We start from the raw sequence: 56456 nt of genomic DNA on the forward strand, positions 1-56456 counted from the left end.
CAAAATCCACGTGTGATTGAATCGTTATTACGTACATATTTGCCAGAGAAAAAACGAGGTGTCGATGAATAATCGTCACCTATTCACGGAAGAATAAAGGAGCGGATTCATGGCTGATGAAGATGACGCTCCGGACTGTCCCGATTGTCCCGTCTGTCCCCCAAGCTGGTTAGCCACATTTGCTGACTTAATGTCACTGCTCATGTGTTTCTTTGTATTGCTTTTATCGTTTGCCGAAATGGACGCCTTAAAGTTCAAACGCTTAGCGGGTGAGTTACGCATGGCGTTTGGTGTGCAAACAACCATTAATGCTGATGACCCACCAAAAGGCACCAGTGTGATTGCAAAACATTTTAGCCCGTCAAAGCCAGAACCCACGCCCATCAATGAGATTCGACAATCAACGTCAGACATAACCGAAAGCAGTCTAGAAGTGTTATGCCAAGACGCGGTAACCGCACAAACAGAAGCGCAAGGTGATTCGGGTAAACAAACCCGAGATATCGTCGTGCCCACAGAATCAAAAGCACAAGAAGAAGCAGAAGAGATCGCGTTAGAAATGGCCGGGGAATTAGAAAAAGAAATATCCAAAGGCCAAGTCGAATTAGAAACCCAAGGCAGCAAAATTATTATACGCATCACCGAGAATAGTTCGTTTAAAGGCGGTAGCTCCTTTGTAGAAGATGCCTTTTTACCCGTGCTGGATAAAATTCGAGAAGTATTGGTTGAAGTGCCAGGGCGCATCAGTGTCGAAGGGCACACAGATAATACGCCGCTTGGCGGAGGGGGCCGTTATCGTTCGAATTGGGAATTGAGTGCTGCGCGTGCGGCATCGGTTGCGCAGTATTTGTTTGTGGCACCAGAAATGGATGAAAAGCGATTTATGGTGGTGGGTCATGGCAGCGTGCGTCCGCTTGTTGATAATAAAACCGCTGAAAACCGCACTAAGAATCGCCGGGTGGAAATCATCATTGTGAAAAGTGCACCAAAAGATAATGATGATGAGCCTGAGATGAACCCAGAAGATAACCCGTTTTCAGATAAGTTAAATTCGAAACCGGATGACTTTGGCTTAGATCCGGACGAAATATTTTAAGGAGGACATTTTTAATGGCAGAAGAGCGTCGCCGTTTTTTTCGAATAGACGATGAGGTTGCCATTTGTTTTCATGCGCTAGATGAAGAATACGGTGGTGATAACAATGTCAATACAAACGAACTTGAGGATATGCATCAAGAGTTTCATGTGAGCCTTGAAGTACAAATTCGCCAAGCCATGGTGGATGTTCGCGCTCAATACCCAAAGCTTGCACCGCTATTAGATTTAATGAATCAAAAAATTAATTTATTGCACGCAAGTGACGCCTCTGCTGAAGATTCACCTGTATTAAGAAAAGCAAATTTGAGTGCGTGTGGCGTTGCGTTTACTTGGGGTGAAACATTAGCCATTAACCAGCAATTAATGGTCAGTATTTATTTGCAACCCAACCACGAACTGATTCGCAGCACCGCCCATGTGGCGGGTATAGACCCCAATCCCGATTACCCTGATACATCAGCAGAGCCTCATATTGTGCGTTTAGATTTTGATGATATGCATAATGCGTTTCAAGAGGTGTTAATACAGCACGTAGTGCAAAGACAAGGGTATCAATTACGCAAAAAGTTGGATGATCAAAGCTAACGGATTTAGTGTGTTTTCCTGTAATGCTGTTTGATCGTATTTTGCCAAATGAAAGCGTTCTTATTTTGTTGCTGGCGTTCAACCTTTCTTTTTACTTAATGACTTCTTTTTAACGTTATCTTCGAATGCACCGGAGGCAGCGAGTCCCATTAACCGGCGAAATTTAGGGCATTCAATATGACTAGGAGCCGAGCACACGGCGGCATGCTGCAAGCCGTTACGCAGCGTCGTTAGTTTTTTGATGGTGTTATCAAGTTCGTCAGCTTTGTCGATTAGTTGTTGCCGATTAATTTGTGGGGTGCCATCCGTACCTAGCATTGGAGCAATTTCATCTAATGAAAAACCGGCCGAACGCCCCAATGCAATCAATGCTAACTGCTCTAGTACACTGGCTTTGAACACCCGTCGTAAGCCACGACGGCCCACCGACATGATGAGTCCTTTTTCTTCGTAATATCGCAATGTTGAGGCTGCAATACCTGAACGTTTGGCAACTTCGCTGATATCCATAAATCACCCCTTGACTTCAAGTTAACTTGAGGTTGTAAGCTAGCACTCAGTTACAACAAACACAAATTTAGGAGGTAAGCATGAATGATGTGATTTTCATTTTATTGATGGGCATAGGAGCAACAGCGCTTATGGACGTATGGGGGGTTATCCGCAAATCCTTGCTGGGTGTACCTTCGCCTGATTATGGCATGGTCGGGCGCTGGTTTTTACATATGCCGCGAGGGCGTTTTCATCATCAAACTATCGCAGCGTCTGCTGCCATTAAGGGCGAAAATATAGTGGGCTGGACGGCACATTACTTAATTGGGGTCGTATTTGCGGCGTTGTTGATTGTTATGTTTGGGGCGTCATGGATGCAGCAGCCAACCATTATACCAGCGCTGTTGGTGGGTGTTTTCACCATAGTCGCGCCTTTTTGTTTGATGCAGCCCGGCATGGGGGCGGGTTTCGCTGCTAGCCGAACACCAAAACCTAATTCGGCACGATTGCAGAGCCTGATTACACATACCGTGTTTGGTTTTGGGTTGTATTTATCAGGGTTGATGGCGCATTTTTTGTTGATGAATTAGACATGACTCGTTTCTATATTGGATAAACAAGAAGATTAAATAGTAGAGCGCTTACCAACCTCATTGTGGATATTGCAGTGGATATTCCGTTATTCGGTGATCCGCTGCATGACTCATCGCAGTGCTCGTGAAGGAGGGTGTTTTGCCGTAATCAGCTCTATGCAGCAAAAAGATCGGGTAAAACCCCATAAGCACTTGATTATGCAGCTAAGCTTGTCATATTAATCGCCTAAAAATTCAACCGATATGACCCTGAGCGTGTATAATCCCCGCCTATGAAAAAAAACAATCCAGAAACAAACTCTAAAAAACTCGCCGATCCATTTGCCAAGCGCGAAGCGGATAAATACGACAACCCCGTGGCCAGTCGTGAACTCATCCTTGAAACCCTAGAAAACCACCCGATACCGCTGGATCATATGCAGCTGGTGGAACATCTTCATGTTGAAGGTGAAGATCAAATCGAGGCCATGCGTCGTCGCTTAATCGCCATGTGCCGTGACGGCCAATTAGTTGAAGATCGCCGTCGCGCTTACACTCCAATGAGCCAAGTGCCCATTGTTCAAGGTCGCGTACAGGGCCACAAAGATGGCTATGGCTTCCTAATTAAAGACGAAGGGGGCGATGACTTGCACCTTTCTGCTAAGCAAATGCGTAAAGTATTTGATGGCGACAAAGTCACCGTAAGACTTGCCGGTGCGGATAATCGTGGTAAGCAAGAAGCGATCATTGTTGATGTTATTCAACGTAACACCCATCAACTTGTGGGTCGCTTTTATACACAAGGCGAAAGCGCTTATGTGGTGCCGGATTCTCGCCGTGTTACCCAAGAAATTATGATTCCTAGCATGGAAATGAATGGCGCTAAAAACGGCCAATTTGTGGTGGTGGACATTACGCACCAGCCCGATACCCGTCAGTTAGCACTTGGCAAAATCATTGAAGTACTGGGCGATCATTTAGCGCCGGGTATGGAAATCGACATCGCGCTGCGCAGCCATGACATTCCGTTTGTGTTCCCTGACGCGGTTGAGCAACAAGTTGCTAAAATCAACGCTGAAGTTGAAGAAGACGATAAGCAGTTCCGTATGGATCTGCGTCAGCTGCCATTTGTGACCATTGACGGTGAAGACGCCCGTGATTTCGATGACGCGGTATTGGCTGAATACAATTCAGACACCAAAGGCTGGCGCTTATTTGTTGCCATTGCCGATGTCAGTCACTATGTGCCGGTGAATTCACCACTGGATATCGAAGCGCCAAAACCGTGGTAACTCGGTGTATTTCCCTGAGCACGTTGTGCCTATGCTGCCAGAAAAACTCAGCAACGGTTTATGTTCACTTAATCCCCATGTTGACCGTTTATGCATGGTATGTGAAATGGACATCAGCGCGGCGGGTGAAATCACGCATTATAAATTTTATGAAGGGGTCATGCACAGTCATGCCCGTTTAACCTACAAGCTGGTAGGCAAAATTTTAGAAGACGAGCATGGTGACGAAGGGCAAATCTTGCGAGAGCAATATGCTGGCATCGTACCTCAACTTGATACGCTTTATGATTTATATAAATCATTAAAAGCGTCTCGTGGCGAACGTGGCGCTATTGAGTTTGAAACCGTTGAAACGCGCATTGTGTTTAATTCGGATCGTAAGATCGAAGACATTGTGCCAATACAACGTAACGATGCGCATAAAGTAATTGAAGAATGTATGTTGTGTGCTAACGTGGCCACAGCGCGCTTCTTACAAGAACATAAACAGCCAAGTTTGTATCGTGTACACCAAGGGCCAAGTGAGCAAAAGCTTGAGAACTTAAAGCAATACTTAAATGAAAGTGGCATTACATTATCTGGTGGTTTGAAGCCATCACCAAAAGACTTTCTTGAAGTGATGCGTCAAATTGTGGATCGTCCTGATGCACACTTGATTCAAAGTATGTTGCTGCGCTCTATGAGTCAGGCGGTGTATCAGCCTGATAACGAAGGGCACTTTGGTTTGGCTTACCCTGCGTATACGCATTTCACATCCCCAATTCGTCGTTACCCTGACTTAATGGTGCACCGTGCTATTCGTCAATTGATTCGCAGTGACAATCAAGAAGAACGTTTACTGGATACCATTCGCCGTGCAGAAGGCGCGAGTGTCATCAGCAAAAAAGATATCTACCCATACGATACGGCGGCGCTGTTACAATTTGGTGAGCAGTGTTCATTAACCGAACGCCGTGCCGATGACGCGACCCGCGACGTGATGGATTTCTTAAAATGCGAATACATGCGCGACCATGTTGGTGAAACTTTTGAAGGCGTAATTAGTACCGTAACCAACTTCGGTATTTTTGTGCAGCTTAAAGATTTGTACATTGAAGGCTTGGTGCATGTTACTAATCTAACCAGCGACTTCTATCAGTTTGATCCTGTGCGCATGTTGCTACGTGGAGAGCGCTCTGGCCGAGTGTTCCGCATGGGCGATACAGTTGAAGTGATCGTGAGTCGTGTTGATTTAGATGATCGTAAAATCGATTTTGAAATGCTGGGCGCGGGCAATGATGGTGCTTCAGGAAAAAAAGGTAAGCCACGTACATCAAGTGGCAAGCGCACCATTGGCTCAGTACGTAAACGTAAACCTGCGTTAACAACGTCGGGTGATAGCGATTCGAAAGACCCTTATGCCAAAGCCAAAGCGGATAAAAAAAAGCTGATGGATGAAGCAAAAGGCGACGCTAAAAAAAAGAAAAAGCCCAGTAAGCGCCAAAAAGCCTAAACAATGCAAAAAAGAAAGCCACCACTAAACCGGCTAAAAAGAAAAAGTAGAGATTCAATACCCTTATGAGTGATGAAATTGTTTTTGGTATTCACGCAGTCAGCAATGTTTTAAAACGCTCAAGCGAGCGTGTGCGTGAAATGTATGTGCAGCAAGGCCGTGACGATGAACGTTTACAAGAATTGTTCACACTGGCTAAGCAACACGGCATTTCGGTACAAGTGGTTAAAAAGCCCTTTTTAGACGAAAAAGCCGAAGGCAATCATCAAGGCATCGCTATCAAAGTGAAAGCCGCTCAGGTCAAAGGGGACAACGACTTACAGCGTCAACTGGATAGTTTAGACGAACCTGCTTTTTTACTTATTTTAGACAATATCACCGACCCGCATAACTTAGGTGCGTGTTTGCGTACTGCGGATGCGGCGGGGATACATGCTGTCATTGCGCCAAAAGACAAAGCAGTGGGCATTACCTCTACGGTGAGCAAAGTGGCGTGTGGTGCGGCGGAAACCGTACCGTTTTATCAAGTGACGAATCTTGCTCGTTGTTTAAAAGAGCTACAAGAGCGTGGTATTTGGTTGTATGGCACGGCCGGTGAAGCCAGCGAGTCTGTGTATAAAACGGATCTAAAAGGGCCGGTTGCCATTGTTATGGGCGCTGAGGGTAAAGGGCTACGCCGTTTAACGCGTGAAGCCTGTGATCACCTTATCCACATCCCGATGAAAGGGGATGTCAGCTCGTTAAATGTGTCAGTGGCAACCGGCGTGTGCCTGTTTGAAGCACTGCGCCAACGTACTCCAATCTAAATTAATTCCTTTTAAATAAAGGCACTTAGCCTTTTTTTGTCTACTCTTAGTGTATTGCTGCATACATTAAGAGTGTCTTTCTTGCTATTTATTACCCTTCTTAAATTACACCTCCAACTTTACCCTTATTGGGCTGTGCATCCATGACGTCTTACGGTTTATCAGGACGCTTAGCCATACTCATGGTGGTAGCCACTCTCATCATGCAGTTAGGCCATGGCCTCTATCGATTCTCTGTCGATGTAGCCGAAGCAAAACAACAAAGTATTGATGATATTGATCGGTTAGTGACGAGTCTTCAACCAGCGCTCGCTGAAGCTTTGTATCAATACAATGAACCCCTATCTGACAAATTACTAAATGTGTTTTCTGGTTCGGATTCGGTTCAAACTGTTTGGTTATTGGATCAAGACGGCACGGGGCTAGGAATTTGGGCGCGTGCAGGCGTAGATATTGAAGAGAATGCTGCCGATGAACAATATGAAGTCACTTGGCCATTAACGTATGAACAATCGTATATTGGCAGTTTGGTAATATTGGTGAGTATGAGCGTGGTGGAGCAGGCAGCTATTGATCAGACTTGGAACGTCATACTTTTTTCAGTCATGATTGGTTTATTTGCATTATTGTTATTGTATTTTGTTGCACAAAAGATGGTAACTCGACCTGTGGTGTCGCTATCTAATACGGTGAGCGTTATTAAAAGTAACGCCTTTACCAAAGAGGATGTGGATGTCCTTGATAGTGTCCATGCTCATTATGAAATAGAAACACTCAGGCTGACTATCAAAGGCATTTTGTATGAATTAGCAGAGCATCTTGGTCGCAATGAGCAAGATATGATGAGCTTAAAAGAATTTAGTTCGACACTTGAAGAGCAGGTAATCAAGCGCACAATTGAGTTAGAGCAAGCGAAAGAAAAAGCAGAAGTGGCCAGCCGAGCAAAAACAGATTTCTTAAATGTTATCACTCACGAATTACGTACCCCACTAAATGGGGTGTTAGGGTTTTCCGGTATTTTAAAAAATAGAGCGCTAGCAGAAAAAGATAAACAGCTGGTTCAAGGTATCGAAGAAGCAGGGCAAGGTTTGTTAGTTTTGCTAAACGATATTATCGATTTTGTTGCGTTAGAAAGTAAAGCGTTGGATTGTCAAATATTCTCTGTGTACGATGCGCTGTCATCGGCATTTAATGAACAAAAAAGTGCGGCTCAGCAAAAAAACTTAGAATACAGTTTAGAGGTTGATAGCAGCCTTACATTACAAGGGGACGCTAAGCGATTATCAGTTTTGACCCGCCAACTATTATCAAATGCAATAAAATTCACGGACAGTGGGTCGGTTACTTTATCGTGTGTTCGAGAATCTAGTGGTCATGTTTTAGTTAGCATTACTGACAGCGGCATCGGTATGGATGACAGTTGCTACGGCACCGTTAGCTCTGAAATGTTTATGCAAGAAGCGTTTACTCAAGCACAGCAAGGGCTTAATCGTAGTAATGAAGGTTTAGGGTTGGGCTTGGCTATTGTTGGGCGGATTTGTAAAAAATGGCCAGCAAAAATACACTTTGAGAAAAACACACCACAAGGCACAAAAGTGTGTGTCGAGTTGTCAGATGTTATAAGCGAACAATAACGTTAAAGCTTTAACTGTTCGCGTAATTGTTGTAAATGCTGTTTATTTTCCGTGCGAGTCATGGGGGTTGTTATTTCAGCAGGCAAGGCTTTTTCCATGGGGATATCCAGCTTCTCACCTTTGATTACACGCTCACACAGCATTTCATAGTTACGCTTAAATACAGGGAATACTTTGTCTTTGGGCTCGCTGGATAGAAAAAACCAGTCGGTGGCGAGTCCTGCAAAATACACGGCAGGGTGACTCCAGATAAATGTTTTTTTGGGTTGAGGCGCGCGGCACGCTTCTATGTAAGCACTCTCTGCACCCAGTAGCCCAAAAATATCGTAAGCATTCTCACAATATCCCCGGAACGTTGCAAGGTTAGGCAAGTAACGCTCATGTTGAATGACTTGCTCGGCGGCTTTTTGGATTAATGGTGCAGGAAAGTCAGCAAGGTTTTTTAACCACAAGCGCATGGCGGCTGTCGAGCTTTCAACGTTTGGATACGCAGCATTGAATTGATTGCCATAATTGATGCGCATTAATTCAAATGACGCAGCCAAAGATGACTTCAGCTCTTTAGAGATCGTTTGCCCAGCTGAGGTCGGTGACTCTTTCGGCGATGCTTGTACTTGCAATGTAATCTCGTTGAGAAGTTGCGGCGTTACCTTGCTGACCATTTAAGCGCTTACTCCATAAGTGTTTGGCATGTTGTAAAAACTTGCTATTCCAAGAGGTGTGCAGCTGATTACTGTCACGCCAGTATAAAACAAATTCTGGCACGATGCTTTGCCCAAAATTGCGATCAATACTCGCCATTGCCAAAATTTCAAATACATCTTCAGATGGCGCCCAGCCATCGGTCATGGGTACAGGGTCACTCGGGTGAGCCAAGCTCGAACTAAAGCGTGCCCACTGGCGGCGAACCCACGCGACAAACTTAGTGTTCCAAGTATCGTGCGCATCCCCTTTTTCTTTCCAATATAAAATAAATTCGCTAATGCAGTCTTGAATGAAGCTTGGATCGACACCTGCTTTTTGCAGGATCTCTAAGGTGCTCTCTTCAGGCTGCCACTCGGGCGTCATTTGCATCTTACGATTGGCATCCCCCTGAAACACAGCAGGGTGACTTTGGTCTTCTTTATTGCGTTTGTTGACCCAGCGAATAAACATGGTGGACCAACTGGCCGCTAAAGTGCCTTGGCTCTGATGGTGATAGACAAATTCTTTCACTTGAGCCTGTGCATAACGTTTGGTGATGCCCAGTGTTTCTGCAATATAACGCATGGTCTCATGGTCAGGTTGCCAATTGCCGGCAATGACGTTTTTGTACTGCTGTTGAGACTGCTTATAGGCATGTTCGGTTTTACTTTGTTGGCTACTGGCAGGCGCTTTGGCTTGGAAACTATAAAAAAGCTGATCACTTTGGCCAAACGGCGGGCTGTTGTAATGCACAACGCCCTTATCGGACAGGTTCTTTAAAATACGCTTAATCTGGCTATCATCCCAAAAGGGTAACCATTTACGCAGCGTGGTTTTATTGATGAACTGCCAATCCGCATCATGGGGCTGTGCGCCATCGTTAAGGGCTTGTAAGACAATGGCTTCTTCAAGACCTATGGTGGCGGCAAGGCTAGGTGAAACCACTAGCATGCGTTCTGGAATTAAACTATGACCCATAATTACTACGTATTCATCTAAAAAGCGGTACAATGCCAGGGGATTTGCAGGGTATAACTGCACGACTAGGCTAAAGTATTTGTATTAAATTACCTAGGACATTTCTTGTATTAGGTAACAAAAACCAGTTGGCATCTAGCCAAGGTGCGGTCACAAAGTATGCATCGAGCTTAAAGCAGATAGGCTGCAAATTTGAACCCGCGAGTATAACGCATTTTTATCGGACAGGCAGTATGGCAAGAGCCACACAAGCAATTATTGATCTACACGCACTGCGTGAAAACTATCAACTGGCTAAGCGCAGCGCACCTAATAGTCATGCCTATGCGGTGGTGAAAGCCAATGCTTATGGGCATGGTGTCGCACAGGTGGTCAACGCACTATCGCCCACCGCGGATGGTTTTGCTGTGGCGTGTGTGGATGAAGCCGTCACGCTACGTGAGCTAGGGCTGCTTCTGCCAATATTGGTCTTAGAAGGCCCAATGGACCTCCAAGAATGCCAAACTGCGCTCGATCTTGACCTAGAGTTAGCGGTGCATAATCAAGCACAAGTGGCTTGGTTATCGTCATTAAGCGGCGGTGCTGTTCATATTTTTGTAAAAGTGGATAGCGGCATGCATCGTTTAGGGTTTGCGGTGCAAGATGTTCCCGGTGTTGTGAGTCAATTGCGGTCTTTGAGTGTGGTTAATAGTATTCAGCTTATGAGCCATTTTGCGTGTGCTGATGAGGTCGGCCATCCATTTGTTGAACAGCAAATTCGTGCTTTGCAGTCTTTAACCGCCATGAAATTACCAATGAGTTTGTGCAATAGTGCCGCCGTCATGACGCTACCCCAGTGCCACCATCAGTTAATTCGTCCTGGCATTATGTTGTATGGATCAAGTCCTATTGTGGATAAAACCGGCCCTGAATTGGGCTTATTACCCGTGATGACATTACAAAGTGAGATCATCGCCCTGCATGACATTCGCGCAGGTGAAAGTGTTGGTTATGGTCAAGCGTACGTGGCAGATAAAGATTGCCGTATCGCGGTTGTGGCGATTGGTTATGGTGATGGGTACCCGCGTAGTGCTAAAAGCGGGACCCCCGTATTGATTCGTGGCCAGCACAGACCGATTGCGGGGCGAGTTTCTATGGACATGATCACAGTAGATGTTACCGGTATGGATGTGTCATTAGGTGAAACGGTCACCCTGTGGGGCACAGGCTTAAGTGCCGATGTGGTCGCCAAACACTGCGATACTATTTCTTATGAATTATTTTGTCAGATGACCCAGCGTGTGAAAGTTCGTTATTTGGGCAGTTAATTATATTTAGGCACTTTATCAGTGCTTAAAATCGTCTACGCTTTACTTAAGTAGTTGAATAAACAATTGTTTACAAAAAGCCCCATTTATCGGCCTTTTTGTTATGATACGCCTCCAAATTCAGCGGTGTTGTTATCAAACAACTTCGCAGCCCTACCGATTACTTTTACAAAAAGTGAAGGTGCAAAGCAGCGCAGGTAGCGGGCCAGTTTTTATTAAAAGTAGAGCGTGGAAACGATGACAGTCAAAACGGTAGATGTCTTACTGGTCGGTGCAGGTGCTATGAGTAGCACGCTTGCCATGATCCTCAAACAACTAGACCCATCTTTAAAAATATGTGTAGTAGAGCGCTTAAAAAGCGTCGCAAAAGAAAGTACCGATGGTTGGAATAATGCAGGTACTGGCCACGCGGCTTACTGCGAATTAAATTACACCCCGCAAGATGATGAGGGGAATGTAAATATCTCTAAAGCGTTAATGATTAACTCTATGTTTGAGTTGTCGTTGCAGTTTTGGAGTCACCTTGTTAAAACTTCCGTGTTACCCAATCCTCAAGAATTTATTAATCGCACACCTCACTTAAGCTTTGTGTGGGGCGAAGAAAATGTTCAATTTTTGAAAAAACGTTTTGAGTTAATGAGCGCTCATCATTTGTTTAAAGGGATGCAGTACAGCGAAGATCCTGAGCAACTTTTGCAATGGATGCCACTCATCATGAAAGGCCGTGATCCAAAAGAACCGGTTGCCGCGACATTTATGCCTCATGGTTCAGATGTGGACTTCGGTTCCCTTGCCCGCTACATGATGGCACATCTAGTTGAACAAGAAGATTTCGAATTAATCTTAAACCATGATGTTGAAGACCTGCAGCGTTCAAGCCAAGGTGGCTGGTCGGTCATTGTGGAAGATCGCGAGAGTGGTAAACAAAGCCGCATTCGCTCTAACTTTGTATTTTTAGGCGCAGGTGGCGGAGCGTTACCGTTATTACAAAAATCGGACATTCCAGAAAGCGAAGGCTATGGCGGCTTTCCTGTTAGTGGTCAATGGCTAGTGTGCAGTGATACTGAAGTGGCGAAGCAACATCATGCAAAAGTGTATGGTAAAGCGGCGATTGGTGCGCCACCAATGTCGGTGCCCCACCTTGATACTCGTGTGATCAACGGTAAAAAAGCATTATTGTTTGGCCCGTTTGCGGGCTTTACCACTAAGTTTTTGAAGAAAGGGTCGATTCTGGATTTACCGTCTTCGATTCGCGGTAATAATTTAAAACCGATGATGTCAGTCGGTATGAATAATATGGATTTAACCAAGTATCTTATTAGTGAAGTGTTTCAGTCCAACAGTTCTCGCATGAGTGCGTTACGCAATTACTTTCCAAAAGCTAAGAATGAAAATTGGACGTTAGCGGATGCGGGTCAGCGCGTACAGATTATTAAAAAAGATGCCAATGGTGGCGGGAAGTTAGAATTTGGTACTGAAATTGTGGCGGCAGAAGATGGCTCTCTGGCGTCTTTGCTAGGCGCATCACCTGGAGCATCCACCGCAGTACACGCAATGATTGACGTGATTGAGCGTTGTTTCTCGGATCGTTTAGAGAATCATGAGTGGAAAGAAAGGCTTAAAGTCATGATCCCATCTTATGGCGAGTCACTAATTGATGATGCCGAGTTACTCAATCGAGTGCGTGAAGATACACTGACAACCCTAAACCTAAAACCTTAGGTTTATGATGGCCTCGTCTAAATAAGACGAGGCCAGTGTTGTTCAAACTGGCGAGTCTACGCTAGGTCTAAGTATTTTTTATCAGCTATAGTTTCCATACCACCATGATAAGTGGCTTGTGATACTATTCATTTTTTATCAGGGACGCACTCGGAATGCTTTGTTGCATTATTGAGTACTAGTCATATTGCGCTGAAGCAGTAGAATATGGCGATTAATTTTGCTGACTCAAACTTTGCCTATTTCAATGTTTGATTAGCTCTATACATGGAAGGCACCATGGTTCGTATTCTTGTATTACTTTTTATATTTTTAAGTGCGCAATTCACCTTCGCGGAAGATGGGAAAACCCTTGAAAATGACAGCAAAGAGACTTGGGGTTGGCGTACCGCCATGATCACCAGTTTAATGCTGACCATTGCCAATAACCCATTAGACGCAGACGAATTTAGTATAACCCCTATGTCATCAACCGATGTTGGTGGGGTGAAATTTGGTTTTCGGTGGCATCAAGATAAAGTCATGGGGCAACTAGCCGGTGCCGACATCACCCATTACTACTTGTTTGCGTACAATTATTGGCAAAGTACAATCGTAGACGGACAAGAAGGTGTGGTGAATGGCTTAGAGTTTATTCCTGTTTTTCGGTTGAATTGGTCTTATTCCAATATTATAAGCTTTGTTGAGACCTCTGTTGGTGCATCTGTTTTATCACGCAATCAAATTAATGATCGCCAGCTAAGCACGAATTTCCAGTTCTCTAACTCTTTGGCATTTGGTGGATATTTTACGCCTCAATCCACCTGGACCGTTCAGCTTCAACATTATTCGAATAACAGTATCAAGCTACCTAATAACGGTATCAACTTTTATAATATAAACTTTGCTTTTCGCTATTAGGCTGGTGTTGATAGTCATTCTATAAACAAAGCCTATACTCAGTACTTGCTGCGAGGGTTCTCATGCGAGTACTTATTCTCTTTTTATCTCTAAGCTTTTCTTCGTACATATTGGCGTGCTCACAGCCAATAACCATTAATTATGCACCATTTGTAAGCTTGTTAGTGGTTGAAAAATTCTTTGGTGATTTTCATCTTAAGCTGCGTAAAGAATCCGGCTGCGAGGTGAAATACAGTATTCAAAAAAATTTTGATGACTTTCTCATTGCATTATTTGAACGCAAACACACCCTTGCCATCGTGCCCGGCCCATATTTCAACGTATTAAAACAGCTGAACTATTCTGTAGTGGCATCCCAAATAATCAAAGGTCCGAGGCAAATCTATTTGATAGCCCATAAAAAAAGCCCGTTAACAGGCTTAGGCGACTTAATAGGGAAAGATGTATTTGTGAATAGCCCGCTATCGGCAAGTGGAAGTTCTTTTTTACAGCATGTGGATGAATTGAACCTGTTAGGCCATATTCATTTTGATCAACGCAGCTTTTATGACAGCATGATTTTGTCTTTACTTAAGGGCGAAGGCGATGCCGCGGTTGTCATTGAGGAATATTGGTTTTCTTTAAATCAAGTAGTGCGTGATAGCCAATTAAAGATTATAGAGAAACTGGATGCGCCGGCCTCCACTGAATTCATTATCTTAAAAGAGAGAGTCTCTTTAGCGCCTGTCATTTTTGATGCTTTACAGGCTAGCTTCTTTAAATGGGGAACCGGTAATAAACGGGCTATCGGGACACCGCGTCTAGAAGCGTTATTGCAACGTAAGTTGCAGCAGTATCAGCAAGAGCAGAACGCAGTAAAGCTTAACTAGTTGTTCTTTTACTTATTCTTTTCTAAGTAATCAATGGCATTAAACACCGACTTTTCGACGCGCTCATCAATTTCAATGTGTTCCTGTGCCGACATATAAAATGCCAGATCCACCTCATGGCGATAGTAGCGGGTGGGAAGGTTATTTAATGCAAGACAGGCAAGGTCGATGAGCTGCTCTTGACTATAACCCTTAGGCTGAGCAATGCGGCTGATGGCATCAACCACTTTATTTTCATAGTAATTCTGTATTTGATCGCTAATTGACATGATCAGGTCCTGTTGGATTTTAATATGAGTATAGTTGATGAACCTCAGTTATGCGGAGACATAGACTGATATCTGGTTGTGAGGCCAGAGGCTAGTATAAGAGCGCCAACCAGATGAAGGGTTGGCTGGCTGTGAGTTTTATTGCAATCAAATTATCAATCGATTGATCACTAAAACAGTGGCTCGATAATCGTTTTAGACAGTAGTGAATTACTAATAAAGCAGTGGTCATGAGCCTTTTGATGCATTTTCTCTATGTCTTCTTGTGAGGGCTTTTTATCCCCAATGAATACAACTTTAGGGTGTAAAGACACTTCACTCACATACTGCTTACCCTCAGTATTGGTTTCGACTTTTGCGGTGGCGGTATCTTCATAGCGTTCAACGTGCAGGCGCTTCTTTGCTGCTAGCGCCAAGAACGTTTGCATGTGGCAACTGGCTAGACTGGCTGCCAGCATTTGCTCGGGGTCGATGAAGGCAGGTGTGTTGGCACCTGACATGGGCACGGTGTGACCAGAGATGAGTCCATGATGGCTGCGCTCAAAACCCTCATGACTAAACTCCCCTTGTTTATGCCATGCAATACTGGCGGTATGCTCACTCATGATGACTCCTTTGTGTAAATGGATTTAGCCTGGGTATTGATTGCTGGACACTTCAACTTTATGAACGGTGCCGCTCCAGTTATCGAAGCCGCCTTGCAGCATGTGAATATTCTCAAATCCCATTTTTTGTAATAGGTCTGCGGCCAACGTTGAGCGTCCTCCATTTTTACAATAGACCATAATGGGCTGTTTAAAATCTTGTAGAGCAGGGTGATTACCCACCATGAACTCAAGTAACCCTCTTGGGATATGCACCGCTTGTGGTAAATGGCCCATGTCAAATTCACTGGGTTCGCGTACGTCTAGCATCGTCGCGCCACTGTTGATTAAGCTTTCAGCTGCTTGGGCATCTATGATGTGCAGGTTTTGGCGCGCATCGTTGAGTAGGTCATCTTTAGTAATGGCCACGTTTTTCTCCTGCTAATATTAGTTATACCTAATGTAATATGATGACTGTGCGAAGGCAATAGGCAAGATTGGGCGAGCCAATGGGCCGTGTTAGACTGGCGAAAGAGGAGTACACATGTTTGATCAAAAAGATTTATTAGCCCTTGCCAATATGCCCATGCCGTTTGGTAAATATCAGGGTCGAGTATTAGTGGATTTACCAGAAGAATACTTATTATGGTTTCAGCACAAGGGGTTCCCGCAGGGCCGTTTAGGTATGCTATTAGGGTTATGTTTAGAAGTTAAAATCAATGGCCTAGAAGAAATATTAAACTCCGCTACGGGGCAAAACATACGTGGTTAATGAATGAGTCTAAGCTGCCTCACTCAGATGGGTTTCTCCTATGATATCGTGCGCTCTAAACGCAAAAGTGCCGCGATTCATGTACGTGCAGGTAAAGTCGAAGTGCGGATACCTCACTTTGTGGCCGATCAATGGGCCATTGAGTTCCTGCATAGTAAGCAAGCTTGGGTGAATAATAAATTGGCAGAACAAGCCAAAAGCCAACAACTACGGCCGACTCTTGCACAGGGTGAACCGTTGTTATGGTTGGGCGAGCCATGTGTGCTAAGCCTCAATGTTGGGCCGCGTGGCGTTACCCTTAAAGAGGGGACTCTTATTGTTGGCGCACAAGACGCTGAAACAATGCAACCTGCTCTTGAGCGCTTTTTTAAGCTACAGGCGAGCGCTTATATGGTGCCGCGCACCAAGGCATTAGCCAAACAATACGGGTTAGAGCATAAGCTTACGCAGGTGAAATTCCGCCGTACAAAAACCAAGTGGGGTCATTGCACCTCAAAAGGTGATATCCAATATAATTGGCTGATTATGGGCGCGCCTGTAGGGGTCATTGATTACTTAATTTGCCATGAAGTTTGCCATTTACAGCACCCTAACCACAGCCAAGCATTTTGGCAGTTGGTCGCACGCCATTGCCCTGATTATAAACAGCAGCAAGCTTGGTTAAAGCAAAATAGCATTCGGTTAAGCTGGTGTTGAATGTGAGATGAGATCGAGTTTTTGTGCGCGAGACAGCTTCTTGATGGCAGCTTCTCGTTTGCAAGCACTTGAGCGGCACGCTTGTGATTCTTGATAGGCTAAGCGCACGGGCCTTCTTACTTTTGTGTACTTGGCCCCTTTGCGAGGGCAGTGGTTATGCTCATTTAGACGGCGCTCAATATTCGTTGTCACGCCTGTATACAGGGTATCGTCAGCACATTTGAGCATGTATACAAACCAGCTCATGCTATTTGCTATCTTTTGTTAAAAACTTATCCACATACCAGCAGCTTGCTTGTAATGCATAGCCTTTGCTTTTCGCCCAAGTAAGCCCTGCATGTACCAGAGCCTCTGCATGCCCTTGTCCACGGTGGCGAGGGGGGACATAGGTACGAGTAAAATCCAATCGATTGTTGTCCAATACTTGATACTCAAGCACAGCGGCATCATCTGCCACAGGAATAACAAAACGGCTTTGTTCAACCTGATGATCAATCGTGAATGTATGGGGGCTCATATTGGTTTCCTTTCAAAGGAGGCATCATTGTACCTTTCATTTATACTTATGCCATAAGCTGAGTAAAGGACGCTAAATGAAAACATTATTATTGGTGTTCCATACACCCTCGCCAAATACTCAGGCAATGGTTGATGCGATGGTGAGTGCAATACACGGATTGTCTTTATCGAACCTAACCCTCAGTGTCAAAGCGCCACTGGATGCCACTGCGCAAGATGTGCTGGATAGCGATGCTATTATATTAGGGACCACTGAGAATTTGGGATATATGAGTGGTGCTCTAAAAGATTTTTTTGATCGTATCTATTACCCATGCTTAGAGTTAAAACAAGGGCTGCCAGTGGCCGCCATTGTTCGGGCGGGTCATGACGGCACAGGCACATGCCGTGCATTACAGACCATTTTGACCGGGCTGCGCTGGCGTTGGGTGCAAGACATTGTTGTGTGTAAAGGGCCCTGGAAAGACGCATTCATTACAGACTGCGAAGATTTAGCACAAGGCATGGCCATCGGTTTAAGCGAAGGTATTATTTAAAGGAGGTCATTTGACTATTTACCGATTTTTGTGGGTTATATTGGTTTATTGCGTGTTTGCAATGCCGCTTCAGGCACAAACGTTATCGATTCGTGCGGATTACTGGTACCCCATGAATGGTGATCCTAAGAGTGATAAACCCGGTTACATGATTGATTTGGCCAAAGCGATTTTTGAGCCTCATGGTATTACAGTTGATTATCGATTAATGCCTTGGTCTCGCGCGATACAAGAAACTAGATTAGGGCGAAATGATTGTGTGGTGGGTGCTTATAAATCGGATACGCCTGATTTTTTATTTACCAGCGAGCATTGGGGTGTTGATAAAATCTCTTTTTATAAGTTTGCAAAAGATAACTGGCGATACAAGGGTGATACGAAGGACTTAATAAATCGAAAAGTGGGCATAATTAATGATTATTCTTATGGTAAGGCATTAGATGAGGTATTTGTAAAAATGAATGTTCAAAGTGCTAAAGGGGATGGCGCATTAGAAATCAATATTAGAAAACTATTATCAGGTCGTATTGATACCACCATTGAGAGTCATTATGTGATGGTGGCAAAATTAATGGATATGAATCTAAGTGATCAAGTCATCAGTGCAGGGGATACTCAACAAGGTGAACCAATGTATATTGCTTGTAGTCCTAACGCCACACGCACAAAAAAGTTTATAGAGATTATGAATAAAACATTGCCGCAATTAAAAAAGTCAGGCCGGTTTAAACAAATATTGCAAAAATACAATATTGAAAGCTGGTAGGTGATGTATCTTAGTTACTGATTCTCCACTTATTGATGTGCATATTATCACTGGATTTTTAGGCGTTGGTAAAACCAGCTGTATTCAGCACTTAATCAAGCATAAACCTCGTAATGAACGTTGGGCCATATTAGTGAATGAATATGGACAACAAGGCATAGACGGTAGTTTGTTTCATGCAGACGAACTCATAGTAAAGCAAGTTGCTGGCGGGTGTGCATGTTGCGCAGCGTTACTGCCATTTCAAACAGCGCTGAATCAACTAATACGCCACGAAAAACCAGATCGAATTTTTATCGAACCCAGTGGCTTAGGCCATGTGGATAATATTGCAAAGCTATTGCAAAATGACAGCTATAAAACACGGTTAATGCTTAATGCCGTTGTTTGCCTGATTGACCCACGTCATCTATCGCAACCTAAATACCGTTATCATGAATTATACTTACGCCAATTAAATACAGCCGATCTGTATGTTGCCAATAAATGTGAGCTAGCAGCGGATAACGATTTAGTATTATTTGATGAATTGTGTTTAGAGCGTAATCGAAATAATTTGAAAGTCAGACATGCAGAACTCAACTTAATCGATATTGAAAAACCGGCGATTAAAAAAACAAACCCATTACAACTTTATAATCAAACAACGGCATTTCATACAAAAACCTTGAACATTGATAATGAACAGTATGATGTATCACCTTTGATGCGTGACCTTGTGGCGTTAGGTTTAACCCGTATTAAGGGCTTGCTTGTTATGAATGATCAAATAGCCGCTATTAATATTAGTGAGCATGAGTCAAAACTTGAGTATTTTTCAGTGATCAATGATCAAGTAAACCAATCAAGCACAGTAGAGTGTATTGATGTAAAGCCGATCGATATAAATACAATAAGCACGATTATTAATGGTCATAAATGTAATGAATAATTTATCGGTTAGTGAATGGTTTATTGCTAACGAAGCGCTGGTGCGCAGCGGATTTTTCTTTGCAATATTAATTATTATGATGTTTTGGGAAGGGTTGTCACCTAAGCGGCCTCGAACGTTTTCACGATTATTAAGATGGAGTCAAAACATCGCGTTGGTGTTTGTGAATAGTTTTATAGTGAGGCTGTTATTGCCGTTAGCAACCATTGGCGTTGCCCATTATGCACAGCAGCATCAAATTGGGTTATTGTATTATTTTGATGCGAACGCAATAGTTGCTTTTATTCTTACCCTTATATTATTTGATATGGCCATTTATTGGCAGCACAGGCTGTTTCATGTGGTGCCTATGTTATGGGCACTGCACAAGGTACACCATGTTGATCAAGACATTGATGTCACCACTGGCTCACGTTTTCATACGGGTGAAATCATTTTATCGCTGTTGATTAAATTTACGTTAGTGCTATTGCTGGGACCATCGTTATTGGCCGTTATGGTGTTTGAAATCATGCTAAACGCCACTGCGATGTTTAATCATGCCAATGTCGCGTTACCTAAAACCTTGGATAAAGTACTTAGATTATTCATGGTGACACCTGATATGCATCGAATTCACCACTCAACAATTTTGGATGAAAGTAATCGTAATTTTGGCTTTAACTTGAGCTGCTGGGATCGAATATTTAATAGCTACCAAGACCAGCCCATTAAAGGGCATTTGGGTATGACAATTGGCGTTGAAGGCTATAAACAAGCTAAGCAAACTCAGTATTTACCCGGTATGCTATGGCTGCCGTTCGCAAAAAAAGTAGGCTCTAAAGCTGATTCAAACAGTGAGGGCCACAAGCAGTAATAGGAGTTATAATAATATGACTAATTGAATGTATTGTGCGTTTATATTGAACTAAGCAATATCAATGGCCTCAAATACGTTTGTTGCACTTATGTTTGGTATGACTTTGACACAGGGTGATGCCAAGGTAATAATTAGCATACGTTCTGCATTATTTTAACCATAATGCTAAATCATAGTTCTAAACCATAGGTCGGTTATGAAATCACTTAACATCACATTGCTGTGCATGATGCTACTAATACAAGGTATTAGTCAGAGCTATGCGTCGCAAATGATGTCTGCAAGTGCGACCACACCCTCTAAAATGCTCATGGACAATATGCCGTGTCATGACGCTACCATAGATTCAGCAATGACCATGAGCGACTGCTGCGATGAAAATTGCCAATGCCATGCAATGGCGTCCGCTATGTTCATAAATACACTGACGTTTGCCCATGTGTCATCAAGTTCAAGCGTTCATTTTTATAAAGCCTCTTCATTTTCTTCTTTTCTTAAAAGCCTTTATCGCCCACCCATTATTGCTTAACACACTCTAGTTGCATCTAAAAATTGTCTTTTGTTTATAAAGTGTTGTTACGTTATGTTGAAAAAAACGGTTTTAATACCTGTATTTACGTTTTTGCTGGGTGCGTTATTGACCATTGTGTTGGTCTCGCGTGAATCAGGCTCGTCTCAAAAAAATGAGAGCCAAGAGCCGCTGTATTGGGTGGCGCCGATGGATGCCAATTACCGAAAAAATGCACCAGGCAAATCTCCAATGGGCATGGATCTTATACCGGTTTATGACAATGCTAATCAAGATCAACCTGTTGGCACAGTGTCTATTTCGCCCCAAATTGAAAATCAGCTTGGTGTGAAAACAGCCTCTGTTGTGCATGAATCGTTGCATCAAGTACTCGATGTCGCTGGGTTTTTGCAATATGACGATACCAGCGTTCAGCATTATCATAGTCGTACCAATGGCTGGATTGAAAAACTGTATGTCTATAGTGTTGGGGATAAAATCAAGCAAGGTCAAAAACTGTACGACTTGTATAGCCCAGAGCTTGTCTATGGCCAAGAAGAATTTATCGGAGCGCTTAACACTGGCAACAAGCGATTGTTGCAGTCATCTCGTTTAAAGCTTAAAGCATTGGGTGTTAACCGTGAACAAATTGCTTTGCTCGAAAAAACCAAAAAAGTAAAACAGAATCTAACGTTTTACGCTAAAAAATCAGGCTATGTATCACACTTGAATGTGCGTGAAGGTATGTATGTTCAACCGCAAATTGAAATGCTTGCCACAGCGGATTTATCCACCATTTGGGTGCTTGCTGAAGTGTTCGAATCACAATTAGTTTGGCTTGATGTCGGCCTGCCTGTGACCATGTCGTTAAAAGCATTTGCAGGGAAAAATTGGCAAGGAAAAGTAGATTACATTTTTCCTAACGTTAATGCGATAAACCGCACACAGCAAGTACGAGTCGTATTCGATAATCCTGATCTCATCTTAAAACCCAATATGTTTGCACAATTAAATATTCAAACTAAACCCTTACCCGCAAGCTTATTGGTGCCCAGTAACGCGATTATCATAACTGGTACAAACGAGAGAGTGGTTTTGTCATTAGGTGACGGGCAGTATCGCTCTGTTATTGTCACTACAGGTAAACAGTCTCAAGGTTTAACTCAAGTTTTAACCGGGTTAAAGCAAGGTCAGCGTGTTGTGACGTCTGCCCAGTTTTTAATTGATAGCGAATCGAATATTACCGCGGAATTAGTTCGTATCGACACACCAAAACAAGACAGTATTGATCGTGTTTGGGTGCATGGCACCGTGCAAGCTATCGAGCCTGACGCGCTCACCATCGCCCATGAACCAATAGAAAAATGGCAATGGTCCGCAATGGTTATGTCCTTACCGATTGATGAACATGTGGATATATCAACATTAAAAGTAGGCGATGAAATTGGTTTTTGCTTAGATGAATTTGAAAACAAGCAATATGTCATCTCTCATGTAGAGCCGCAAACATCTATCAATATTGGCGCAGCGGCTGATCGAGTTAACATGCAGCATGCAAAACCTAAACAAGGTATGCAGCCATGATTGCGTCTATTATTCAGTTATCCGTGACTCATCGTATTTGGGTGCTTATGGTGACAGCCAGTTTGGTCATTGCTGGGGTAATGAGCGTTAAACAAACCCCAATTGATGCCATTCCTGATTTATCAGATGTACAGGTTATTATTAAAACCTCTTATCCTGGTCAAGCACCACAAGTAGTGCAAGACCAAGTGACCTACCCATTAAGCACCGCTATGTTAAGTGTGCCAAAAGCCACCACTGTGCGCGGTTTTAGTTTTTTTGGTGACAGTTACATATATATCATTTTTGAAGATGGCACTGATATGTATTGGGCGCGTTCGCGGGTACTTGAATATTTAAGTCAAGTCAGCTCACGTTTGCCCGATGGCGCGCAGCCAGAATTAGGGCCAGATGCAACGGGTGTTGGTTGGGTGTTTAATTACGCATTAGTTGACCCTACTGGGGAGCATGACTTAAGTGAATTGCGATCACTGCAAGATTGGTTTTTAAAATTCGAGTTACAAACAGTACCCGGTGTTTCGGAAGTGGCTACCGTTGGCGGCATGGTTCGTCAGTATCAAGTGGAAATAGACCCTCAAAAACTACGAGCTTATGGTTTGCCGTTGTCACATATTAATACGGCTATTCGGCAAGCCAATCAAGAACGTGGTGCTTCTGTATTAGAAATGGCAGAAGCTGAATACATGGTACGTATTCATGGTTATTTAACCAATATACAAGATATTAAAAATATCCCCTTAGGTGTGAACTCACAAGGAACATCATTACTACTTGATGATGTGGCAAGGATCACAATAGGACCGCAAATGCGCCGTGGTATTGCCGAGCTAAATGGCGAGGGCGAAGTAGTCGGTGGTATTGTGGTTATGCGTTATGGCGAAAATGCGCAAGCCACCATTGAAAAGGTAAAGAAAAAATTAGAGCAACTTAAAAGCAGTTTGCCCGATGGTGTTAAAATTGTCGTGACGTATGATCGCTCGAACCTGATTCAAAGCGCCATTGATAACTTAATGGGCAAATTATTCGAAGAATTTTTAGTCGTCTCAATCATTTGTTTGATCTTCCTGTTTCAGTTTTTCGCTCATCGTTAGTGGTATTAATTAGCTTACCTGTCGCTATTTTGTGTGCGTACATTGTGATGTATTTGCAAGGTGTTAATGCGAATATTATGTCATTAGGTGGCATTGCGATCGCCATTGGTGCCATGGTTGATGGCGCCATTGTTATGATTGAAAATGTACATAAGCATTTTTCAAAACAGGCAATCACCAATAAAAATCGTTGGCAAGTAATTGTTGAAGCCAGTCAAGAAGTGGGGCCGGCCATATTTTTTTCGCTGCTTATTATTACCTTAAGTTTTTTACCTGTATTCACCTTAGAAGCACAAGAAGGTAAATTGTTTTCGCCCTTAGCGTTAACAAAAACCTATGCAATGGCGATGGCGGCTGCTTTAGCCATTACATTAGTGCCGGTATTGATGGGTTACTTTATTCGAGGCCATATTAGAGACGAAGCGCATAATCCGATTCATCAAATATTTTTGGCCATGTATAAACCATTGTTACGCGTGTGCTTAAAATATAATAAAACCGTATTAATAAGCGCTTTACTGCTTTTAACTGCAGCCGTGTATCCATTGAATCAAACGGGTAGCGAGTTTATGCCACCGTTGGATGAGGGGGATTTAATGTATATGCCCACAACGTACGCGGGTATATCCATTGGTAAGGCTCGTCAAATTTTACAACAGACCGATAAGCTGATTAAAACGATTCCAGAGGTAGACACGGTGTTTGGTAAAGTTGGCCGAGCCGAAACCGCCACGGATCCTGCGCCCTTAACTATGATAGAAACCGTTATTCAGTTTAAGCCAAAATCCCAATGGCGAGACGGAGTGAGTGCAGAAAGCTTGCAGCAAGAATTAAATCAGTTGATTGATTTTCCGGGGTTAACCAACGCGTTTGTTATGCCCATTAAAACCCGTATCGATATGCTGGCTACGGGTATTAAAACCCCAGTGGGCATTAAGGTTTCAGGGCCAGATCTAGCTGTAATAGAAAGCATAGGTAAAGATATTGAGCGTGAGCTTAAAAAGCTTGAAAAAACACGCTCTGTTTATAGTGAGCGTGTCATTGGTGGGCGTTACATTAATATAAAAATAGACCGTCAAAAAGCCGCTCGCTACGGGTTAAATATTCAATCTTTACAAAATACGGCCCAAGCCGCGATTGGTGGCATTAATGTCACCCAAACCATCGAAGGGTTAGAGCGTTATCCTATCAATGTACGATATGAGCAACGCTATCGTGACAATATTGAAAAACTAAAGCAGTTGCCCATTTTAACGGATAATAATATTTATATTCGTTTAGCTGACGTCGCCAGTATTGAAGTGAATGATGGTGCGGCCATGATAAAAAGTGAAAACGCGCGTTTAAATGGGTGGAGTTATATTGATATTCACGGAGATGACTTAGCGGGTTATGTAAAGCAAGCGCAGCAACAATTACAACAAACATTAGAATTACCTACAGGGTATTCACTTGCATGGACAGGGCAATATGAATACTTATTAAGAGCTCAGCAAAAACTGAGCATTGTTATGCCTATAACCTTGTTTGTCATTATCGTGTTGTTGTATTTAAGTTTAAAACGAATATCTGATGTATTAATGATTTTACTCACTGTGCCATTTGCATTAGTAGGCGGCATTGGGTTGGTTTATATATTGGGGTTTCAATACAGCGTAGCGGTGGCGGTGGGTTTTATTGCACTAGCCGGTGTTTCGGTTGAAATAGGTATATTGATGCTGTTGTATTTAAATCAAACATGGCAGCAATGTATTGATGAATCGCAACGTGGTGTAGATGTAAAACAGCTGATGGTGGCCGTTGAAAACGGGGCCAGTGCAAGGTTGCGCCCAATATTGATGACATCGTTATCGAGCATAATAGGGTTGCTGCCTATTATGTTTGCAAGTGGCACGGGCTCAGAGGTCATGCAACGTATTGCCGCGCCCATGGTGGGCGGCATGGTATCAACATTGGTGTTGTCTTTATTGCTGTTGCCGGTTTTATTCTTTGTGATTAAAAAAAGAAAATTGGCTAGCACTTAACATGCGTTACTAATTGGCAATTCATAAAAAATCCCGCTGACTATTAGGCAAGCGGGCTTTTTTTTGACGATTAAAAATCAGAACAAATACAAGACAGATAAACTTGTGGTTGTGTCCATTTCTTCTTTGTCATCGGGCACGTCAGTATTATGAATAACATTGAATGATGCCTTTAAGCTTAGGTTACCCATTAGTGTGGCTGAAACAGATGTTTCCGCTTTACTTTTGGTGTTGTCATCACTTTCTAATGCGGCTTCTGTGCTGATGGTTTGTTTAAATTTAGATGTGTCACTGAGTTTTAAGCGATAATCCAACGCTAAACGAATAATGCCGCCTTCTTCTGTGCTGCCATCATTTAGCTCATTATAAAAATAACCCGGACCTGCATTATATTTAAGGGATGACGATTCATTACCAAACATTTGATCGGCATAACCGGCCGCGACTGAGTTTTGTTGTTCAAAGCCAGAAAAGCGATCATTCTCATATGAGCCATAAACAAACAAAGCTGAATTTTTTTCGTCTAATTTATAATCACCCTGAGCGGAGACAAAATAACGTTCAGCACTGGTTTCAGTATGTTTACTGCCATCGTCTTCTTCAATTTTTTCTTCTTTAAAAAGCGTATCAATCAGGTAGTTATTTTTCCAAGAGGTAAAATCTTGGGTGACTGATAATTTACTTTTTATCGAGTTAGTTTCGGTGTTGCCAGAAGTAGCAACGACCCCTAGCTCAATTTCACCTGTGGTAGGTTCAAGCGCCCAGCCAGATTGTGCAATAGAAATAAACGCAACGGATATGAGGGTTTTAGAAAAAGACATTATTATCCCTTTTTATTTTGATGAAAATGAACATCCATTTGTGGAAATGGTATGCCAATGCCAGCATCGTCTAATGCTTGCTTGATGGTTTGATTTAACTCAAATTTAACCGTCCAAAAGTCTTCCGTTTTGACCCAGGGACGCACGGCAAAATTGACGGATGAGTCAGCTAATTCAAGCACGCCTACAGTGTAAGCGGGCTCTTTTAAAATAAGTGGGTGATTATTCAAAATCGATTCAAACAATGTTTTGCATTGTTTCAGGTCTGCGTCATAAGCCACACCGATAACAAGATCAATACGGCGCGTAGGATTGGCCGAATAGTTGGTGATGGGGCTGCCGGTTACTTCTGAGTTAGGCACCACAACGTATTTATTATCAGGTGTGGTCATGATAGTTGAAAATATTTGGATTTCTTTAACAACCCCAGCCACGCCGCCAGCTTCAATATAATCACCAGCTTTAAATGGGCGAAAGCCCGCAATTAAAATGCCTGATGCAAAATTAGAAAGAGAGCTTTGCAAAGACAGCGCAATGGCTAAACCCGCTGCACCAATGATGGTGACAAAGGTGGTGGTTTCAATACCAAGATGGCTCAGCCCAACAATAATAACGGCAATGAGGATCAAGATACGTACAAGACTTTGTACAAAGGCGGCGATAGCTGTATCAATGGATTTACTTGCTAGTAAGCGCCCAACCCATCCGGACGCTAGCCTGCTGAATTTAAAACCCAGCCAAATAATGAAAAAAGAAACCAAAAATCGCAGTGCATAATCGAGTATCACGGCTTGGTTTTCGATTACAAAATTTTCAAGAAAATCCATTGTGCTCCTTATGTTGACGAACGAATCATTAGCCAACGAAGATGATTTTAGCCAATAATAACACAGCTAATACCCAAACGCTGGTGCTCAGCTCACTGGCCTTACCACCGAGTACTTTCGCTGCGGCATACGTCACAAAACCCAGCGTGATACCGTGTGCTATTGAGAATGTTAAAGGGGTCAGTAATAACACAACCGCAACAGGTGCCGCTTCGGTTAAGTCGTCCCATTCAACTTCTTTTAGAGTGTACATCATCAAGATTGACACATAAAAGATAGCGCCAGCGGTGGCGTATACTGGAATCATTCCCGCTAACGGTGCGAAGAAAATACTGAGTAAAAATAGAACACCAACGGTGACAGCGGTCATACCAGTACGACCGCCAGCAGCCACACCTGCTGCACTTTCAATATAACTGGTGGTGGTTGATGTGCCTAACGCGGCACCCGCAATCGTTGCGGTACTATCAGCCATTAAGGCTTTGCCCAAGCGAGGCACCTGGCCATCAGACTTAGTTAAACCTGCGCGTTGAGTCACCGCGATTAAAGTACCGCTGGTGTCGAATAAATCCACAAACAAAAAGGCAAAAATCACACTTAGCATGGCCACATCAAATGCGGCAGCAACATCCATTTGCATAAAGGTTGGCGCCAATGATGGCGGTGCTGACATGATGCCTGCATAACTTACGTCGCCTGCAATTAAGCCAATAACGGTAACTACTAGTACAGCAATCATAACCGCACCAGGAATATTACGCTGGATTAACGCGACAATCAGAAAGAAACCAAGAATCGCCATAGCAGGAGAAAAACTCGTAATGTCACCCAAGCTGACCAACGTAGCGGGATGATCAACAATGATCCCTGCATTTTTTAGTGCGATCAAAGCAAGGAAAGAACCGATACCGGCAGCAATGGCTTTTTTTAATGTTACGGGAATGGCATTGATAATCCATTCACGTAATTTAAAGGCGCTGATTAAAATGAAAATGATACCGCTTAAAAATACCGCGCCTAATGCTGTTTCCCATGTGTGGCCCATGCCCAAAACAACGCCATAGGTGAAAAACGCGTTTAAACCCATGCCCGGTGCTAAGGCAACAGGAAGGTTGGCCCAAAAACCCATAATGAAACAACCAATCGCGGCCGCAAGACAGGTTGCGACAAACACAGCGCCTTTATCCATTCCTGCATCGGCTAGCATAGCGGGATTCACAAAAATGATGTACGCCATGGTGAGGTAGGTCGTGATACCTGCCATGATTTCGGTTTTGCTATTGCTGCCGAACTTGTTCAGCTGAAACAGTTTTTCTAGCATGGGTGAGGCCCTTTATTGTTTGTTTTTTATGCTAAGTGCTTTGACTATAAACCCAAATATGGGCATAAATCCATATAAGCACTTGAATGTGCACTTAGATCCTGTGTAGGATTCGAAATTATACCTAATTCTGACCAAAAGGTTAGTTTTGTAACATTCCCCTCTAGGAGAGCCCCCCTAATGAAAAAATTAACCCTTGGCTTATTATTAGCCGCTTCAAGCTTAGTGAATGCTGAAACTTTTTTTAAAGATCAAAGCCTGACTTTTTTAGATGGTAATGATTATGAAGTGGGTGATGAAGAAAGATACGTGCTTACTTATGAATACTTCAGTGTTCATGATTGGGGTGATGTGTTTGCGTTTGTTGATCGTTTACATGATAAAAATGATGGTGGCCGTGAGACGTATATCGAAGTTAGCCCTAACTTCAATTTAGCTACTTTCGAGGGTGGTCTTGTTAATAGTGTGAAATTAGCTACTACTTGGGAAATGAGTGAAGGAGATGATAATTTGTTAGTCGGCTTAGGTGCTGGGTTTAACTTACCTGGATTTGCGCATTTTGGCGCAAATGTTTATCAAAGCTTCAATGACAATACCGATGATAATCAGCAACTAACTGTGACTTGGGGTCTACCATTTAGCCTTGCTGGTCAGGAGTTTATGTATGATGGTTTTTGGGATTATGAAACAGAGTTGAAAGACCCTACTTCTGGTGATAAAAATTCTAGTAGTAATTTTACATCTCAGCTTAAATGGGATATTGCTAAATTAGTTGGTTACGATAATAAACTTTATGTCGGTGTAGAGTACGCACTTTGGGATAATAAGTTTAATATTGATAGTAAAGACGAAAACAACGTAAACCTTTTGGTTAAAGCACACTTTTAATTGAGATTTAGAAAAGCAGGTGAGGCGAAAGCCTCACCTGCTTTTTTTATGCTCTAACGTATCAAACCTTAAATAGGTTTTAGTTGTTCGTTAAATACTGGAAACATTATGTCTGTTTATCAAGATGAAATTAAAAATGCCGTGCGCACGGTCGAAAATTGGCCAGAACAAGGTGTTATGTTTCGTGACATCATGCCTTTGTTACAAAACAAGCAGGTGTTTCGTAAATTAATCGATAGCTTTGTTCATCGTTATCAAGGTATGCAATTAGATGCCGTAGCCGCAATTGATGCGCGTGGTTTTATTTTGGGTGCCCCGCTGGCCTATGAGCTGGGTTTGTCGTTAGTGCCAGTGAGAAAAAAAGGCAAGTTGCCATTCGATACCGTTTGTCAACGTTATGATCTTGAATATGGCAGTGCCGAAATTGAATTGCATACCGATGCGTTTAAACCCGGCGATAATGTACTTGTGATGGATGACTTGATTGCCACTGGCGGTACTATGTTAGCGGCGTGTGAGCTGGTTAAAAAACTTGGGGCAAATGTGGTAGAAGTGGCAGCAATTATTGATTTACCAGATTTAAAAGGCAGCGAAAAAATCAAAGCAGCAGGCTTTAATGTGTACTCTATTTGTGAGTTTGATGGCCTGTAAATACGTTAAATAAGTATTGTTTTTTGCAAGAAGGATGGTTGATTAAAGTAGTGAATAGGCTGAAAATTTTTACTTAATGATTTAATGTCAAAAGGTAGGTGCTTTATTTTTGGGGTTACCTACATATCGAAATAGACATAACTCTATGCACTTTTAGAACAAGATGAACCCACAAAAAAAGCCCAATAACATCATTGGGCTTTTTTGTGGTTTGGTTTGCGAGCAAGCTTAGCGCATAAATGGGTTTAACATGCGGCCAAAAAAGCCGGTAAATTTCAATGGAGCATCCATTACCGCAAAGCATATGCAGTCTTCATTCATCCCAGCTCTCGGCTGGTGATGGGTATTGGTATCAGCCAATATAAAATCACCTTGCTTGTAATCACCTGCGTCATCTGAGAATTGCCCAGACAGCACCAGGGTAAACTCATTACCTCTGTGAGTATGAGCTGGTAGCTCTTTACCCGCGGCTATTTTATAAAATTTAGCCACATACTGGCTATCACCTAATGAGAGGGTGAATTCTTTTATATTTCTCGAAAGCCCAGACCACGGCAGGCTATCAAAATAGCCCGGCACAAATCGGCGCAGAGGACGAGGTAATCTCGCGTCTCCGGTGGGTGCGTTATCGACGGCTTCAGGCTCGTCAAGTCGGCTTAAAAGTGTCCCTAATAAACCTGCACTGATGGGGGTTGCAGATGACTCTGTCATAAGCTCGCCGCCCAGTTGTTCGAACATTTGATTGCGTTTTTGGCATTCACGACAGGTTTCAAGGTGGCACGCCACCATAATACCTAGGGCATCCTGTTTTTGCCCTGCTGTGAACTCCATTAAAAGTTCGTCAGAAGGATGATAATTAGCCATGTCATTTACTCTTGTGCCAAGGTGTCTAGCTTTTTCATGGCAAGACGTAACCTTGATTTAATGGTACCCAGCGGTAAATCCAGCGCATTTTGCTATTTCGCTATGAGATTTCCCCTCAAAGTACACCTTATAAACTATCTGGCGCTGCTCATCTGGCAGGCCGTACAATAATGTACGGGCTACTTTGCTGTTCAGATCACGTTCAACATCGGTTTCTAGATCTTCACTTTCAGGCTCTGGCCACAAGTCATCAGATACGACAACATCGTATTTGGTTTTACGGGCCATATCGATGCGCTTATTACGCACAATGGTGTAAAGCCAAGTGTTGGCGGATGCTGTTTTTGGATTGAATTGGTGGGCTTTACGCCACACAGTGAGCATGCATTCTTGCACGATATCTTCGGCTTCACCGTCTAATGCACCGCAGCGCATGGCGTAAGCTTTGAGTTTAGAGCCGGTTAGTTCAAACAATTCAACAAAGGCGGATTGATCTTGGTTGTTAGCAATCCTTATGATGAGATCGTCCAGCGGCCGCAGGTTTTTTGGGTTTTGCGAGCTCAATTTTTGATCCCTTAACACCATGAAATGTAACTGTTTTTGTTCTTTTTAAGGTAAAGGAATGCTGGCTTTTGGTAAAGACTTATCTATTAAATATGCAATTTAATGGCCTGTAGTGATCTGGCCGTTGCTCCAAACCGTAAATGGCGTATTAATACACTAAGGTTTAAATATGATTTCAACAGATGTTTTTGTGATTGGCGCAGGTATGGCGGGTTTGACTCTGGCGCAGCAGCTTAAGCGTCAGGGTAAACAGGTTGTATGTGTTGATAAAGCCCGTGGCAGCGGTGGTCGCTTATCTTCAAAGCGTGTTCAAGGGGCAGAGCACGCCGTGAGTTTTGACTTGGGTGCGTTGAGTTTTAGTGCAACAACCCATGATTTTAAAAAAGCGGTTAATCATTGGTGTGATCAGCAATATTTAGCCCCCTGGTTACAAAGTGATAATCAAATTCAATATGTGGGCACACCACGAAGCTCTAGCCTTACTCGTGCACTTGCAGACGATGTCGATGCACAATTTGATGTGCGTATAAGCGCAATTATTAAAAATGAAAATGGTTGGAGCATCTTTCGTGAGGAAAATGAAAAAGATGTTTTATTTGCATATGCTAATGAGATTGTTTTAGCCAGTCCTGCCCCGCAAACTTATGCATTGATTCCGGATGGCAATCCCCTTAAGTCGACGTTAAAAGACGTCACTATTTTCCCTCAGTGGGTTGCGATGCTTGCCCTAGAAAAGCCATTAAGCATTCCTAACTTACACGATGCGCCCAATGATAACCTCGCCCGTATTAGTTATGAAAATAGTAAGGCAAAACGCAATAATGACCATGGTTTACATGTGTATTGTGTGCAAGCCAGCCAGCAGTGGAGTGAAAAAAGATTAGACTATTCAAAAGATAAAGTAGTTTATGAGCTAGCCGATGAACTGTCACAATTATGTGCAGAGCCATTACTGATAAAAAGTGATTATGCCCATCGTTGGTTATATTCAAAAGACACCAATTTTTCGTATGATGCCAAAGGCTTTTTAAGCAGCGACGATGGGTTATTCATCTGTGGTGATTACTTATTATCAAATGTAGCTGTGGATGGCGTTGAAGCCGCGTATTTAAGTGGTTGTGCGTTGGCAAAACATATGAATAACTCGTACGTAGAATTAACACTAGGGTAGATGAACATGAATCTGATGTGGTTTCGCAGTGATTTGCGCGTACATGATAACCCTGCTTTATATGCGTCTATGCAGGCAGACGCCACCGTTGCGGTTTATTGCTTAACGCCGGGGCAGTGGCAAATACACTATGTTGCGCCAATACAACAAGATTTTATTTTGCGCCAATTAGCTGAGCTTGCATCTAGTTTGCAGGCGCTTGGTGTTCCTTTGATCATTATTGATGCTAAAGATTTTTCTGGTGTGCCCGCTAAGCTTGCCTCTGTTGTGAAGAAATACGCCATTGAGCATGTGTATTTTAATCATGAATACGAATGGAACGAAGCACAGCTAACAGAGCTGGTGAGCGCCCAATTAGCGGTAAAAGATATCTCGATTCATAGTTTGCATGACCAATGCTTAATTCCTCCTGGCGAAATTAAAAATAAACAAGATAGCTTTTACAAAGTATTTACGGCGTTTAAAAATGTTTATTTATCTGAATTAAATGAGAAATCTCGCCCGTTATATCGAAAGCCTAATACACAAAATCCCATTAAAATAAAACCAGATTCAAGCATATTACACAGCATTAAAATTAAAGGTGTAACGGATGTTAGTGCTGAACAAAAACAGACTTGGTTAACATTATGGCCAGTGGGAGAAGAATATCCGCTTAGCTTATTAGAGCAGTTTGTCGATGAGCAAATATATCAATACCATGAGTTACGAGATATTCCCAGCGTTACGGGCACATCAAAATTGTCAGCGTATCTAGCCATTGGCGCCATAAGTGTTCGCCAGTGTTTTCAAAGTGCAGTGACATTGCCCAATGGATTAGATAATGAAGGCGTTAAAACGTGGGTAGTAGAGCTTATTTGGCGAGATTTTTACCGTCATTTAATGGTCGCTTGCCCTGAGATTTGTCGTTATAAACCCTTTAAATCTCATACAGATCAATTACCGTGGAAACACAATAACAAATTATTTAAAGCGTGGTGTGAAGGGCGAACGGGCTTCCCATTGGTCGATGCTGCGATGCGCCAACTGGTTGAAACAGGCTGGATGCACAATCGACTGCGTATGGTATCCGCCATGTTTTTAACCAAGCATTTGTTTATTGACTGGCGTTTAGGTGAGCAGTTTTTCATGCAGCACTTAGTGGATGGCGATTTAGCATCGAATAATGGTGGTTGGCAGTGGTCGGCTTCTACTGGTGTCGATGCCGTTCCTTATTTTCGTATTTTTAATCCTACGCGACAGTCTCAGCGCTTTGACGAAGCGGGCACATTTATTCGTCAATATGTGCCCGAGCTTGCTTCTTTGGATAAAAAAAGTATTCATCAGCCAAGCGCTCAACAAATAAAACAATGTGGGTATGTTTCACCTGTGGTTGATCATAAAACAGCGGTAGCTCAAACCAAGATGTATTTTAAACAGTTAAGTGACCCTGTGTCAGAAAATAAAAAGAAGGAGTACGGTTTGTCATGAGTTCAAAGCAGTTCGATACGTCAAAGCCCCGCAGTGAAACGCTTTGGCGCAATATCATTCGCTGGGTAGACTCTGAAGCAGTAACCGGTCCAGAGGTTGATGAAAATAGTCGGCATATTAATTGGATTCGTTGCTTACCGTTTTTCTTTGTTCATGCCATGTGTTTAGGGGTTGTTTGGGTCGGGATAAGCCCTGTTGCTGTGATTGCCTGTTTATTTTTCTTTTGGGCGCGGATGTTTGTGATTACCGCTTTTTATCACCGATATTTTTCTCATCGTAGCTTTAAAGTGAATAGGGTTTGGCAGTTTATTTTTGCATTCATTGGTAATAGCTCAGCACAGCGAGGCCCATTGTGGTGGGCGAGTCATCACAGAAAACATCATAAACACAGTGACGAAGAGCAAGATTTACATTCGCCCGTTCGTCATGGTTTTTGGTGGTCCCATGTGGGCTGGTTTATTTGTGAGGCCGCCTTTAAAACCGATTACAGTGTGATAAAAGATTGGGCAAAATACCCTGAGCTTCGCTTTTTAAATCGATTCGACATCATCGCGCCAGCCGTATTAGCATTGTTCACCTTTATATTAGGCGAAGTATTAAATGCGTATTGGCCTGCGCTGGGAACCAGCGGCTTACAAATGTTAATTTGGGGCTTTTTTGTTTCAACCGTTATTTTATTTCACGCCACATTTACGATTAATTCTTTGGGTCACATATACGGTAAGCGTCGTTTTAAAACCAAGGATCACAGTCGTAACAATCCTTGGTTGGCGTTTATTACATTAGGTGAAGGTTGGCATAATAATCATCATCGTTTTGCCACATCCACTCGACAAGGCTTTTACTGGTGGGAAATTGACATATCGTACTATGTGCTAAAAATGATGAATGCGATTGGCATTGTGCATGATCTAAACCCAATACCTAGTCGTATCTTGCAAGAGGGCCGCGATAATGATCGTGCCAAGCAAGTGGGAGAGCGTCATGAATAGCCAGCAAGGTGTGACTGATCTTAGGCAATCGCAGCTATTAGTCGACTCGTTTAAGCATTTATACAACACATTGAGTATCGACACGTGTAAAAGCGGCATCATAGAAATGGTCTATGGCGATAACATGGAATTTAAAGATTGTTTCCATGACATTAACGGTATTGGCGCTTTTCGAGATTACTGCGCGTCTATTTATGAAAATGTGCAGTTTTGCCAATTTAAATTCCATGACGAGTTTATTAAAAAAGACAGCGCAATGCTGACATGGACTATGGCCTATCGACACCCTAAACTAAACAGTGGCAACACCATTTATGTCAATGGTAGTAGCCATATTCGATTCAACGATAAAGTATTTTACCATCAAGATTACGTGGATGGTGGCGCATTGTTATATGAACATGTGCCGGTATTAAGACGCATTATTACATTCTTGAAAAAACGCATGAACTAGAGCAAAAGATTAAGGGAAAGCTGTGAATAAACAAAAAATAGCGGTTATTGGCTCTGGTATTGCGGGTTTAACATCGGCGCATTTATTAAGCCGCGAGCATGAAGTGACATTGTTCGAAGCGAATGATTATTTAGGTGGCCATACACACACAAAACCCATAGAACTGGGAGGTAAAATTTATCCTGTGAATACAGGGTTTATTGTGTTCAATGATTGGACTTATCCAAATTTTATCAAGCTCATGGACCAGCTAGGTGTGGCAAGTGAAGCGTCAGATATGAGCTTTAGTGTCCGCGATGAAAACACGGGTATTGAATACAATGGTACGAGCCTGAATAGCTTGTTTGCACAGCGCCGTAATTTATTCAGACCGTCTTTCATTCGCATGGTAAAAGACATCTTACGTTTTAATAAACAAACTGTCGCCGCTCTTGCTAATAACGAAATCGATGATCAGCAAACCTTAGGAGAATTTGTTGCTCTGCATGGCTATTCAAAATCGTTTGTTAATCATTACATTGTGCCAATGGGGGCTGCAATATGGTCTGCATCAGAAGACGTGATGATGGACTTCCCACTTAAATTCTTTTTACAGTTTTTTAATAATCATGGCATGTTAAGTGTTGATGAGCGCCCACAATGGCGCGTGATCTCGGGTGGCTCACAGTCTTATATCGAACCGATTACGCAGCCTTATAAAGATCGCATACATTTGAATACACCGATCACACAAGTAGAGCGCAACAACGATGGTGTGATTTTACATAGCCATGAGCAACGTTTTGAATTTGATCAAGTTGTTTTCTCTTGTCACAGCGATCAAGCATTAAAAATGCTAGATGCGCCTACTCAGCTTGAAAGTGATATTTTAGGTGCACTGCCATTTCAAAAGAATGATGTGATCTTGCACACGGATGATAGCATGATGCCTAAGCGTAAGTTAGCATGGGCCAGTTGGAATTATCATATTCCACAGCGTAAAAGCGACACCGCAATGCTGACCTATAATATGAACATGCTTCAAAACTTCACCGATGCACCTGAGACGGTGTTAGTCACATTGAACCGCGCACAAGAAATTGACCCAAGTAAAATTTTGGCTCAATACAGTTATGCACACCCGGTGTTTACCCTAGATGGTATTCACGCACAGCAGCGTCATAACGAAATAAGTGGCCATAACCGAAGCCATTTTTGTGGTGCATATTGGTTTAATGGTTTTCATGAAGACGGTGTTAACAGCGCATTGAGAGTGGTGAAACAGTTCGGAATCACTTTATGAGTGTGCAAGAACGTTCATTGCACAGTTGTGTATACCAAGGTCAGGTACGACACCGCCGTTTCATGCCAATAAAAAATGAATTCTCCTATGACATGTTTATGTTGTATCTAGACTTAGATGAATTAGAAACGCTATTTAATGAAAAATGGTTTGCTGGGTTTAGCTGGTTTAATTTAGCCCGCTTTAAGCGAAAAGATTATTTCCATGCGGATAACCCGAATTTAAAACAAGCGGTCATCGACAACATCAATCGCTACGCTTTAGAGCATGAAAAGACCACTCCTGCAATCAAGCATGTACGATTGTTAACTCATGTGCGTTACTTTAATTTAGTGTTTAACCCAGTCAGTTTTTATTATTGCTTTGATGAAAATGAAAACTTACTCGCCATCATGGCTGAAATAACCAATACGCCTTGGGGTGAGCGTCATGCTTATGTATTGCTAGTGGGCGAGGATACAGGTGATCGACAATATGAAGCGAAAGGTGATCGTCATCATGTTTTTCACTTCGATAAGCAATTTCATGTGTCCCCTTTTAACCCTATGAACATGCAATATAACTGGGTGGTTTCAGCGCCAGTTGAAACGCTGCATATCCACATGGACAATACTCAGCAGCAAGCACAGGGCGTAGATAAACATTTTGATGCCACACTGATGCTAGAGAAAAAATCATGGCAGCCCTATTTTTCGAAAAGTTTAATCCAATATCCCCTTATGACCGTAAAAATAGTGCTGGGAATATATTGGCAGGCGCTGAAATTGTGGCTTAAGAAAGCCCCTTTTTATGACCACCCAGATTCTATTGTAAAACCTGCTAGCCATAATAAATAATGAAGATGACGGGCGACGTCCCGAAACGGAGTGATAATGAATTCAGTTGCCAGTACTTCAGTTAAAAAAGTACGTCCCGCTATGCTTACCCAAATTGCGAAAAACCTAGTATTAAAGCAGTTAGAAAAACTGCATACAGGCTGTATTGTTATTAAAGATAATGATGATATAACCCGTTTTGGTGAAGCATTAGAACCTGGCCACGATCTTTACGCAGAGCTAATCATTGTCGATGCTCATGCATACAGCGATATTATGACAGGTGGCAGTATTGGCGCGGCAGAAGCGTATATGACAGGGGATTGGACCACGTCGGATTTAACGCGTTTGATGCGTGTCATGGTCCGTAATATGGATATATTAAATGGCTTAGAAGGCGGTCTTGCTAAGGTATCAAAGCCATTTTTAAAAATGTTTCATTTTTTAAATCAAAACACTGAAAAGGGCTCGCGCCGTAATATTGCAGCTCACTATGACCTGGGAAATGATTTCTTTAAATTATTTTTAGATCCGACCATGATGTATTCGTCCGGCATCTTTCCCAGTGACGACTCAACGATGGAGCAAGCATCGCTTAATAAATTAAAAACCATATGCGACAAATTAAATTTAACTGCGCAAGACCATGTGGTTGAAATTGGTACCGGTTGGGGAAGCTTTGCTGTTTATGCCGCTAAGAATTATGGCTGTAAAGTGACGACCACGACCATTTCTGAACAGCAATACTTGTACGCTGAGCAACAAGTTAAAGCAGAAGGCCTAGAAGATAAAATCACACTGCTTAAAGAAGATTATCGTAATCTAGAAGGGCAGTTTGATAAACTGGTATCCATCGAGATGATAGAAGCCGTGGGCTGGAAGTTCTTTGATACCTTTTTTGATAAGTGTGCATCGTTGTTAAAACCAAATGGTGTCATGTTAGTGCAGGCAATTACCATTGAAGATCAGCGTTATGAGCAAGCTAAAAATGATGTGGATTTTATTCAGCGTTATATATTCCCTGGCAGTTGTATTCCCTCGATTGCGGCAATGCTAGATTCCACCAAACGCTCAAGCGATTTACGATTGGTGCAACTGCAAGATTATGCCCAGCATTACTCGCGCACCTTAAAGGCGTGGCATGTGGCATTTAATCAAGCAGAAAAAACCATTACCGAGCAAGGCTATAGTGAAGACTTTAAACGTATGTGGCGTTTTTATCTGAGTTATTGTGAAGCGGGATTCGCTGAGCGAGCCATCGGGGTATCGCACTTGGTTTTTGCTAAACCCATTTGTCGAGATGAAAAAATACTCAATGTATAATAAAAAAGTGGCTTAGCCACTTTTTTTATATCGTTAATAAAATGATGGACCGCAATAAATGATCGCTAACGGATATAACAAAATAGCTTTTATTTCATACTTATCTTAAAGAGCGCAATAACAATAAAATCAGACTCGTCAGCATCATCTATTATTTGGTCTGAATGATCTATTCCTGTAAGCCCCACGTATTGTTAGTGACATGACGGAGGTTAAAATGAATATTTGGGTGATTGGTGCATCAAGCGGAATCGGTCTCGCGGTGGCTCAGCGCTATGCAGAGCAAGGGCACAGTGTTTGGTTCAGTGCGCGCAATCAAACAGAGCTAGATTCCTTAAGCGATGGTCAGCTTAATTTACTGCCTTTGGCCGTAGATGTAACAGATGACAAGAGCCTAGAATACGCGGTTGACCGCATTCAGCGTGTTAGTGGTGAGTTAGATAAAGTCATTATTAATGCAGGTACTTGTGAGTATATTGATTCATACAAAATAGAGCGCGATAAAATTCGACGTGTGCTTGAAACTAATTTTTTTGGTGCAGTCAATGTAGTTGATGCGGTATTGCCTTTGTTGCGAGCTACACGATCACGTGCGCCTTCTAAATCGCCTCAGCTGGTTTTTGTTGCTAGTAGTGTTACCTATCAGGCCTTACCAAGGGCGGGCGCATATGGCGCATCAAAAGCGGCTGTGCGTTATTTTGCTGAAACACTTCGCGCGGATCTTGTACATGAAGGAATTGATGTGCGAGTCGTGAGCCCAGGTTTTGTCAAAACGCCATTAACCGATAAAAATGATTTCCCAATGCCATTTCTGCTCAGTGCGCAAGACGCTGCACAGCGTATTGATAAAGGATTGTCTGGTGGGACATTTGATATTCACTTTCCGAAGCGTTTTACCTATTGCTTAAAACTACTGGCATTATTGCCAGACTGGATACGCTTGCCGTTAGTGGCTAAGGCATCTCGACATGATGTGGAGAAAGCCAAAGCATGGGTAAATACTCATGGCTAAAGATAAAATGCATTTAATCATTAACATTCTGCTATTTCAGTGCACGTGGTTTGCACTGGTTATGGGGCCGTTAATGTTAGGGGCTAGTTTGTTGCTGTGTTTGCTTTTACATTCAGTTGCTGTGTCTAACAATAGAAAAGCACTGGGTATGTTATGTGCTGTTGTTGTATTTTTGGGTGTTTTAACCGATTCAATATTAATGAATCTAGACATTTATCAATTACAGCCCGCGATTGCTAGCTATGAAGTGTTAATTCCAGCGTGGCTAGTATTGTTATGGCTTGCATTTGCATTGACGCTAAAGCGCTCATTAAATTGGTTGTTCGATTTCCCTTGGTTGATGGTGCTGATGTTAGGAGCATTAGGCCCGCTTAGTTACTATGCCGGTTCTCAATTAAACCCAGACCGAATTGAGATTAATCATCGTTTTTTGCCAGTAGCAGTGTTTCAATGGACTGTAATCGGGTTTGTCATTATCGGATCTAATAAAATGTTATTTAACAATTGCGCACACAAAATGAGCATCAAATGAAAATTATTCTGTTTAGCGTTATTTTTTTTATGTCGGCATCAATTTGCGCAACGTCACAAGAAATAACCAATAGGTTTTCATTTGAAGGCGTGGCTTATGATGTGGAATCCAAAGCGGTGCTTTATACCGAGCGCCACGATGTATTTTTAAATAAGCAGAATCAATATGAGGCAACATCTGTGGTCTATGTTGATGCGCAAGATCAGGTTTTTGCAAAAAAATCATTGGACTTCACACATAACCTAATGACACCGTTAGTCTATTTTGAAGATTCCCGTGTGGGCACGTTGGTAGAAGTGACAAAGCAAGCAGATGGCATAAAAGTTCGCTACCAGAGTGAATCAGATGCCGCTAATGCGGTGATTGAGCAAGTGCCTATGATGGTGGTGGATGCAGGATTTGATCAAATGCTTATTCAGCATTGGGATACCTTACTTGATAATAAGGAATTAGACTTTGAATTTCTGGCACCCACTAGAGCGCAACTAATTGATTTTTCTCTAACACCCGTTTCTCAGGGCGATAGCACGATAACGTTTTCGTTGGCACCTAGTAATTTTTTGTTGCGTCTCTTAGTTGACCCAATCAAGTTAACTTATGATAAGTCCACAAAACGTATTTTGGTATATGAAGGCTTAACGAATATTGAAGAAATCAAAAAAGGGAAACCGACAGGGGATTATTACGTGGCTCGAATTGAATATCATTATTGAACGGTTAACCACTTAAGTAGTGTCTTTAATAAACGATCTTCGTCTATAGGTTTTGTAAGGTAGTCATCCATTCCTGCGGCCAAACATTTTTCTTGATCGGAACTCATTGCATTTGCGGTCATGGCAATGATATGAACTTTATGGTTAGAGGTTTCTTCTAACTGGCGGATCGCCCGTGTTGCATCGTAGCCATCCATTACGGGCATTTGACAGTCCATTAAAATGGCATCATATGCTTTGTTTTGTTTTAGTGCTGTTTTTACTTTTTCTACGCCTTCTTCACCGTTGTTGGCCACATCCGCAGTCACTCCCATTTCAGCGAGCAACATGATCGCGACTTCTTGATTAAATGGAATATCTTCTACTAATAGTATTCGTGCATTTTCTGGTAATGATAAGAGGGTGTTGGCCTGCGTTGCTTGCGCATTATTGATAGGCGTCTGTGCGACAGAGAAATCAAGACAAAGAAATAAATCTTGGGCTGTGACAGGTTTAGAGAAATGAATATTAAACCCTGCTTTGCGCATGTCTTCATCGTAGGGTGTGTGATTGACGGTTGTCATTAATACTAAGCGAGCATTTGAAACAGGGTGGTTAGTATGAATATACGTTCCCAATTCTATGCCGGTCATGTCATTGAGTGTGTTATCAATAAAAATCAAATCAAATTCTTGTTGAGCAATAATATGTTGAGCCTTAGCACCGCCGTGGCAAAAATGTGGAGTATTTCCCCACTGTTGTAATTGATTAATAATGGCCTGTACAGATTTCTCATTGGAATGAACAATTAAAATATTTAGCTTAGATATGTTGCTGGGTATCGCTGATGGTTGATCGATTTTAGGTTTTTCAATCGGTATTTGAAAACTAAAGCAACTGCCAATATTTTCCTTGCTTGTGACAGATATCGTTCCCTCCATTAATTCGCATATTCGCTTGCAAATGCTTAGCCCCAAGCCGGTGCCGCCAAATTTACGTGTAGTACTGGCATCAACTTGAGAAAAACTGATGAATAGTTTTTTTATATGCTGATCGGGTATGCCTATGCCGCTATCAATGATTTCGCACTGTAAAACAGTCGTATTGTCTTTTTCTAGTAATTGGCTTTTAACTATTATTTCACCTTGAGAGGTGAATTTCCCCGCATTGCCAATAAGATTGGTTAATACTTGTCGAATTCTAACAGGGTCGGATGTAATATGATCTTGTGTTAAGCCGCTTGAATCAATCACTAGATCAATATTTTTCTCTTGGATCCGTAGGGCCATAGACTGGCAAACTTCATCAACCAAATTTCTTATATTAAAACTGACCGATTCTAATTCGAGTTTTCCTGATTCGATTTTTGTAAAGTCCAAAACATCATTTATGATCGACAATAATGATTCTGCACTTATTTTGGCGATATCAACTTTTTTAATTTGTTCTGGTGTTAGTTTGCTTTTCTGTAGCAATGTTAACATCCCAAGCACACCATTCATGGGGGTACGAATTTCATGACTCATGGTGGCTAAAAACTCTGTTTTTGCCTTGCCAGCTGATTCGGCTTCATTTTTTGCATCAATTAATGCTAATTCTGATTTCTCTTTTTCTCTTATCGTTTCGACTCGTTCAATTAACTGACCAACGGTGTTAGTTAAGGGTGATAACCAGTTTACAAGGTTAATATCGAACCCCATTTCTCGATTGGCCAGTCCAATCATGCCAAGGCATGTGCCTTTTTGAATAATAGGGATGGCGATATAATTTTTTAATTTCGGGTGATTGTCAGGAATCAAAGATGACTCAACGTGCAATTCTGCGTTGTTCAAAAATAGAGGTACTTGGCTGTTTGCGGATTCTACGAAAAGATTGTCAGATCTAGAGAAAGTAACCCCATCACGTTCAAATTTAATTTTGAGTTCAGCGTCTATACTATTTTCGTCAATGCCATTGAATGCAATTACCTTGATAGTGGATTTGCCGTTTTCATAATATACATTTCCGATAAATGAAAGTTCGCTATCGGTGAGTAAATTAATGTTTTTTATTAAGTTTTTAAATGCAGCGTTGTAATCTGAATTTTTAATAAAGTCACGTTGTGCACTGGCGATGGTTTTAACAAGACGAATTTGTGATTCAAGCGATTCATTTGTTTTTGCAAGATTTTGTTCGGCTAATTTCTTTTCGGTAATATCAAGATGTGTGCCGACCATGCGTTTTGGTTTGCCATATTCATCCCATTCAATGACTTTACCTGTGTCTAAAATCCATATGTCATGGCCCGCTTTATGATTCATTCGGCCTTCAAATGTGTAGTATTCAGTTTCATTATCCCAGTGTGCTTGAAGCTTATTACCAGAATCTTCAAGGTCATCGGCATGGGCATGGGTTAACCATGTTTCGATACTAATGTCTCCAAGTTCTGCAATGGTGTAGCCGATGATACTTGCCCAACGTTCGTTCACGGTTAGAACGCCAGTTTGTATTTGCCAGTCCCAAATTCCCACTTGAGTGCTATTAATGATCAGTTCAAGTTGCTTGTTGTTTTCTTGTAATTTATTCTCGGCTTGCTTTTGCAATGAAATGTTTTGGATGTAAGACCAAATTAATTTCCGACCTTGACTGTCCTTGATTAAGATACCATTGAGCAAAACTGGGTAGGCAATACCTTGTTTGTTGATGTATTCTTTTTCATAGGGGCCGTATGCACCAGTATTAATTAAACTTTCTAATTGTTTTGCCTCTTCTTTTTTATATTTTTTAGGGGTTAAGTCCCAATAACTGAGGCTTTCAAGTTCGTTAAGTGTGTAACCGGTATCCTCAGCGAGACGTTTATTAACATTAATATATTTACCGGTTTTAAAGTCATTAAGAGCGATGCCCAGTGGTGATAATTCAAATAATGCTTTTAAACGTAACTGCTGCTCGCGATGATGCGTGCCTAACCACGTTAGTATTAACAAAGGGGCTAATATTAACAATGATATTAGAGTGATAATCAATCTGAATTGCCATACGTTATCGGCAACGCTTGGCCAGCCATTTTTAGGTATGGCGGCTAACTGCCAATTACCAAATGGGAGTTCGATAAAGGCAAGCACAGGGTATTTGGAAAATATGCCATCATTGCCATAGAAAGTGGTGCCATTAGAAAATCGTTTGTCATGGCCAAATATGGCTAAATCGAGCGACAAATCATCATCAAATAAACCGCTGACGCTGTAAAGTTCATCGGCATCAATGACGGCTGAGATAAGCCCCCAAAATCGACGTTCCCCCGTTTCTATGTTTTCGCTATACACAGGGATCCTGCCAATAAAACCCTGCCCCCCTTGTAATAGTTTAACCGGACCAGCTAAGACTAATTGGCCGGTATCACGGGCCATAATTGCGCCTTGGCGTTGTTTTACATTTTCTAGGTAATTTAGGCCTATGGCTTTTTCATTGCCTTCAATGGGGTACATCAGGCTAATCACCATGCCAGGTGCGCCGCCAATGTTTCTAAGTTGGTTGTCACGCTCAATGAGTGGTTTTGCAAACATCGCAAACCGTTTTTGCGACATATTTGGCTCAATGCTTATGGCTGATACCAAGCCGTTCACCGCTTGTATATTACTATTTAAGGTACCTTCAAGCCGAGCGCGAATGGTACTGAGTTGGTTTTGCACATCTGCACGGACTTTTTGGAGGTGGGCTTCATTGTTGTTGTTATCAACGAACCAAGCGCAGGCGAGAATCACACTGGATGCTAGCACTGTGATTAGCCAAAAGTGATAGCGCCAAAAGAGCGCTCTTAAGCTATTAACGCCTAACATCGTTTTATGAGAGGGAAGGCCATGAGTGTGACTGTCTTTTGCTGTCATAGCTGTTTTAGAGTGCACATCCTGTCTATTTCTATAAGTGTAGATGATTATGTCCGGTTGTGAGCCAATTGAGGGTTTAAGGCGTAAGCACCAAAAACAGGAGGGTGTATGAAAACACTTAGAGCAATTGGTGCGCTGTACATTGTGTCGGCACTTTGGTGCATTTTTCGTCTGGATCTGTCAGCCAGTAGCTTGGGGTTTGGCCTTTTAAACCCTGCGGCGCAAGTTGAATATTTTAGTGTGTATGGTGGACTACAGTTGGGGTTAGGGATTGCAATGATCGTGACCTCATTACAGCCTAAGTTGTTATTAGGTGGTCTCTATTTCAGTTTGGTTTTTTCATGGGTGTTGGCCACTAGCCGTGGAATAGGGTTGGCCTTGTATGAGCCTAACTCTTTGATGTGGGTATTAATGGTGCTTGAGGTCTGTATCGCATTAGCATTGACCTATGCATTTAAGAAGTATCAAACAAATCTAGTTTGATTAGACGCGCGCGCACAAAAAAGGCCAGTTGATCGCTCAACGGGCCTTTTTTATGAAAACCAGCCAGTTAAAGTAAAGGCTGTAATTCTGGCCAAATTAAATTACTAAGGGTCAGTGAAGCATTGGCAGTTGGGTGAATGTTATCACCTAATACATCACGTGCTGGAACCATGCCGCGAGGATCTAAGAACGTGCAATTCGCGGTTGTATTGCGACATGCTTGATCTAACTTATCATCACCTAAGTTAAGTGCACTGGTTAAGTTTGAGTTGCCACGTGGTAGTTCATAGTATCCAAGGTAAATAATGTTATCCACACCATCGCTATTCATTTGGTTTAGCAAGTTAACCAAGTTAACGTATTGGTCGTTGATTAGGTTCTTACAATTACGGCTTATGCTCCAGCGCCACCAATGAGTGCGGCAACCATAAGGGTCTAAAATAATGGCCGGAATTAAAATATCGTTACCACCACCATTCATTACAATCGTTTCGATATTACCATCGGTGGATTTTGCATCACTGTATTGACGCTCAACTGAATTTGCAATGATACCACCGGATAACTCAGCGCCACTTAATGTGTAGTCACGAAATGTCTGGCCGGCTTTGTCTTCAAGAATGCGTTGTATATCACCCGATAAATCAAAGATAGAATCACCTAATGTGATGACTTCATTACGGTCTGCGTTTTCTACATAACTGCCGCTACCGCATGCAATGAGCGATAACATAATAAATGAACCTACTAGGGCCTTAGCAGTGTTCACCCAATTTTTTAGCATTGTCATTTTTAGCTTCTCCTTATTATTTGTCTAAATAGACAGAGTAAGTGTAGGAGTAGAATGTTTTCTGCCAAGATTTAAAAGCGAACAACTTTTAGTAAGCGTTCGCTTTTCATGATTTGCACTGTGTTTTTTACTGTTTAGGAAAATATGGTGGCACAGTTGTTTTAGTTGCTGCCATAAAGTCTTGGCCGGTTGTACCTATAAAACCCAGAGTCTTCTTCTGCTGTAATCGTATCGGCTTCGTTTTTAAAATACTGATCTCTTAATTCTGTCAGTTTAGTGTTTAATATTTCTCCTGAGTAATTTTGACTTAGCTGGTCATGTGCAGACATATATTGATAGCCATTTTTCCAGCGTTGCTCTTTTTTTGTATCTTCAATGGCTAATTGTTCTATGTCTTGTTTAGAGAAACCGAGTTGCTTTCTGCTTTGGGATATGGCGGATTGTCTTTCTTGTAGCGTCATGCCAGCAAGGCTTTTTTGTACACTTTCTAATTGAAAGTACACACTGGAAATAACGCCTTTATTCAGAGTGTAATTTTCTTGCTCATCAGGATAAAGCTCGTTAAGTGTATTTTGTAAAACATAAAGGCTTTCTTGCATTGAGATATCGGTGGCGTTATTGAGGGTGTCTAATGTTTGTTGAACCGTTTGTCGCTTGTGCTCTTGGCTTTGAATTTCTGTTTGCCAAATTTCTTCGGCAAGATCACCAAATATTTCATGGCGCTTTTGCCAGATTGTTCCATTTTTAGTCAGAGGGTCGAGGTCATTCAAGGTAAGTAAGTTATCGGCATACCATTTTTCATACATATCGAGTCCTGCGATAAGAGCCATAATTTCAACAGCATGATCAGGAAATGCACGCTGCATAATGGTTTTGAAAATCGATGCTCCATTGTGCGGGTATTGTTCGAAAACAAAGTCACGAAAGTCTTGCATGCTCATTTGAATAGCGGGCATATGAATTTCATGACGATGCTGTTCGGTCAATCCTTTTACCATGGCGAGAATAAATGCGTTTTCATCGCTGTATTGTTGTGTGCTTGGTGTAAGTGGAGCGGGTGCGAGAGGCCCACTGTCTGAATGCAGCGCCTTTTTATTGCTGGGGTCAACTATGAGTGTTGCTTGCATGTCAATGACAAAAAACAACGCCGACAGAAATTAAACCAGAAAAAATACCAAGGTGTGAAAGTTTGATCATGGGATATCTCTTTATTATTTAACTTTTATAATAAGTTGAAGTGAGCGTGTTTTGCGAACCGATTGCGAACAAAAAAGTCTGTTTGTTCGTATTTCATTACTTCGTCTTATTTTGACCTAGGAAATATGGTTAAAAGCATCCATATTTAGTATTGCGGTTGATGTTCTTGGCGGCTACGTCTATACATGCCAAATAATGTTTAATGGCAAAAATAGACGAATAATAATAAAAATATAATTCTCTTTGAAATATCAAGTGTTGAGTCAGTCTCATGTTTAGTGATATTTATTTTCGTCTCTTACTCGAAGTCATGAGTAAAGACCCAACGATTAAAAAAATTCCAAGCTTAAAACTTGATAATGATAAGCACTCTGATTTTGATTCAGTCAGAAACTTTCATCGCTTAATAATAAGTGCATATGAACAGTGCCCAAGTTCGAGTATAGGACTTGAGTTCGGTCGCCATGTTAAGCCAATAAATGCATGTGATTTTTCACGATTAATCGCCACGTCTAAAAACGTAATAGATGGTTTAAATACATTGGTTGAATTTTATCCGCGTTTAAATTTGAAACCGTTCCCATTACTGTATAAAAATGAAAAACAAATTTCGATTGCCTTGTGTTTTCCCTATGAGCAATCCATTGGTTCTGCACACAAGCGATTTTGTAGCGAAACGTTTTATAGTTTTTGCTTAAATATATTATTAGATTTAGTTGATGAGCCAATTAAGCCGATAAAACTGTATTTTGATTACCCTAGACCGAGTTATGCCAATGAATACCAAACTCTGTTTAATTGTGAAGTTGAGTTTGATGCACCCTTATCGATGATAGTATTTGATCGTAAGATCGAGCCATTATCGTTATTGAGTGCAAATGAGTGTTTGCACGATGTGTATCTAACAAAAGCCAATGAGGTTTGGCAGCAGGTTAAGCGTCAACAAAATTTTAAATATCGAACATTGAGCCAATTAATGCGAGATTTCCCCGCCAGCTTTAATGGGCAGCATTTAGCGAATGCACTTAATATTTCACCGCGAGGATTACAAAAGCGATTAAGCTCAGAGGGCAGTTCTTATTCTTTAATGTGTCAAGTCGTTAGGCGAGAATTAGTGAAGGTGTGTTTGTATCAGCGAGATTATAGTTTAGAGGATGTAGCCGCTTGTTTGGGGTTTCAGTCGCAGGCGAGTTTTCGTAAGTTTTTTAAAGCCAACTTTGGGGTTAACCCTAAAGTGTATGGCAGTGTCAGAGCCGAGTTATTGGCTTAAAGTCAAAGCCAGCTAACGCTAGCTGACTTTAATTGTACTATTTTAAGCGGCGCAGCATTTTTTGTATTTTTTACCACTACCACATGGGCATGGCTCATTACGGCTAGCCTGTTTTTGGCTAACGGCACTGGCGGCTTCTTGTTTGCCCAGTAGAATATCCAGGTCTCGAATATCTTCTTCTACGTCGGGTGTCACAGTAATAATGCTGGCCCAGCCATTTTGCTCAAACACACTGACCAGTTCTAATTTACGCTCTTCTGTTTGTACGCTGATGTTCGCAGGTGCTTTATCGGTACCCAGACGAACGGTTTTATTGATCTCAAAGCCGGGGCTATTATTAACCGGCTTTTTCATTGATTTGCCTTTGTAGAAGAATTTGGACATGGATCACCATTAAAGTAGCAGGCCCGCATCGACAGAGGCCTAAATATGAGTAGGGCGAAAGCCCATTAATAAACGGCCACCATTGTAGTGTATTTAGCGTGAAATATCCTAACTTGTTCGCTGAAATGCGCTTTAGGGGCATGAGCGGTGTAATCGACTAAACTGGTAATAGGCATACTGATTACCATGATCACAATGGGCCGATTTTTGTTGTCAAACCCCTTGAACAGTGATATCTAGCGCATTATGGCGGATTGCCATGTCATTCATATTTTAATGGACACGTTAATGACGAATCCTTTTACTGACAACGACATTCCCGATGGCTTTCTCGACCTATTGTCATCGCTGTTACGAAACCCAAGTGTGGTGGGGGCCGAGCATTCTTTCTTTCGAGTGTTACAGCGTGAATTAGAAGAACGTGGCGCTAAAGTGACGTGGTATGAAGGCTTGTTAGTGGCCCAAGGTAATGACCCCGATAGCTTGATGTTTTCAGCCCACATAGATCGCCATGGCTTGATGTGTACTGGCCCTAATGAATTTCAATACGCGGCGTTTGTCTCAGGTGCTCGATCTGATTTGCTTGGTAATTCAGTGGCCGAACTGCTGATGAAAAAAATTGTATACCGCTTTCAAAATGAATCGGTATACGCGTATGAGCCATGGTCTGGTGCTTACCGTGGCCGTGGCGATATTGTGAATGCCTATATTTGTGAATATCGTAATAATCTGATCTTCGAACTTGACGGGTTAGAGCACCTGGTTGCGGGTACCCCTGTCGCTTTTAGTGATAAATTAAAAATACAACCCAACACTATTGCAGGTCAGTTAGATAATGTATTGACGGCGGCAGCATTGGTGTATTTGTTCGAACGTGGCTTTCAAGGCACCGCATTTTTTACGGCTCAAGAAGAGGCTGGTAAAAGCTGGCGTTATTTATTGGAATGGTTCCGTCGCTTTGGTGGTTCGACCAACCAGCTAATTGTGGTGGATACGAGTCCGTTTCCAGATATCGAAGCAGCCAGTGCCCAGCATTTAGTGTTGCGTCACCAAGATGCTAATGCACCGTTCAATGAAGCGTTGACTAAAAAACTAGAAAATACATGTGAGCAATTGGGGATTAGTTATTTATTTAAAGATGCTTACGTCGAAAAGTTAAACAAAGAACTGGTTGCAAAAGGTGAGTCGCCACACTCTATGGGGTCCACTGAATTAGGGCGAATTATTTCGGCATCAAATGGTTTGGTTGACGGTACCACATTACAGATACCAACATCGGGCTACCATACTTTGTCTGAAACGGCGCCTAAGCCTTCAGTCGCGGCATTTCTGGCGCTGTTAAGTTCGTTGTGCGAGCTTGGTCAATAAAATACGTTAAAAACTGCTACACTTGCCAGCTTAGTTTTGGCAAGTGTCGTTTACTTTTTTGAGATCGTTATGAATAACACCATCTTACAATTAACACGTATTGTTCAGCAGGTGGCCCTTGCTGAATCACCGGCTCAGCAGGTGAGATTAATTGTGGATTCCATCAGTGATGTTATTCAATCGGATGTGTGCAGTTTGTATCGAGCCAATTCTGATCAAAATATGGTGTTACTTGCCAGTCATGGATTGAGCTATAAAAGTTCGGTGATGATTCCCCATGGTAAAGGCCTCGTGGGGTTGGTCGCAAAAAGCCGCCACCCTGTGAATGTTAAAGAAGCAGCGGCCCATGATTACTATTTTTACTTGCCTCAAACCCAAGAAGAAAAATTCGTTAGCTTTTGCGGTGTGCCGTTAGTTCTGTTTGGTAAGGTCATCGGGGTGCTGGTTGTACAAAGCCGTCAAGCTGAACTGCTTGATAAAGAAAGTGAAGGTTTTTTAGTCGCCTTGGCGTCACAGTTAGCCTTGATTGTTTCTGATATTCCAATGGAATCTAAAATTGAAGATCAGAATGATCGCTATATGGGCATCAAGGGCGCGCCAGGTATTGGTATTGGTAATGTTCGGCTATGTCTAAGCGGTGAATTGAATACGGTTCCTGATGCTGAATGCAAAGATATTGACGCGACCATTGAAAGTTTGCATCAATTATTAGAGACGGTTAAGCACGATATTAAAAATGAGCAAGTAGCATTGGGGTCTGATATGCCCGATTCCGTTTCGGCGATTTTTGATGCCTATAAAATGCTACTGGCAGACCAAGCGTTAATCGATAAAGTTATTCAAGAGATTCGGCTGGGCCATTGGCTGCCTTACGCGTTAAAACTTGCCATTAATCATTACTCTGAAATTTTTCATGCGATGGACGATGCGTATTTTCGTGCACGAGCCGAAGACATTTTACATTTGGGTAACAAGTTATATAACTCATGGCGCGGCGCAAAAGGTATTGACGTTAGCCTGATTGATGGCCCGGTTGTGTTAGTGGGTATACAAGTCAGTGTATCGGATATTGCAGCGGTGCCTGTGAATAAGTTAGCGGGTATTGTGTGTTTTGAAGGCTCAAGTCTTTCTCATACATCCGTATTGGCTAATGCCATGGGTATTCCTGCGGTGATGGGCATTGGTATTTTAAAAGGCTTAGCCAATGACGATCGCGTTATTGTAGATGGCAACGAAGGGCAAATTATTTTGTACCCGAGTGATGTTGTCGCGGATGAATTTAAAAAATTAGTTCAAAAAGAAAAAAGCTTAAAAAAACAATTATCGTTATTAAAAGATGTACCTGCTCAAACAACAGACGGCCATACGTTTGAGCTTTTTACCAATACGGGTTTGTTAGCTGATATTACACCGGGTTTAAAAAGCGGTGCAGAAGGTGTGGGTTTATACCGCACTGAAATCCCGTTCATGGTGCGCGATAGTTTTCCTAACGAAGACGAACAAGTTCAAGTATATGAACGTGTATTGCACGCGTACGAAAATAAACCGGTGTATATGCGCACACTCGATATTGGGGGTGATAAACAGCTGCCTTATTTTCCTATTCACCATGAAGAAAATCCGGCACTTGGCTGGCGCGGAATTCGGTTCACGCTTGATAATATCCAACTGCTAATGACGCAAGTGCGCGCGATGATTCGTGCGGCCAGTGGTCAAGATAATTTACACATACTCTTACCCATGGTGATTTCAACGTCTGAGGTGACCACATTTTTAGAGTTATTAGAGGACGCCCTTGCTCAGCTGGCAGAAGAGGGCATGACGGTTAGTCGTCCTAAAGTGGGTGTAATGATTGAAGTGCCTGCGGCGATTTCTCAGATTCCATTTTGGGCGAAATACATCGACTTTATTTCTATCGGTTCAAACGATTTAAGTCAGTACTTACTGGCCCTTGATCGTAATAATGCCCAAGTGGCGGATCGTTATGATCATGTACACCCTGCGGTTTTGCATGAAGTAAAACGGATTGTAGATCTTGCGCGCAGCCATAATTTGAACTTAAGTTTATGTGGTGAGATGGCAGCAGATCCCATTGCGCTTGTGCTGTTGATGGGCATGGGGATCAAGCGTTTATCCATGAGCGCTGCGAAGTTGCCAAAAATTAAATACTTAATTCGCAGTATGTCGCTAGTAGACAGTCAGCAGTTATTGCGTCAGGCACTCACATTAGAAAGTAATGACGCGATACGTGCGCTGGTCAATGAACATTTAGAGCAAATTGGATTCCATGAATTCATGCGAAACCAACAGGTCGTGGAGTCATAGCCTTATATGGAGTGGGAAACGTTATTCTCTATAGAGCCTTATAGTTGGCCAGCCATTGGGAGTGCTATTTTTTGCGCCACCATTATCGGCCTTGAGCGCCAGCTAAGAGGTAAGCCCGTGGGGATTCGTACCTCGGCGTTAATTATTTTGGGTACGTACTTGTTTTTATCCACCGCTTTTTTATTAGAAGGCTCTGTGGTTGACCCTTCTCGTGTGGTTGGGCAAGTGATTACCGGTATCGGTTTTTTGGGCGCTGGTGTTATGTTGGCGAAAGACGGGTCGGTGGTGGGGGTGACATCCGCAGCCACCATATGGGTGCTAGCGGCCATTGGCGTTATGATCTCAACCAATCATTTGTTAGAAGCCATCAAATTATCGTTTGTGGTGGTGCTTATTCTTTGGGGTGTCGATTTACTAGAAGAAAATACACGCACGCTCAGTCGTGGAGTGCACAGTAAGGTTCAAAACTTTAAAGCTAAACGTAAATAAATATTATTTATCTCGCTTTCGTATACTATTTTTTTATAGTGTATGCTCTTCATTTAATTTATGTATATTGTGCCCGGGCACGTTACTCATAATAAGACTTATCAAAGGTTTGCTTATGCGCTCATTTTTTCCTTTTGTTACGGTTATGTTTTCTGTATTGCTGATAACTGCGTGCAGTAAAAAAGATTCCTCGGATGGCAAACTTGATGCTTTGGTCAACCTCAATCAGCAGTCTTCTAATGTTTGGTTTGTGAGTGGGCAAGATAAAATAGACGCGGCTATTCAGCATCATCAGGCCATCAATAATAATAAAGGCAGTGCCAAAAATATCATTTTATTTGTGGGTGATGGCATGGGGATCTCGACCGTGACCGCCGCGCGTATTTTAGAAGGGCAACGACGTGGTCAAACAGGTGAAGAAAATCAATTAAGTTTTGGCCGTTTTGCGTTTTCAGGTTTATCTAAAACGTATAATGTTGATGCGCAAACACCGGATTCAGCCGGAACAATGACGGCAATGGTGACGGGTGTAAAAACCGATGCTGGGGTCATTGGTGTTGCCGAAGGTGTTGTCTATAACGACTGCGCGTCAATGGCAGGTAACGAGTTATTAACGGCATTAGAGTTAGCTGAAATTGCCGGCATGAGCACGGGCATTGTTACAACGGCCCGTATTACCCATGCAACCCCTGCCTCAACCTATGCAAAAAGTCCTAACCGTGATTGGGAAGATATATCGGACATGCCGCCATTAGCCGTGAAGGCGGGTTGCAAAGATATCGCAGAGCAACTGGTGTACTTTGAGCGTAACTTAGAAAGCCGTTTTGACGGTTTAGATGTAGACGGTCTTGAAGTTGTGATGGGTGGCGGGCGTCGCCATTTCTTAGCAAAAGACGCCTCACAAAATTCAACTGAAAAAACCACTGGCATTGAAGGTGATCGTACTGATGGTCGTAATTTAATAGCACAGTGGCAACAGCAATACCCAGATGGCCAGTACGTTATGGATCAAGCGGGCTTCGATGCGATAAACGTGCAAAGCACGCCCCATGTTTTTGCTTTGTTCAATGAAAGCCATATGCGTTATGAGGCTGATCGTAAAGATGATGTGGCAGGCGAGCCCTCCCTAAGTGAAATGACCAAAACCGCTATTGAGCTACTGGATAAAAACGATAAAGGGTTTTTCTTAACCGTTGAAGCGGGGCGTATTGATCACGGCCATCATGCAGGTAATGCCTATAATGCACTCAGCGATGCCATTGAATTATCCAATGCCGTGCAGGCGGCAGTGGATGCCACCCGTGATACCGAAACGCTAATTATCGTGACGGCGGATCACAGTCACGTGTTTACGATGGCGGGCTACCCTAGGCGAGGCAATCCCATTCTAGGTAAGGTGATTAACGTTGGCTCATCTGACTATGCGCTTGCCGATGATGATTTGCCGTATACGACTTTGGGTTACATGAATGGTTTGGGTCATCGTGATAATGCCAATAAAACCGACAGTGATAGCGTTTACGGTGATAAGAAAGGCGCGATCACGGGTCGAAAGGATTTAACTGAAGTTGATACACAAGCGTCTGGTTTTCATCAAGAAGCCCTCGTGCGACTTGAATCAGAAACCCATGGGGGAGAAGACGTCGGTATTTATGCACAAGGTCCGGGTGCTCACTTAGTGACGGGTGTGCATGAGCAGAGTGTTATTTTTCATATTATGAATCATGCTGGCAATCTTTCGGCAAAAGCCAGCAATGCATTGCGGTAATCGATAACGACCACTGAGAGTCATCAGTGGGTGAATTATGGTTGAGGCTTGTTGTCGTAGGCTTCGATTTTTTCTGCAGTGCTACCTTGGCGGTCAAGCGTGCCAATATCTAATACAGGTGAGGCATCAATGTGCTGAGCATCCATCATTTGAGCGACGCGCTGCAACGACGAGATAATCATGGTTTGTTCCCACTCTTGTAAGTCCCCAAACTGACGCGTGAAGTGATCTTGCAATGGCATGGGCGCATCTTTCAGGATCTCAATACCTAGATCCGTTAAATACGTATGCACTTTACGCTTATCGGTTGTCGAGCGCTCACGGCAGACCAGTTTACGTTTTTCTAGGCGATCCAAAATAGTGGTCACTGTTGCTTGGCTTAGGCTAATGTCATTGGCTAATTCGCCTATGGTGACATTATCGTTATCACGAATTGCTTGCAGTAATAATATCTGCGGCGCCGTGAGTCCCGTGGTTTTCGCTAAATGCTTAGAGTGTAAATCGGTGGCTCGAATCACTCGGCGTAAGGCAACCAATACTTGGTCAATCTGGTTCAAAGGTTTGTCTCTACGTATGTGCAAAAGAGCTATTATATAGAGGCCTGTTGATTTCGCCAGAGTTAGGCGCTACTGGTCTTTCTCTTTAAGGGGATTTCGTCAGATTCATAGTGGTACAAGTCATCATCGACTGCATCACTGAGGCGATCTAGCGCCCCCACATCTAATAGCGGCGCGGCGTCTATTTCATGGGCGTCCATCATCTGTGCGACGCGCTGCAAAGATGAAATCAGCATGGTTTGCTCCCATTCTTTCAAATCACCAAATTGGCGCGTTAACTGATCTTGTAACGGAATGGGCGCGCTTAATAATATCTCGTCTGCCAATTTGGTTAGGTGGGTATGTACTTTACGCTTATCAGTTAGTGAGCGCTCACGATATACCAGCCCACGTTTTTCTAAGCGATCCAAAATGGTTGTGACAGTGGCCTGAGATAGGCTGACATCAGCGGCAATCTCACCAATGGTAACCTGCCCAATATTGCGTATGGCTTGCAATATTAATATTTGAGGCGCTGTTAGGCCGGTGGTTTTGACTAAATGCTTTGAGTGTAAGTCCGTGGCACGGATTACACGCCGCAGCGCCACCAGAACCTCTTCAATTCTATGCTCTAAATGACCTGCTTGACTCTCATGAGAAGAGCCAGAGGTCAACGTTTTCTGTGATTCCCTTACTTCATTCATAGTTACCTTGCGCGTCTTGATATTGTG

At 42.5% G+C, this 56456-nt stretch carries 58 protein-coding genes and 1 pseudogene (2 of these 59 running past the window's edge); 39 read left to right on the forward strand and 20 right to left on the reverse strand.

The features are described from left to right. The 3 genes in view from pomA to ACU6U9_RS08385 are tightly spaced (at most 37 nt apart) and all read left to right on the forward strand, a layout consistent with a single transcriptional unit that may run on beyond the window. Positions 1 to 72: the end of a flagellar motor protein PomA gene (gene pomA / locus ACU6U9_RS08375; RefSeq protein ID WP_446734578.1), read on the forward strand. The gene continues 789 nt to the left of window position 1, outside the view; 72 of the gene's 861 nt are visible here — the last part of the coding sequence; its start codon lies off the left edge, out of view; its stop codon occupies positions 70 to 72. A gap of 37 nt (positions 73 to 109) precedes the next feature. Next, a complete protein-coding gene (locus tag ACU6U9_RS08380; RefSeq protein WP_446734579.1) occupies positions 110 to 1096 on the forward strand; it encodes a flagellar motor protein MotB in 987 nt (328 codons plus the stop codon). A gap of 14 nt (positions 1097 to 1110) precedes the next feature. Next, positions 1111 to 1683: a hypothetical protein gene (locus tag ACU6U9_RS08385; protein ID WP_446734580.1), complete on the forward strand. Its 573-nt coding sequence runs from the start codon at positions 1111 to 1113 to the stop codon at positions 1681 to 1683. Between the two features lie 78 nt (positions 1684 to 1761). Here ACU6U9_RS08385 and ACU6U9_RS08390 read toward each other — a convergent pair whose 3' ends face one another. Continuing rightward, the gene (locus ACU6U9_RS08390; RefSeq protein WP_446734581.1) at positions 1762 to 2193 is read right to left on the reverse strand and encodes a helix-turn-helix domain-containing protein; all 432 of its coding nucleotides are present in this window, start codon (positions 2191 to 2193) and stop codon (positions 1762 to 1764) included. A gap of 80 nt (positions 2194 to 2273) precedes the next feature. Between ACU6U9_RS08390 and ACU6U9_RS08395 the strand changes: the two genes are divergently transcribed. The 5 genes from ACU6U9_RS08395 (at position 2274) to ACU6U9_RS08415 (ending at position 7971) form a co-directional block, all read left to right on the forward strand. Next, positions 2274 to 2765 carry a DUF2938 domain-containing protein gene (locus tag ACU6U9_RS08395; RefSeq protein WP_446734582.1) on the forward strand — a complete coding sequence of 164 codons (492 nt, stop codon included), beginning with the start codon at positions 2274 to 2276 and terminating at the stop codon, positions 2763 to 2765. 275 nt (positions 2766 to 3040) lie between these two features. Beyond that, the gene (locus ACU6U9_RS08400; RefSeq protein ID WP_446734583.1) at positions 3041 to 4039 is read left to right on the forward strand and encodes an RNB domain-containing ribonuclease; all 999 of its coding nucleotides are present in this window, start codon (positions 3041 to 3043) and stop codon (positions 4037 to 4039) included. Between the two features lie 4 nt (positions 4040 to 4043). Beyond that, the gene (locus tag ACU6U9_RS08405; protein WP_446734584.1) at positions 4044 to 5531 is read left to right on the forward strand and encodes a ribonuclease R family protein; all 1488 of its coding nucleotides are present in this window, start codon (positions 4044 to 4046) and stop codon (positions 5529 to 5531) included. A 65-nt stretch (positions 5532 to 5596) separates the two neighbouring features. Next, positions 5597 to 6337 carry a 23S rRNA (guanosine(2251)-2'-O)-methyltransferase RlmB gene (gene rlmB / locus ACU6U9_RS08410; protein ID WP_446734585.1) on the forward strand — a complete coding sequence of 247 codons (741 nt, stop codon included), beginning with the start codon at positions 5597 to 5599 and terminating at the stop codon, positions 6335 to 6337. 143 nt (positions 6338 to 6480) lie between these two features. Then, positions 6481 to 7971, forward strand: coding sequence for a sensor histidine kinase (locus ACU6U9_RS08415; protein WP_446734586.1), 1491 nt, complete (start codon positions 6481 to 6483; stop codon positions 7969 to 7971). Between the two features lie 2 nt (positions 7972 to 7973). Here ACU6U9_RS08415 and ACU6U9_RS08420 read toward each other — a convergent pair whose 3' ends face one another. Together ACU6U9_RS08420 and ACU6U9_RS08425 are read right to left on the reverse strand one after the other, a co-directional pair. Continuing rightward, positions 7974 to 8591 carry a hypothetical protein gene (locus ACU6U9_RS08420; RefSeq protein WP_446734587.1) on the reverse strand — a complete coding sequence of 206 codons (618 nt, stop codon included), beginning with the start codon at positions 8589 to 8591 and terminating at the stop codon, positions 7974 to 7976. Continuing rightward, positions 8533 to 9633 carry a DnaT-like ssDNA-binding domain-containing protein gene (locus ACU6U9_RS08425; RefSeq protein ID WP_446734588.1) on the reverse strand — a complete coding sequence of 367 codons (1101 nt, stop codon included), beginning with the start codon at positions 9631 to 9633 and terminating at the stop codon, positions 8533 to 8535. Before ACU6U9_RS08425 ends, ACU6U9_RS08420 begins: the two co-directional genes overlap by 59 nt. Before the next feature lie 233 nt (positions 9634 to 9866). Between ACU6U9_RS08425 and alr the strand changes: the two genes are divergently transcribed. The 4 genes from alr to ACU6U9_RS08445 all read left to right on the forward strand — a co-directional run bounded on the left by alr (position 9867) and on the right by ACU6U9_RS08445 (position 14431). Beyond that, positions 9867 to 10940, forward strand: coding sequence for an alanine racemase (gene alr / locus ACU6U9_RS08430; protein WP_446734589.1), 1074 nt, complete (start codon positions 9867 to 9869; stop codon positions 10938 to 10940). Positions 10941 to 11177: 237 nt separating this feature from the next. After that, complete coding sequence (mqo, locus tag ACU6U9_RS08435) at positions 11178 to 12662, forward strand: malate dehydrogenase (quinone) (protein ID WP_446734590.1); 1485 nt, start codon at positions 11178 to 11180, stop codon at positions 12660 to 12662. Between the two features lie 279 nt (positions 12663 to 12941). Continuing rightward, entirely contained in the window at positions 12942 to 13562 is a 621-nt protein-coding gene (locus ACU6U9_RS08440; RefSeq protein WP_446734591.1) for an acyloxyacyl hydrolase, read from the forward strand. A gap of 62 nt (positions 13563 to 13624) precedes the next feature. Continuing rightward, positions 13625 to 14431, forward strand: coding sequence for a PhnD/SsuA/transferrin family substrate-binding protein (locus ACU6U9_RS08445; RefSeq protein ID WP_446734592.1), 807 nt, complete (start codon positions 13625 to 13627; stop codon positions 14429 to 14431). 8 nt (positions 14432 to 14439) lie between these two features. Here ACU6U9_RS08445 and ACU6U9_RS08450 read toward each other — a convergent pair whose 3' ends face one another. The 3 genes from ACU6U9_RS08450 to ACU6U9_RS08460 all read right to left on the reverse strand — a co-directional run bounded on the left by ACU6U9_RS08450 (position 14440) and on the right by ACU6U9_RS08460 (position 15713). Beyond that, positions 14440 to 14700, reverse strand: coding sequence for a late competence development ComFB family protein (locus ACU6U9_RS08450; protein WP_446734593.1), 261 nt, complete (start codon positions 14698 to 14700; stop codon positions 14440 to 14442). Positions 14701 to 14870: 170 nt separating this feature from the next. Further along, positions 14871 to 15305 carry an OsmC family protein gene (locus tag ACU6U9_RS08455; protein WP_446734594.1) on the reverse strand — a complete coding sequence of 145 codons (435 nt, stop codon included), beginning with the start codon at positions 15303 to 15305 and terminating at the stop codon, positions 14871 to 14873. A gap of 24 nt (positions 15306 to 15329) precedes the next feature. Beyond that, positions 15330 to 15713: a rhodanese-like domain-containing protein gene (locus ACU6U9_RS08460; protein ID WP_446734595.1), complete on the reverse strand. Its 384-nt coding sequence runs from the start codon at positions 15711 to 15713 to the stop codon at positions 15330 to 15332. Between the two features lie 115 nt (positions 15714 to 15828). Between ACU6U9_RS08460 and ACU6U9_RS08465 the strand changes: the two genes are divergently transcribed. Further along, positions 15829 to 16056, forward strand: a complete 228-nt coding sequence (locus ACU6U9_RS08465) for a DUF3820 family protein (RefSeq protein WP_446734596.1) — start codon at positions 15829 to 15831, stop codon at positions 16054 to 16056. Between the two features lie 3 nt (positions 16057 to 16059). Beyond that, positions 16060 to 16752: a M48 family metallopeptidase gene (locus ACU6U9_RS08470; RefSeq protein WP_446734597.1), complete on the forward strand. Its 693-nt coding sequence runs from the start codon at positions 16060 to 16062 to the stop codon at positions 16750 to 16752. Here the strand turns inward: ACU6U9_RS08470 and ACU6U9_RS08475 are convergent. Together ACU6U9_RS08475 and ACU6U9_RS08480 are read right to left on the reverse strand one after the other, a co-directional pair. Further along, positions 16738 to 16998 (reverse strand): GIY-YIG nuclease family protein, encoded by a 261-nt coding sequence (locus ACU6U9_RS08475; protein ID WP_446734598.1) that lies wholly within the window; start codon positions 16996 to 16998, stop codon positions 16738 to 16740. The two genes, ACU6U9_RS08470 and ACU6U9_RS08475, sit on opposite strands and share 15 nt — an antisense overlap. 1 nt (position 16999) lies before the next feature. Next, entirely contained in the window at positions 17000 to 17269 is a 270-nt protein-coding gene (locus tag ACU6U9_RS08480; RefSeq protein ID WP_446734599.1) for a GNAT family N-acetyltransferase, read from the reverse strand. Positions 17270 to 17345: 76 nt separating this feature from the next. Between ACU6U9_RS08480 and ACU6U9_RS08485 the strand changes: the two genes are divergently transcribed. From ACU6U9_RS08485 to ACU6U9_RS08515, 7 genes and pseudogenes are all read left to right on the forward strand, one after another. Further along, on the forward strand, positions 17346 to 17807 hold the full coding sequence (locus ACU6U9_RS08485; RefSeq protein ID WP_446734600.1) for a flavodoxin family protein: 462 nt from the start codon (positions 17346 to 17348) through the stop codon (positions 17805 to 17807). A 10-nt stretch (positions 17808 to 17817) separates the two neighbouring features. After that, entirely contained in the window at positions 17818 to 18573 is a 756-nt protein-coding gene (locus ACU6U9_RS08490) for a substrate-binding periplasmic protein (RefSeq protein ID WP_446734601.1), read from the forward strand. Between the two features lie 37 nt (positions 18574 to 18610). Further along, on the forward strand, positions 18611 to 19504 hold the full coding sequence (locus tag ACU6U9_RS08495) for a CobW family GTP-binding protein (protein ID WP_446734602.1): 894 nt from the start codon (positions 18611 to 18613) through the stop codon (positions 19502 to 19504). Beyond that, positions 19497 to 20360: a sterol desaturase family protein gene (locus ACU6U9_RS08500; protein WP_446734603.1), complete on the forward strand. Its 864-nt coding sequence runs from the start codon at positions 19497 to 19499 to the stop codon at positions 20358 to 20360. Before ACU6U9_RS08495 ends, ACU6U9_RS08500 begins: the two co-directional genes overlap by 8 nt. Positions 20361 to 20559: 199 nt before the next feature. Then, entirely contained in the window at positions 20560 to 20892 is a 333-nt protein-coding gene (locus ACU6U9_RS08505) for a hypothetical protein (RefSeq protein WP_446734604.1), read from the forward strand. A gap of 54 nt (positions 20893 to 20946) precedes the next feature. Further along, positions 20947 to 22455 (forward strand): efflux RND transporter periplasmic adaptor subunit, encoded by a 1509-nt coding sequence (locus ACU6U9_RS08510; RefSeq protein ID WP_446734605.1) that lies wholly within the window; start codon positions 20947 to 20949, stop codon positions 22453 to 22455. After that, positions 22452 to 25570, forward strand: a pseudogene (locus tag ACU6U9_RS08515) (efflux RND transporter permease subunit). The gene ACU6U9_RS08510 and the pseudogene ACU6U9_RS08515 overlap by 4 nt, the downstream one beginning before the upstream one ends. Positions 25571 to 25647: 77 nt before the next feature. Here ACU6U9_RS08515 and ACU6U9_RS08520 read toward each other — a convergent pair. The 3 genes from ACU6U9_RS08520 to ACU6U9_RS08530 are packed head-to-tail and all read right to left on the reverse strand — an operon-like array spanning position 25648 to position 28539. Next, on the reverse strand, positions 25648 to 26391 hold the full coding sequence (locus ACU6U9_RS08520; protein WP_446734606.1) for a DUF481 domain-containing protein: 744 nt from the start codon (positions 26389 to 26391) through the stop codon (positions 25648 to 25650). A 2-nt stretch (positions 26392 to 26393) separates the two neighbouring features. Further along, entirely contained in the window at positions 26394 to 27218 is an 825-nt protein-coding gene (locus ACU6U9_RS08525) for a mechanosensitive ion channel family protein (RefSeq protein WP_446734607.1), read from the reverse strand. A 28-nt stretch (positions 27219 to 27246) separates the two neighbouring features. Beyond that, complete coding sequence (locus tag ACU6U9_RS08530) at positions 27247 to 28539, reverse strand: NCS2 family permease (RefSeq protein WP_446734608.1); 1293 nt, start codon at positions 28537 to 28539, stop codon at positions 27247 to 27249. Between the two features lie 180 nt (positions 28540 to 28719). Between ACU6U9_RS08530 and ACU6U9_RS08535 the strand changes: the two genes are divergently transcribed. Continuing rightward, entirely contained in the window at positions 28720 to 29427 is a 708-nt protein-coding gene (locus ACU6U9_RS08535; protein ID WP_446734609.1) for an outer membrane protein OmpK, read from the forward strand. 108 nt (positions 29428 to 29535) lie between these two features. Continuing rightward, a complete protein-coding gene (locus tag ACU6U9_RS08540) occupies positions 29536 to 30078 on the forward strand; it encodes an adenine phosphoribosyltransferase (RefSeq protein ID WP_446734610.1) in 543 nt (180 codons plus the stop codon). 228 nt (positions 30079 to 30306) lie between these two features. On the opposite strand, the gene ACU6U9_RS08545 is transcribed toward ACU6U9_RS08540, so the two are convergent. Continuing rightward, on the reverse strand, positions 30307 to 30942 hold the full coding sequence (locus tag ACU6U9_RS08545) for a ChrR family anti-sigma-E factor (protein WP_446734611.1): 636 nt from the start codon (positions 30940 to 30942) through the stop codon (positions 30307 to 30309). 57 nt (positions 30943 to 30999) lie between these two features. Continuing rightward, positions 31000 to 31506, reverse strand: coding sequence for an RNA polymerase sigma factor (locus tag ACU6U9_RS08550; protein ID WP_446734612.1), 507 nt, complete (start codon positions 31504 to 31506; stop codon positions 31000 to 31002). 169 nt (positions 31507 to 31675) lie between these two features. On the opposite strand from ACU6U9_RS08550, the gene ACU6U9_RS08555 reads away from it, so the two are divergent. The 10 genes from ACU6U9_RS08555 to ACU6U9_RS08600 all read left to right on the forward strand — a co-directional run bounded on the left by ACU6U9_RS08555 (position 31676) and on the right by ACU6U9_RS08600 (position 41270). After that, positions 31676 to 32677, forward strand: coding sequence for an NAD(P)/FAD-dependent oxidoreductase (locus tag ACU6U9_RS08555; protein ID WP_446734613.1), 1002 nt, complete (start codon positions 31676 to 31678; stop codon positions 32675 to 32677). Between the two features lie 6 nt (positions 32678 to 32683). Continuing rightward, positions 32684 to 34147, forward strand: coding sequence for a deoxyribodipyrimidine photo-lyase (phrB, locus tag ACU6U9_RS08560; RefSeq protein ID WP_446734614.1), 1464 nt, complete (start codon positions 32684 to 32686; stop codon positions 34145 to 34147). After that, the gene (locus ACU6U9_RS08565; protein ID WP_446734615.1) at positions 34144 to 35139 is read left to right on the forward strand and encodes an acyl-CoA desaturase; all 996 of its coding nucleotides are present in this window, start codon (positions 34144 to 34146) and stop codon (positions 35137 to 35139) included. The genes phrB and ACU6U9_RS08565 overlap by 4 nt, the downstream gene beginning before the upstream one ends. Beyond that, positions 35132 to 35593 (forward strand): nuclear transport factor 2 family protein, encoded by a 462-nt coding sequence (locus ACU6U9_RS08570; protein WP_446734616.1) that lies wholly within the window; start codon positions 35132 to 35134, stop codon positions 35591 to 35593. Before ACU6U9_RS08565 ends, ACU6U9_RS08570 begins: the two co-directional genes overlap by 8 nt. Before the next feature lie 22 nt (positions 35594 to 35615). Then, a complete protein-coding gene (locus ACU6U9_RS08575; RefSeq protein ID WP_446734617.1) occupies positions 35616 to 36875 on the forward strand; it encodes an NAD(P)/FAD-dependent oxidoreductase in 1260 nt (419 codons plus the stop codon). Continuing rightward, on the forward strand, positions 36872 to 37711 hold the full coding sequence (locus tag ACU6U9_RS08580) for a DUF1365 domain-containing protein (RefSeq protein ID WP_446734618.1): 840 nt from the start codon (positions 36872 to 36874) through the stop codon (positions 37709 to 37711). The genes ACU6U9_RS08575 and ACU6U9_RS08580 overlap by 4 nt, the downstream gene beginning before the upstream one ends. Before the next feature lie 36 nt (positions 37712 to 37747). Further along, positions 37748 to 39013 (forward strand): class I SAM-dependent methyltransferase, encoded by a 1266-nt coding sequence (locus tag ACU6U9_RS08585; protein WP_446734619.1) that lies wholly within the window; start codon positions 37748 to 37750, stop codon positions 39011 to 39013. 217 nt (positions 39014 to 39230) lie between these two features. After that, positions 39231 to 40025: an SDR family NAD(P)-dependent oxidoreductase gene (locus tag ACU6U9_RS08590; RefSeq protein WP_446734620.1), complete on the forward strand. Its 795-nt coding sequence runs from the start codon at positions 39231 to 39233 to the stop codon at positions 40023 to 40025. After that, positions 40018 to 40557 (forward strand): DUF2878 domain-containing protein, encoded by a 540-nt coding sequence (locus ACU6U9_RS08595; protein ID WP_446734621.1) that lies wholly within the window; start codon positions 40018 to 40020, stop codon positions 40555 to 40557. The genes ACU6U9_RS08590 and ACU6U9_RS08595 overlap by 8 nt, the downstream gene beginning before the upstream one ends. Next, the gene (locus ACU6U9_RS08600) at positions 40554 to 41270 is read left to right on the forward strand and encodes a hypothetical protein (protein ID WP_446734622.1); all 717 of its coding nucleotides are present in this window, start codon (positions 40554 to 40556) and stop codon (positions 41268 to 41270) included. The genes ACU6U9_RS08595 and ACU6U9_RS08600 overlap by 4 nt, the downstream gene beginning before the upstream one ends. On the opposite strand, the gene ACU6U9_RS08605 is transcribed toward ACU6U9_RS08600, so the two are convergent. Then, positions 41264 to 45133: a response regulator gene (locus ACU6U9_RS08605; RefSeq protein WP_446734623.1), complete on the reverse strand. Its 3870-nt coding sequence runs from the start codon at positions 45131 to 45133 to the stop codon at positions 41264 to 41266. The genes ACU6U9_RS08600 and ACU6U9_RS08605 overlap by 7 nt on opposite strands. Positions 45134 to 45223: 90 nt before the next feature. On the opposite strand from ACU6U9_RS08605, the gene ACU6U9_RS08610 reads away from it, so the two are divergent. Beyond that, positions 45224 to 45598: a DUF4345 family protein gene (locus ACU6U9_RS08610; protein ID WP_446734624.1), complete on the forward strand. Its 375-nt coding sequence runs from the start codon at positions 45224 to 45226 to the stop codon at positions 45596 to 45598. A gap of 67 nt (positions 45599 to 45665) precedes the next feature. Here ACU6U9_RS08610 and ACU6U9_RS08615 read toward each other — a convergent pair whose 3' ends face one another. Then, complete coding sequence (locus tag ACU6U9_RS08615) at positions 45666 to 46388, reverse strand: SGNH/GDSL hydrolase family protein (RefSeq protein WP_446734625.1); 723 nt, start codon at positions 46386 to 46388, stop codon at positions 45666 to 45668. A 161-nt stretch (positions 46389 to 46549) separates the two neighbouring features. After that, a complete protein-coding gene (locus ACU6U9_RS08620; protein ID WP_446734626.1) occupies positions 46550 to 47515 on the reverse strand; it encodes a hypothetical protein in 966 nt (321 codons plus the stop codon). A gap of 341 nt (positions 47516 to 47856) precedes the next feature. Between ACU6U9_RS08620 and ACU6U9_RS08625 the strand changes: the two genes are divergently transcribed. Beyond that, positions 47857 to 48855: an AraC family transcriptional regulator ligand-binding domain-containing protein gene (locus ACU6U9_RS08625; protein WP_446734627.1), complete on the forward strand. Its 999-nt coding sequence runs from the start codon at positions 47857 to 47859 to the stop codon at positions 48853 to 48855. A 42-nt stretch (positions 48856 to 48897) separates the two neighbouring features. Here the strand turns inward: ACU6U9_RS08625 and ACU6U9_RS08630 are convergent, their stop codons facing one another. Continuing rightward, entirely contained in the window at positions 48898 to 49239 is a 342-nt protein-coding gene (locus ACU6U9_RS08630) for a PBPRA1643 family SWIM/SEC-C metal-binding motif protein (RefSeq protein ID WP_446734628.1), read from the reverse strand. A 288-nt stretch (positions 49240 to 49527) separates the two neighbouring features. Here ACU6U9_RS08630 and ACU6U9_RS08635 point away from each other — a divergent pair, with 288 nt between their 5' ends. The 4 genes from ACU6U9_RS08635 to ACU6U9_RS08650 all read left to right on the forward strand — a co-directional run bounded on the left by ACU6U9_RS08635 (position 49528) and on the right by ACU6U9_RS08650 (position 55189). Next, positions 49528 to 50607 carry a hypothetical protein gene (locus tag ACU6U9_RS08635; RefSeq protein WP_446734629.1) on the forward strand — a complete coding sequence of 360 codons (1080 nt, stop codon included), beginning with the start codon at positions 49528 to 49530 and terminating at the stop codon, positions 50605 to 50607. 69 nt (positions 50608 to 50676) lie between these two features. Beyond that, positions 50677 to 52932, forward strand: coding sequence for a phosphoenolpyruvate--protein phosphotransferase (gene ptsP, locus ACU6U9_RS08640; protein WP_446734630.1), 2256 nt, complete (start codon positions 50677 to 50679; stop codon positions 52930 to 52932). Positions 52933 to 52938: 6 nt separating this feature from the next. After that, positions 52939 to 53421 (forward strand): MgtC/SapB family protein, encoded by a 483-nt coding sequence (locus tag ACU6U9_RS08645; RefSeq protein WP_446734631.1) that lies wholly within the window; start codon positions 52939 to 52941, stop codon positions 53419 to 53421. A 115-nt stretch (positions 53422 to 53536) separates the two neighbouring features. Further along, a complete protein-coding gene (locus ACU6U9_RS08650) occupies positions 53537 to 55189 on the forward strand; it encodes an alkaline phosphatase (protein WP_446734632.1) in 1653 nt (550 codons plus the stop codon). Positions 55190 to 55224: 35 nt separating this feature from the next. Here the strand turns inward: ACU6U9_RS08650 and ACU6U9_RS08655 are convergent, their stop codons facing one another. From ACU6U9_RS08655 to ACU6U9_RS08665, 3 genes are all read right to left on the reverse strand, one after another. Then, positions 55225 to 55746 (reverse strand): MarR family winged helix-turn-helix transcriptional regulator, encoded by a 522-nt coding sequence (locus ACU6U9_RS08655; RefSeq protein ID WP_446734633.1) that lies wholly within the window; start codon positions 55744 to 55746, stop codon positions 55225 to 55227. A gap of 62 nt (positions 55747 to 55808) precedes the next feature. After that, positions 55809 to 56429, reverse strand: coding sequence for a MarR family winged helix-turn-helix transcriptional regulator (locus ACU6U9_RS08660; protein ID WP_446734634.1), 621 nt, complete (start codon positions 56427 to 56429; stop codon positions 55809 to 55811). Beyond that, on the reverse strand, positions 56422 to 56456 hold the end of the coding sequence (locus ACU6U9_RS08665; RefSeq protein WP_446734635.1) for a chemotaxis protein CheW. 400 nt of this gene lie beyond the right edge of the window; only the last 35 of its 435 coding nucleotides appear in the window; its start codon lies beyond the right edge, outside the window — the gene reads right to left on this strand; it ends in the stop codon at positions 56422 to 56424. The genes ACU6U9_RS08660 and ACU6U9_RS08665 overlap by 8 nt, the downstream gene beginning before the upstream one ends.

This window comes from Pseudomonas sp. HK3 (assembly GCF_052920985.1).

What these genes read in the sequence shown, in the direction of transcription:
- ACU6U9_RS08380 (WP_446734579.1), top strand. Translation starts at nt 110, where the DNA reads ATGGCTGATGAAGATGACGCTCCGGACTGTCCCGATTGTCCCGTCTGT.
- ACU6U9_RS08385 (WP_446734580.1), top strand. Translation starts at nt 1,111, where the DNA reads ATGGCAGAAGAGCGTCGCCGTTTTTTTCGAATAGACGATGAGGTTGCC.
- ACU6U9_RS08390 (WP_446734581.1), bottom strand. Translation starts at nt 2,193, where the DNA reads ATGGATATCAGCGAAGTTGCCAAACGTTCAGGTATTGCAGCCTCAACA.
- ACU6U9_RS08395 (WP_446734582.1), top strand. Translation starts at nt 2,274, where the DNA reads ATGAATGATGTGATTTTCATTTTATTGATGGGCATAGGAGCAACAGCG.
- ACU6U9_RS08400 (WP_446734583.1), top strand. Translation starts at nt 3,041, where the DNA reads ATGAAAAAAAACAATCCAGAAACAAACTCTAAAAAACTCGCCGATCCA.
- rlmB (WP_446734585.1), top strand. Translation starts at nt 5,597, where the DNA reads ATGAGTGATGAAATTGTTTTTGGTATTCACGCAGTCAGCAATGTTTTA.
- ACU6U9_RS08415 (WP_446734586.1), top strand. Translation starts at nt 6,481, where the DNA reads ATGACGTCTTACGGTTTATCAGGACGCTTAGCCATACTCATGGTGGTA.
- ACU6U9_RS08425 (WP_446734588.1), bottom strand. Translation starts at nt 9,633, where the DNA reads ATGGGTCATAGTTTAATTCCAGAACGCATGCTAGTGGTTTCACCTAGC.
- alr (WP_446734589.1), top strand. Translation starts at nt 9,867, where the DNA reads ATGGCAAGAGCCACACAAGCAATTATTGATCTACACGCACTGCGTGAA.
- mqo (WP_446734590.1), top strand. Translation starts at nt 11,178, where the DNA reads ATGACAGTCAAAACGGTAGATGTCTTACTGGTCGGTGCAGGTGCTATG.
- ACU6U9_RS08440 (WP_446734591.1), top strand. Translation starts at nt 12,942, where the DNA reads ATGGTTCGTATTCTTGTATTACTTTTTATATTTTTAAGTGCGCAATTC.
- ACU6U9_RS08445 (WP_446734592.1), top strand. Translation starts at nt 13,625, where the DNA reads ATGCGAGTACTTATTCTCTTTTTATCTCTAAGCTTTTCTTCGTACATA.
- ACU6U9_RS08450 (WP_446734593.1), bottom strand. Translation starts at nt 14,700, where the DNA reads ATGTCAATTAGCGATCAAATACAGAATTACTATGAAAATAAAGTGGTT.
- ACU6U9_RS08455 (WP_446734594.1), bottom strand. Translation starts at nt 15,305, where the DNA reads ATGAGTGAGCATACCGCCAGTATTGCATGGCATAAACAAGGGGAGTTT.
- ACU6U9_RS08465 (WP_446734596.1), top strand. Translation starts at nt 15,829, where the DNA reads ATGTTTGATCAAAAAGATTTATTAGCCCTTGCCAATATGCCCATGCCG.
- ACU6U9_RS08470 (WP_446734597.1), top strand. Translation starts at nt 16,060, where the DNA reads ATGAGTCTAAGCTGCCTCACTCAGATGGGTTTCTCCTATGATATCGTG.
- ACU6U9_RS08475 (WP_446734598.1), bottom strand. Translation starts at nt 16,998, where the DNA reads ATGAGCTGGTTTGTATACATGCTCAAATGTGCTGACGATACCCTGTAT.
- ACU6U9_RS08480 (WP_446734599.1), bottom strand. Translation starts at nt 17,269, where the DNA reads ATGAGCCCCCATACATTCACGATTGATCATCAGGTTGAACAAAGCCGT.
- ACU6U9_RS08485 (WP_446734600.1), top strand. Translation starts at nt 17,346, where the DNA reads ATGAAAACATTATTATTGGTGTTCCATACACCCTCGCCAAATACTCAG.
- ACU6U9_RS08500 (WP_446734603.1), top strand. Translation starts at nt 19,497, where the DNA reads ATGAATAATTTATCGGTTAGTGAATGGTTTATTGCTAACGAAGCGCTG.
- ACU6U9_RS08505 (WP_446734604.1), top strand. Translation starts at nt 20,560, where the DNA reads ATGAAATCACTTAACATCACATTGCTGTGCATGATGCTACTAATACAA.
- ACU6U9_RS08510 (WP_446734605.1), top strand. Translation starts at nt 20,947, where the DNA reads ATGTTGAAAAAAACGGTTTTAATACCTGTATTTACGTTTTTGCTGGGT.
- ACU6U9_RS08520 (WP_446734606.1), bottom strand. Translation starts at nt 26,391, where the DNA reads ATGTCTTTTTCTAAAACCCTCATATCCGTTGCGTTTATTTCTATTGCA.
- ACU6U9_RS08525 (WP_446734607.1), bottom strand. Translation starts at nt 27,218, where the DNA reads ATGGATTTTCTTGAAAATTTTGTAATCGAAAACCAAGCCGTGATACTC.
- ACU6U9_RS08530 (WP_446734608.1), bottom strand. Translation starts at nt 28,539, where the DNA reads ATGCTAGAAAAACTGTTTCAGCTGAACAAGTTCGGCAGCAATAGCAAA.
- ACU6U9_RS08535 (WP_446734609.1), top strand. Translation starts at nt 28,720, where the DNA reads ATGAAAAAATTAACCCTTGGCTTATTATTAGCCGCTTCAAGCTTAGTG.
- ACU6U9_RS08540 (WP_446734610.1), top strand. Translation starts at nt 29,536, where the DNA reads ATGTCTGTTTATCAAGATGAAATTAAAAATGCCGTGCGCACGGTCGAA.
- ACU6U9_RS08545 (WP_446734611.1), bottom strand. Translation starts at nt 30,942, where the DNA reads ATGGCTAATTATCATCCTTCTGACGAACTTTTAATGGAGTTCACAGCA.
- ACU6U9_RS08555 (WP_446734613.1), top strand. Translation starts at nt 31,676, where the DNA reads ATGATTTCAACAGATGTTTTTGTGATTGGCGCAGGTATGGCGGGTTTG.
- phrB (WP_446734614.1), top strand. Translation starts at nt 32,684, where the DNA reads ATGAATCTGATGTGGTTTCGCAGTGATTTGCGCGTACATGATAACCCT.
- ACU6U9_RS08565 (WP_446734615.1), top strand. Translation starts at nt 34,144, where the DNA reads ATGAGTTCAAAGCAGTTCGATACGTCAAAGCCCCGCAGTGAAACGCTT.
- ACU6U9_RS08570 (WP_446734616.1), top strand. Translation starts at nt 35,132, where the DNA reads ATGAATAGCCAGCAAGGTGTGACTGATCTTAGGCAATCGCAGCTATTA.
- ACU6U9_RS08580 (WP_446734618.1), top strand. Translation starts at nt 36,872, where the DNA reads ATGAGTGTGCAAGAACGTTCATTGCACAGTTGTGTATACCAAGGTCAG.
- ACU6U9_RS08585 (WP_446734619.1), top strand. Translation starts at nt 37,748, where the DNA reads ATGAATTCAGTTGCCAGTACTTCAGTTAAAAAAGTACGTCCCGCTATG.
- ACU6U9_RS08590 (WP_446734620.1), top strand. Translation starts at nt 39,231, where the DNA reads ATGAATATTTGGGTGATTGGTGCATCAAGCGGAATCGGTCTCGCGGTG.
- ACU6U9_RS08595 (WP_446734621.1), top strand. Translation starts at nt 40,018, where the DNA reads ATGGCTAAAGATAAAATGCATTTAATCATTAACATTCTGCTATTTCAG.
- ACU6U9_RS08600 (WP_446734622.1), top strand. Translation starts at nt 40,554, where the DNA reads ATGAAAATTATTCTGTTTAGCGTTATTTTTTTTATGTCGGCATCAATT.
- ACU6U9_RS08610 (WP_446734624.1), top strand. Translation starts at nt 45,224, where the DNA reads ATGAAAACACTTAGAGCAATTGGTGCGCTGTACATTGTGTCGGCACTT.
- ACU6U9_RS08615 (WP_446734625.1), bottom strand. Translation starts at nt 46,388, where the DNA reads ATGACAATGCTAAAAAATTGGGTGAACACTGCTAAGGCCCTAGTAGGT.
- ACU6U9_RS08620 (WP_446734626.1), bottom strand. Translation starts at nt 47,515, where the DNA reads ATGCAAGCAACACTCATAGTTGACCCCAGCAATAAAAAGGCGCTGCAT.
- ACU6U9_RS08625 (WP_446734627.1), top strand. Translation starts at nt 47,857, where the DNA reads ATGTTTAGTGATATTTATTTTCGTCTCTTACTCGAAGTCATGAGTAAA.
- ACU6U9_RS08630 (WP_446734628.1), bottom strand. Translation starts at nt 49,239, where the DNA reads ATGTCCAAATTCTTCTACAAAGGCAAATCAATGAAAAAGCCGGTTAAT.
- ACU6U9_RS08635 (WP_446734629.1), top strand. Translation starts at nt 49,528, where the DNA reads ATGACGAATCCTTTTACTGACAACGACATTCCCGATGGCTTTCTCGAC.
- ptsP (WP_446734630.1), top strand. Translation starts at nt 50,677, where the DNA reads ATGAATAACACCATCTTACAATTAACACGTATTGTTCAGCAGGTGGCC.
- ACU6U9_RS08645 (WP_446734631.1), top strand. Translation starts at nt 52,939, where the DNA reads ATGGAGTGGGAAACGTTATTCTCTATAGAGCCTTATAGTTGGCCAGCC.
- ACU6U9_RS08650 (WP_446734632.1), top strand. Translation starts at nt 53,537, where the DNA reads ATGCGCTCATTTTTTCCTTTTGTTACGGTTATGTTTTCTGTATTGCTG.
- ACU6U9_RS08660 (WP_446734634.1), bottom strand. Translation starts at nt 56,429, where the DNA reads ATGAATGAAGTAAGGGAATCACAGAAAACGTTGACCTCTGGCTCTTCT.